This is a genomic window from Achromobacter sp. DH1f (assembly GCF_000633435.1).
GTDB lineage: Bacteria > Pseudomonadota > Gammaproteobacteria > Burkholderiales > Burkholderiaceae_B > Achromobacter > Achromobacter deleyi.
Map to the genome: position 1 here is coordinate 1 of NZ_AYMF01000020.1, position 55,834 is coordinate 55,834.

A 55,834-nucleotide genomic window follows, 5' to 3' on the forward strand; every position below is an offset into this window, starting at 1 on the left:
CGTCACGCGCTCTTGATGTGCTTTAGTCGCGGGCGCTGGGACGGTCAGTGTGCTTGGCATGCTAGCCAACATCGGAGGGGGTTGGCGGGGTGGGACGGTGCCCGCCTCGTGCCGGCCGCGCGGGCGGCCTTACGAGGCTTACGCGGTGTCTTGCGGGTGCCGATGCCGCTGCGCGCGGTTGGGGGCGGGTGATTGCGCGCAGGGGCGCCGGTTCTTTGCTTAGTCCAGCGACAGGTTCAGCTTTTGGATCACCTGGTCCCAGCGGGCCTTTTCGTCCTGGATGCGGACGGTCAGGGCTTCGGGGGTGGAGGGGGCGGGGGTGAAGTATTGCAGGGCCATCTGCTTGCGGACCGTGTCGCTGTTGATGATGCGGGTCAGTTCGCTGTTCAGGCGGTCGATGATGGGCATTGGAGTTTCGGCGGGGGCCAGGATGGCGTTCCAGGAGATGGCTTCGAAGTCGGGGTAGCCCTGGGCGGCCATGGTGGGGATGCCGGGCAGGGTGTCGCTGGGCTGCAGGCTGGTGACGGCCAGGACTTTGACTTTGCCGTCGCGGGTCTGGGGCATGGCGATGGCGGGGACCATGAAGCCGGCCTGGATGTCGCCGCCGATGATGGCGCTGATGACCTGCGGGAAGCCGGCGTAGGGGATGTGCGCCATGTCGATGCCGGCGCGTTCCTTGAACATTTCCATGGCCAGGTGGGCCGAGCTGCCGGGGCCGACGGAACCGTAGTTCAGCGAGCTGCCGTGTTCCTTGACCATCTTGACGAAGTCCTGGACGTTGTTGACGTTCTTCAGGTTGCCGGGCACGGCCAGCACGTTGGGGCTGGTGCCGACCAGGGTCACGGGGGCCAGGTCATTGAGGGGGTCGTAGCCCAGAGTCTTTTTGTAGAGCGTGGGGGCGGTGACCAGGGGGCCGTTGATGGTGTAGAGCAGGGTATAGCCGTCGGGCTTGGCCTGGGTGACGATGCGGGTGCCGATGTTGCCGCCGGCGCCGGGCTTGTTGTCGATGACGATGGGTTGTCCCAGTGCCTGGGCCAGCGGTTCCGAGATCGTGCGCGCGAGGATGTCGGGCGACGAGCCGGGCGGGAACGGGACCACCATGTGAATGGGGCGTTCGGGCCAATCGGCGTGGGCGGCGGCGGGTAGGATGGCCGCGAGGCCAAGGCAAAGGCCGCGCAGCAGGGGGCCGACCCGGAATTTGCGGGTTTGCGTCATGAAGGATGTCTCCTGGGGTGTCGTGCGTCGTGTTGTTCTTGGACGGGAAGGGGGCCGGGCAGCGGGCGGGAATCAGCCGCCGCCGTCGCTTTGTTCGTCACGGGCGTTGCGCGCCAGCAGGGCGGACACCGCGGTCATGGGGGCCACGCCGTCGAACAGCACGGCGCAGACGGCCTCGGTGATCGGTAGCTCGACGTTGATGGCGCGGGCGCGTTCCAGGGCGGCGCGGGCGCAGCGCACGCCCTCGGCGGTGATGCCGCTGGCGAGGATGTCGGCCAATTTGCGGCCGGCGCCGATTTCCAGGCCGACGCGGCGATTGCGCGAGAGTTCGCCCGTGGCGGTCAGCACCAGGTCGCCCAGGCCAGTGAGGCCGGCGAAGGTTTCGGCTTGTGCGCCCAGCGCGACGCCGAAGCGGGTCATTTCGGCCAGGCCGCGGGTGATGAGGGCGGCGCGGGCGTTGGTGCCCAAGGCGAGGCCGTCGCCGATGCCACAGGCCACGGCGATGACGTTCTTGAGGGCGCCGCCGACTTCCACGCCGACCAGGTCGCTGCTGGCGTAGACGCGCAGCGCGGCGCCGTGAAAGGCCTGGGTGGTGGCGGCGCGCAGCGCGGCACTGTCGCTGGCGACGGTGAGGGCCACGGGCAGCCCTTGGGCGACCTCGCGGGCGAAGGATGGGCCGGACAGGGCGCCGCCGACGGCGCCGGGCAGGGCTTCGCGGATGATTTCGTGGGGCAGCCTGGCCGTGTCGGCTTCGAAGCCTTTGCACGTCCAGACGATGGGGGTGTCTTGCAGGCCCAGGGCGGGCAGGCGGCGCGAGAGTTCAGCGCAGGTGGCGGCCAGGCCGGCCACGGGTACGCCCAGCACGATCAAGGGGGTGGCGCCGGCTTGCTGCAGGCGGTGCAGCGTGGCGTCCAGGTCGGAAGAAATGTCCAGCGACTGGGGCAGGGCGATGCCGGGCAGGTAGCGCGCGTTTTCGCGGCGAGCGGCCATGTCGGCGGCTTGCGCGGGATTGCGGGCCCACAGTACGGTGGGGTGGCGGCGGCTTGCGGCCGCCGCCAGCGCGGTGCCCCAGCTACCCGCGCCCAGGACGGCGACGCGCAGGCTGGGCGGATTGGGCAGGTTCATGGGGTGCCGCGGCGTGCCTTACTGGCGGGTGGCGCTGGCGGGCAGGATGATGCCCGAGTCGCTGCCATTGCCGTTGCCGTTGGCGCCGCTTTGCTGCTGCTGCAGTTCGGCCAGGCGTTGTTCGTACAGGGCCTGGAAGTTGACTTCCGTCAGGTGCAGCGGCGGCATCGAGGTGCGGGTGATCGCATCGGCGATGTTGGCGCGCAGGTACGGGTACAGCATGGTCGGGCAAACGATGCCCAGCAGCGGGTCGAGCTGCTCTTCGGGGATGTTGGCGGCTTCGAAGATGCCGGCCTGCGTGCCTTCGACCAGGTACACGACCTTGTCGTTGACGCGGGTGGTGACGGTGACGGTGACCGTGGTTTCGAACACGGTTTCGGCCAGGCGCTGGCCGCCCACGGTGATGCTCACTTCAACCTGGGGCGCTTCTTGCTCCAGGAAGACGTGGGGCGCATTCGGCATTTCCAGCGAAAGGTCTTTCAGGTAGACGCGTTGCAGATTGAACGAGGGCGCGTCGTTGCCGCCTTCTTGCTGGGTGTTTTGGTCTTGATCAGCCATGAGTGTTTCCGTTGGTGGGAGGGGGCAAAAAGGGGCGATGGGCCAGGGCCGGGGCGCTTAGCCGTTGAGCAGGGGGGCAAGGCCGCCCGAGCGGTCCAGGGCCATCAGGTCGTCGCAACCGCCGACATGGGTATCGCCGATGAAGATCTGCGGCACGGTGCGCCGGCCGGTGCGTTCGATCATGAGATCGCGCTGGCCGGGTTCCCGGTCGATCTGGATGATTTCCAGGTCGGTCACGCCGCGCTGCTCCAGCAGCGCCTTGGCGCGGGCGCAATAGGGACAATAGTCCTTGCTGTACATGACAACTTTATTCATAGGCGCTCCAGGCGGATTCTATCGGTAAGGTGGGGGCGCGGCGCGCGGGTTCAACCCTTCTGGGTGACCGGCAGGCTGGCGGCCAGCCAGGCGCGCATGCCGCCTTCCAGCGGCACCACGTCGGCAAAGCCCTGGGCGCGCAGCTTGGTGGCGGCGCGGGCCGAATCGCGGCCATTGTCGCAAACCACGACCAGCGGCTTGTTCTTGGGCAGCGAAGCGATCTTTTGTTCCAGGTCGGCGACCGGCAGGCTGCGGGCCTGGGCGATGTGGCCGGCCTGGAATTGTTCGGCGGGGCGCACGTCGACCCAGACGGCCTGGCGCTGGTTGACCATCTGGATGGCTTCCGTGGTGCTCACGGCCGAGCCGGTACGGCCCTTGCGCAGGGCCGGAATGGCCAGCATGACGCCCGAAACGAGGGTTACGGCGACAATGAAGATGTTGTTTTTATCGAGCAAGAATTGCAGAAGGTCCACGGGGCATCCTGAAGTGCGGCGTCTAGCCTGGTAAAGGCGAACCCTGAAGCGCCGCGCCGGGAAATCGACGGGTGCGCCGGGGCAAAATCAAGGGCAAAATCGCTCAATTATAAAATGAGCGCATTCCCTCACTTTAACCCGCGTTACAAGCGTGCCAAACCATGCATAAACTTGTCCTCATGCGCCACGGCGAAAGCCAGTGGAATCTTGAAAATCGTTTCACCGGCTGGACCGACGTCGACCTGACCGACACGGGCCGCGAACAGGCCCGCAAGGCGGGCGAATTGCTCAAGAAAGAAGGCTATACCTTCGACCTGGCCTATTCGTCGGTGCTCAAGCGCGCCATCCGCACCCTGTGGATCGCCCTGGACGCCATGGACGCCATGTACACCCCCGTGGGCGTGAACTGGCGCCTGAACGAACGCCACTACGGCGCCCTGCAAGGCCTGAACAAGGCCGAAACCGCCGCCAAGTACGGCGACGAGCAGGTGCTGATCTGGCGCCGTGCCTACGCCATTGCGCCCAACCCGCTGTCGCTGGACGACGAACGCCACCCCCGTTTCGACAGCCGTTACGCCAAGATTCCGGCCGACCAACTGCCGGCCACCGAGTGCCTGAAAGACACCGTGGAACGCGTGCTGCCATTCTGGAACGATTCCATCGCTCCCGCCATCCGGGCCGGCCGCAAGGTCCTGATCGCCGCCCACGGCAACAGCCTGCGCGCCCTGATCAAGCACCTGGACAACGTCTCGGACGACGACATCGTCAACCTGAACATCCCCACCGGGCAGCCGCTGGTGTATGAACTGGATGATGACCTGCGTCCCATCCGCCACTATTATCTGGGCGACGCCGCCGAGATCGAGGCGGCCATGGCCGCGGTCGCGGCCCAAGGCAAGGCTAAGAAGGACTGATATCCATGGTGCGCATGGCGGGGTTGTTGTTGGCGGTCATGCTGGCCGGCGGAGCGCTGTCGGCGCGCGCCGCGCCCAACGACCTCGCCGGTCGCCAGTCCGAGGCTGAAAAACAGCAGGCCCAGCTGCGCGACCGCATCGATAACCTGCAAAAGGATATCGACACGCGCGAGGCGGCCCGCAAAGAGGCCGCCGACGCGCTGAAACAGTCCGAATCTGCAATTTCCAAGATCAATCTGCGCCTGAAGGAACTGGCTGACGCCAACCGCCAGGCCACGGCGGACCTGTCCAGCCTGGAAAAGCAGATCTCCGCGCAACAGACCGTGCTGGCCAAGCGCCGCGTGGAACTGGCCGACCAGTTGCGCACCCAATACACCAGCGGCCTGTCGCCCTGGACCGCGCTGCTGTCAGGCGACGATCCCCAGGTGCTGGGCCGCAACCTCGGCTATCTCGACTACGTGTCGCAGGCCCGCGCCCGCGCCGTCGACGCGCTGCGTGCCGATATCGACCGGCTGGCCGCCTTGCAGGGCCGGGCCGACGCCCGCCGTGCCGAGATCGAAAAAGGCGTGGCCGAGACCTCCGAACAAAAGACCGCGCTGGTGGGCCAGCAAAAGGCCCGCGCCACCTTGCTGGCGCAACTGGAAGGGCAGATCGCCGCCCAGCGCGCCGAAGCCAACAAGCTGGGGCGCGATGACCAGCGCCTGTCGCGCCTGATCACCGATCTGGACGCGGCCATCGTCAAGCAGGCCGAAGAGGCCCGCAAAGCGGAAGAAGCGCGGCGCCGTGCCGAAGAAGTGCGCCGCGCCGAGGAAGCCCGCCGCGCCGAAGAGGCCCGCAAAAAGGCCGAAGCCGACCGCCGCGCGGACGAAGCCCGCAAGAAGGCCGAGGCTGACCGCAAGCTGGCCGCCGACAAGGCCGCGGCCGACAATGCCCGGCGCGACCGCACCGCTCGCGAGGCCCGCGAAGCCGCCGAGGCGCGCGAGCAGGTCGAAGCCGCATCGCGGCAGTCCCGCGGCCCCGTCGCCGTGGCCGACCCCGATGCCGCCGGCTTGCGCCCAGCTGAACAGCGCCAGACGCGCCTGACCGGCCCGGCCGAGGCGCCGCCTCCGGTAAAACCCGCGGAACCCCCCAAAAAGGCGGAACCAGTTCCAGAGGAAGCCGCTCCAACCCGTAGTGCATCCACCCAGCCGACTCAGCGTGCGGCGCCGCCTGTGGGCAGTGGCAACGGCTTGCGTCACGGACTGGCCGCGCCGGTGCGGGGGCAGGTGCAGGGTCGTTTCGGGGTCGATCGCCCGGACGGCGGTGTCTGGCGGGGCGTGGTGTTGCGCGCGGCCGAAGGCACGCCCGTCAAGGTGGTGGCCCCCGGCACGGTGGTCTACGCCGATTGGCTGCGGGGTTTCGGCAACCTCATCATTGTGGATCATGGGCAGCAATACCTGACCGTCTATGCTTACAACCAAAGCCTGCTCAAACGGGTGGGCGATTCCGTCGCGGCAGGGGATACTATTGCTACGGTCGGCGCGACCGGCGGCCAAGTGGAATCCGGCCTATACTTTGAAATTCGCCATCGTGGCGCTCCTGTGGATCCGGCCCAGTGGCTGGCGCAGTAAAGCAGTAAAGGGGCTGGTACAGCCAAACCCTCGCCAAACCCTCATCGGCGAAAACAAATTCGGGAAGTGTGCATGAGCACTCGCAAGTTTCGCGGTTTCGGTCTGATTGCCATCGGTGCGGTGGCAGGTGTCTTGCTCAGCGTGGGCGTGACGGCTGTCGCCCAGCGCGGTAGCCCGCTGCCGCTGGACGAACTCAGGCAACTGAGCAACGTCTTTGCCGCGATCAAGAACAACTACGTCGAATCCGTCGACGACAAGACCCTGATCGACAATGCCATCTCGGGCATGGTGTCGAACCTGGACCCGCACTCCGCCTACCTGGACGCCGACGCATTCCGTGAAATGCAGACGGCCACGCAAGGCGAATTCGGCGGCCTGGGCATCGAGGTCGGCGCCGAAGACGGCTTCGTCAAGGTCATCTCGCCCATCGAAGACACGCCCGCCGCGCGCGCAGGCGTCATGGCCGGTGACCTGATCATCAAGATCGACGACACACCCACCAAGGGCATGTCGCTGAACGACGCCGTCAAGCTCATGCGCGGCGCGCCCAAGTCGCCCATCACGCTGACCATCATGCGCGCTGACCGGCCCCAGCCGATCGTGCTCAAGATCGTTCGCGACATCATCAAGGTGCGCAGCGTGCGCAGCAAGATGCTGGACAACAACGTGGCCTACGTGCGCATCGCCCAGTTCCAGGAAAAGACGGGCGTCGACCTGGCCAGGCAGCTCAAGGACCTTGGTGCCAAGGAAGCCCCCAAGGGCCTGGTGCTGGACCTGCGCAATGACCCGGGCGGCCTCTTGACCAGCGCCATCGGCGTGTCCGGCGCGTTCCTGCCGTCCGATGCCCTGGTGGTCTCGACCGATGGCCGTACGCCGGATGCCCGCCACAAGTACCTGGCGGTCCCGTCGGAATACGCCCGTGGCGAAAGCAACTACCTGTCGGGCCTGCCGGCCTGGACCAAGACCGTGCCGATGGTGGTGCTGGTCAACGTCGGTTCGGCCTCGGCCTCGGAAATCGTGGCGGGCGCGCTGCAAGACCACAAGCGCGCCAAGGTACTGGGCAACCGTACCTTCGGCAAGGGCTCGGTGCAGGTGATCCTGCCGCTGTCCGAAACCACCGCGGTCAAGCTCACCACGTCGCGTTACTTCACGCCCAGCGGCCGTTCGATCCAGGCGACCGGCATCGAACCCGACTACGTCGTGGCCGATACCGCCGATGGCGATCTGTTCCGCCTGCCGCGCGAAGCCGACCTGCAACGCCACCTGTCCAACCCGGGCACGTCCAACGAAGTGAAGTCCAATTCCGACCAGGACAACGTCGACGTTCCGACGAAGGTGTTCGAATTCGGCGGCAAGGACGACTTCCAGCTGCAGCAGGCGCTGAACGTGCTGGCCGGCAAACCGGTGCAGAAGGGCACGGCCCGCGCCCAGGCCAAGGCGGATGCCAAGCCTGGCACGGGCAACACCCAGCGCATGAAGATCACGCCGACCGGAGTCGAGCCCAGCAAGGACAAATGAACGACGAGCAACTGCTGCGCTACGCCCGCCACATCCTGCTCGACGAGCTGGGTATCGAAGGGCAGGAAAAGCTGCTGGCGGCGCGTGTGCTTATCGTAGGGGCGGGCGGACTGGGTTCGCCTGCCGCGCTCTACCTGGCCACGGCCGGCGTCGGCGACATCACGCTGGCTGACGACGACGTCGTCGAGCTCAGCAACCTGCAGCGCCAGATCCTCCACACCACGGCCAGCGTCGGCCGGCCCAAGGCCGAATCGGGCCGCGACATGCTGGCCGCGTTCAACCCCCAGGCCCGCGTGCATGCCCGCGTCGAGCGCCTGCAGGGCCAGGCCCTGTCCGACGCGGTGGCGCAGGCAGACCTGGTGCTGGACTGCACCGACAATTTCACCACCCGCCACGCCATCAACCGTGCCTGCGTGCAGCATCGCAAGCCGCTGGTGTCGGGCGCGGCCATCCGTTTCGACGGCCAGGTCAGCGTGTACGACCTGCGCGACGACAACGCGCCTTGCTATCACTGCCTGTTCCCCGAAGCCGACGACGTCGAAGAGGCCAATTGCGCCACGATGGGCGTGTTTGCGCCCGTGGTGGGCATCATCGGCAGCATGCAGGCCGCCGAGGCCCTGAAGCTGCTGTCCGGTGTGGGCGAGAGCCTGTCCGGGCGCTTGCTGTGGCTGGACGTGCGCACAATGCAATGGCGCAGCGTCAATGTGCAGCGTGATCCGGAATGCGCCGTCTGCGGCCATCGCGGACATTGAGCGGGGTGGGACGCGGGTATTCCGTCCCCCTAAAATCCGGAAGGCATTGCCCTTGCGGACAATATTAAAGGTTTGAAATACCTGCTATAACGCCAGCCAGCCTATCGCATATGGACGGGCAGCTTTGGACGTGACGGTGTGGAAACAGCAGGATTGAGCTTCAGCCTGCCCAAGTGGCGGCTGACCCGTTGGTTGACGCATTCCGGGCAAGATACTCCCGCGGATATCCGCGCCGCGTTGATCGCCAGCCTGTTCGGCACCCTGCCCATCTTTGCCGGCGGTGTCATCAATACCCTGATGATCTCCGGCGTCGTGACCTGGCGGCGCCCCGAGCCGCTCTACATCTCGTGGCTGGTCCTGGAAATCGTGCTGGCCCTGGTGCGCGTCACGATCCTGCGATCGGCCCTGCGCAACGCCGCGCGCGGCGGCAATACCCACACCGACATTTACATCCTGCTGGCCTTGCTGTGGGCGTTCAGCGTGGGCTACGGGGTGTTCATCACGTTCCTGAACCACGACTGGCTGGCGGCCACGCTGGCCGGGGTGTCCTGCGGCGCCATGGCCGGGGGCATCTGCTTTCGCAATTACGGCGCGCCGCGGCTGGTTGCCGCGATGATCTTCCTGAGCCTGGGCCCGATGTGCCTGGGCGCGCTGTTCGCCGGTGAAATCGTCACGGCGATCGTCTTCATTCAGATCCCGTTCTACCTGGTCAGCATGAGCATCGCGTCGCAGCGGCTGCGGCGCATCCTGGTGTCCACCATGCTGGCCGAGCGCGAGAACGAGCGCCGCGCCAGCCTGGACGCCCTGACCGGGCTGGCCAATCGCGCCGGGCTGGAAGCCGCGCTGGAACGCATCTGCACCAGCGCGCGCGAACACGACAGCGCGGCTGCGCTGTTCTACATGGACATGGATGACTTCAAGATCATCAACGACACGCACGGCCATGCGGCCGGCGACCATGTGCTGAAAACCATCGCGCAGCGCATGCGCGCCATGCTGCGGGTGGACGACGTGGCTGCCCGCATCGGCGGCGACGAATTCATCGTGCTGGCCACCGGCATCGATGCAACCGCCGCGCTGCGCCTGGGCAACCACCTGCTGCGCGATGCCACGCAGCCCATCACCCTGGCCGACGGCACACGCGTCAGCGTGGGGCTGTCCATCGGCATCTCCCTTATTTCCGGTGCCAACCGCAAAGCCCAATCGGTGCTGGATTCGGCGGATGCGGCGCTGTATCGCGCCAAGGCCCGGGGCGGCCGCCGCTGCGCCGTGGCGGGGGCACCGGAGCTGGAAGAGGCCGAGGCCGGCGGGGCTGCCGCCGCCGCGTGAGGGCAGCGGCGCACGGGCCCGCCCCTGGCAGCGGCATGCGGCGAGCCACATCCGTCGCGGTGGGTCGACAAACCGGGTGACCCAGTCTCTTCAAAGTTATCAGATAACCTGAAAAGTCTGCGATATACTGACGGCGCCATGCTGACCAAGACCCTTACCCTGACCGAACAGGTTGCCCGCCAGATTGCCGACGACATCGCCCAGGGCGTCTACCCCGTGGGCGCCAAGCTGCCGCCGGGCCGGGTGCTGGCCGAGCAATACGGCGTGAGCGCCGCGGTCATTCGAGAAGTCACCGAGCGCCTGCGCGCCCAGGGCCTGATCCAGAGCCGCCAGGGTTCCGGCAGCGTCGTGCTGTCGCGCACGGGCGCGCAAGGCTTTTTGGTGCCGGCCGACATCGCGGTCAGCCGTGAGCAACTGGCCAACGTCTACGAATTGCGCATGGAACTGGAAGGCGGCGCCGCGGCCCTGGCCGCGCAGCGTCGCACCCCCGCCGACCTGGACGCCATGGCCCGCGCGCTGGTCGACCTGGAACGCGACCTGGATCATCCCGATCACAGTGTGGAACACGACATCGCGTTCCACCTGGCCATCGCGACTGCCACGCACAACCCGTTCTACCAAGACTTGCTGCAATACCTGAACCTGCAACTGCGCCTGGCCGTCAGCACCGCGCGTTCGAACAGCCGGCGCCAGGAAGGCATGACCCACGCGGTGCACCAGGAACATGTGGCCGTGTTCGACGCGATCCGTGCGGGCGACGCCGACGGCGCACGCGCCATGGCGGTGCGCCACCTGCGCCAGGCCGCCGGCCGCCTGCAACTGGATTCCCTCTTTCCCGTTTCTCCATAGACATCATGAGCTCAACCGATATTGCACAGCGCCTGGTCCAGGCCCTGGGTTCCGATACCGTCTACACCGCCGAGGCCGACATCGCCCCGTGGCTGTCCGACTGGCGCGGCCTGTACAACGGCCACGCACAGGCGGTGGTCCGCCCGCGCACGACGGCCGAAGTCTCGACCTGCCTGGCGATCTGCAATGAGGCCGGCGTACCGGTGGTGCCGCGCGGCGGCAATACGGGCCTGTGCGGTGGCGCCACGCCGGATGCGGCGCCGGTGAATGTGGTGCTCAGCCTGGATCGCATGAATGCGGTCCGGTCGATCGACACGGTGGCCAATACGATGGTGGCCGAAGCCGGCTGCATCCTGGGCAACCTGCGCCGCGCCGCGCAAGACGCCAACCGCCTGCTGCCGCTGAGCCTGGCCGCGGAAGACTCAAGCCAGATCGGCGGCAACGTCGCCACCAATGCCGGCGGCGTGAATGTGGTGCGCTACGGGATGGCGCGCGAGCTGGTGCTGGGCCTGGAAGCGGTGCTGCCCAACGGCGAGGTCTTCAACGGCCTGCGCACGCTGCGCAAGGACAACACGGGCTACGACCTGAAGCAGCTGCTGATCGGTTCGGAAGGCACGCTGGGCGTGATTACGGCAGTGGCGCTGCGCCTGTTCCCGCGCACGGACGTGCGTTCGGTGGTGCTGGCGGCAGTAGAGTCGCCGGCCCAGGCATTGCAGCTGTTCGAGATCCTGTTCGAGCAATGCGGCGCGCGCCTGCAAGCCTTCGAGTATTTCTCGGGCGACTGCCTGGACCTGGTGCTGACGCACGCGGCAGGCGTCCAGGAACCGTTCGACCAACGTTACCCGGCCTATGTGCTGGTGGAATTGGCGGACACGGCAGACGAGGCTGCGCTGACGGCGTTGCTTGAAAACGTGATCGGCACGGCGCTGGAACGCGGCCTGTGCCTGGACGCGGCGGTGTCGGCATCGCTGGCACAACTGCAAGCGCTATGGAAACTTCGCGAGGAAATCTCGGAAGCCCAACGCGCAGACGGCCCCCACCTGAAGCACGATGTGTCGTTGCCGATCGAAAGCATCCCGGACTTCATGGCATCGGCCGAAGCCCGCATCCGCGCGCTCTACCCGGACCTGCGCCCGTTCATCTTCGGCCATTTCGGCGACGGCAACCTGCACTACAACCTGTCCAGGCCGGCGGGTGCAGACAAGGGCTGGGTGGCGGAGCACGGGGCGGCGATTACGGACGCGGTGCTGGATGAGGTGAACCGGTACGGGGGAAGCATCAGTGCGGAACACGGGATCGGGCAGTTGAAGCGGGATCATTTCTTGCATAGCAAGGATGCGTTGGAGTTGCGGGTGATGCGGGAGATCAAGCGGGTGTTGGATCCTAAGGGGATCATGAATCCTGGGAAGCTGCTTTAACGCTTGGCGTTTTAGGTTGGGGATTGCTTCGTCGATTGTGCGGTGTTTCGTCGGTCGCTCGGTGCTTCGTAGGTCGCCCTGTGCTTCGTAGGTCGCCCGTCGCTGGGGTGGCTTGCGGAGTGGGCGCACACGATTGCGGTCCGGCGCGCCGGCGCCGGACTTCCCCTTCGTCATCCTCGTCCGCCTTCGGCTCCCTACGGATTCCCTCGGGCGCATCGAGGTTGCCCACTCCGCAAGCCACCCCCGCGACGGGCTACGGTTTTCGAGGTTTGTCGCGCTGCTAGACCTGTATACAGGGAATGAGATCTACAGGGTCGCCAAGCCGCGGCCGCGCGGGCGGCCACGTTTGGCATTCGTGTTGCTGACAGTGTTGCGGTTGCGCTTCGCGCTGGTGGGGAGTGGTTTTCTAGTGGGTCCGCATTTCTTGGGGAGGGGCGGTGATGGGCGGCGCGAGCGGGCACTGGCTTGCGCATGTTGACTGTCTCGCGCGCCGCCCATCGGGCGCTGCACATTGATGTGGAACGCAGCGGCATCCGCGCCGATAGAAGATCGGTGGGAAGGCGGCGTCAATTCAGCTGTGGATTAAAAGATGTGATGCCTCGCAAGCGCGAGAGCGGCATCGGTGCACGCAAGACACGGCGTAAGCCTCGTAAGGCCGCCCGCGCGGCCGGCACGAGGCGGGCACCGTCCCACCCCGCCACCCCCCCTCCGATGTTGGCTAGCATGCCAAGCACACTGACCGCCCCAGAGGCCGCGACTAAGGCACATCAAGAGCGCGTGACGGGGCAGGCGGGGTGAGGGCGGGGCGTGTAGATGCGCCCGAGGGAATCCGTAGGGAGCCGAAGGCGTACGAGGATGACGAAGGGGCAGTCCGGAGCGAAGGCTCCGGACCGCAATCGTAGCCCCGCCCTCACCCCGCCTGCCCCGTCACGCGCGGCTCAAGAACTCAACCGCGCGCACTTCAAAAAACACCAAACAATCACTGCCGATGATAAACCTCGGCCCCTTTCTTAACGAACTCGACTGATTTTTCCTGCATTCCCTTTTGCAGCGCATCCTTCTCGCTGACGCCCTGGGCAGCCGCGTAATCACGGACGTCCTGCGTGATCTTCATGCTGCAGAAGTGCGGGCCGCACATCGAGCAGAAGTGGGCCACCTTCATCGAGTCCTTGGGCAGCGTTTCGTCGTGGAACTCCTTGGCCGTGTCCGGGTCCAGGCCCAGATTGAACTGGTCGTCCCAGCGGAACTCGAAACGTGCCTTGGACAGCGCGTTGTCGCGGATCGCGGCGCCCGGGTGGCCCTTGGCCAGGTCCGCGGCGTGGGCGGCGATCTTGTACGTGATGATGCCGTCCTTCACGTCCTTCTTGTTCGGCAGGCCCAGGTGTTCCTTGGGCGTCACATAACAGAGCATGGCCGTGCCGTACCAGCCGATCAGCGCCGCGCCGATGCCCGACGTGATGTGGTCGTAGCCGGGGGCGATGTCGGTCGTCAGGGGGCCCAGCGTGTAGAACGGCGCCTCGTGGCAGTGTTCCAGCTGCAGCTCCATGTTTTCCTTGATCATCTGCATCGGCACGTGGCCGGGGCCTTCGATCATCACCTGCACGTCGTGCTTCCAGGCCACTTGCGTCAGTTCGCCCAGCGTCTTCAGTTCGGCGAATTGGGCTTCGTCGTTCGCGTCGTAGCCCGAACCCGGGCGCAGGCCGTCGCCCAGCGAGAAGCTGACGTCGTAGGCCTTCATGATTTCGCAGATTTCCTCGAAGCGCTCGTAGAGGAAGCTTTCCTTGTGGTGCGCCAGACACCACTTGGCCATGATCGAACCGCCGCGCGAAACGATGCCGGTCATGCGGTCGGCCGTCATCGGGATGAAGGGCAGGCGCACGCCTGCGTGGATCGTGAAGTAGTCCACGCCTTGCTCGGCTTGCTCGATCAGCGTGTCGCGGAAGATCTCCCAGGTCAGTTCTTCGGCCTTGCCGTCGACCTTTTCCAGCGCCTGGTAGATCGGCACCGTGCCGATCGGCACCGGCGAGTTGCGGATGATCCATTCGCGGGTTTCGTGGATGTGCTTGCCGGTGGACAGGTCCATCACGGTGTCGCCGCCCCAGCGGATCGCCCAGGTCATCTTCTCGACTTCTTCGCCGATGCCGGAGCTGACGGCCGAGTTGCCGATGTTGGCGTTGATCTTCACCAGGAAGTTGCGGCCGATGGCCATCGGTTCGACTTCGGGGTGGTTGATGTTCGCGGGGATGATCGCGCGGCCGCGGGCGATTTCGTCGCGCACGAATTCCGGGGTGATCGCGGCGGGGATGGCGGCGCCGAACGATTGGCCGGGGTGCTGGCGCAAGAGGCGCTTGACCATCTTTTCGCCGTCCGGGCCGCTGTCGCGCAGCGTTTGCAGGTAGTGCTCGCGGCGCAGGCTTTCGCGGATCGCCACGTATTCCATTTCCGGCGTGATGATGCCGCGGCGGGCGTAGTGCATCTGCGAGACGTTGGCGCCGGCCACCGCGCGGCGGGGCGGGCGTTGCAGGTCAAAGCGCATGGCCGTCAGCTTGGGATCGGTCAGGCGTTCCTTGCCGTAGTCGCTGGTGGGGCCCGACAGCACTTCCGTGTCGCCGCGCTCTTCGATCCAGGCGCGGCGCAGTTCGGGCAGGCCGCGGCGGATGTCGATCTTGGCGTCCGGGTCGGTGTAGGGACCGCTGCAATCGTAGACGGTCAGCGGCGGATTCTTTTCGCCGCCGAACATGGTGGGGGTGTCGTCTTGCTCGATCTCGCGGAAGGGTACGCGGATGTCGGGGCGGGAACCGACTTCGTAGACCCGGCGGGATTTGGGCAAGGGGGCGACCGCGGCCGCGTCGACTTCGGCGGTGGCGGCCAGGAATTTGGGATTGGCGTTCATGGAAAGCTCCAAGCGAATGGTTTGGAGCCGATCGGGAATGGACTCCCGCCATGCGTGGCATGGCGGGAATACGGCTCCCAGCATCGGCATTATCCGTACTGGTACGAAGGGACTCTCTCAACACGTCGGGCCGCAATGGCGCGACGAGTACCCCTGCGCGAAAGCGAAGTATAGAGCCTGCCAGGGCGGGAGGCGAATGCGGGGTGATGCTGCATCGCAGTAACGCGGGCGGCCGGCGGCGGGCAGCAGCAGGCGCATGTGGGGCGATTCCGTGTCATGGCGCTGGCGGTAGTACCGGTTTACATTTGGAATCAGACTGCGGAGACACTGCCATACATGTTCTGTACACTTTTTCCCGTCAGCCGGGGGTCAGTCCTTCGGCTCCAGTCCACTTAAGAAGGAATCGAGCATGCAACTGACCCTACGCAAATTGGCGCCTGCACTGGTCGTCATGACCCTTGCGCTTGCAGGTTGCAAGACCGCCCCGACCAAACCCGGCGCCGCCGCCACGCCCGACACGGCGGGCCAGCAGCAGCCTTCCGGCCAGCAGCCGGCTACCGCTTCGATCGTCGAGTTCTACGTGGCACAGGCCCAGCCGGGCGCCGGCCTGGTCGAACTGAGCCTGCCGGATGGCAAGATCTACCTGCAGCAGCAGCCGGCACTGACCCGTGCAGACCTGACCGAAGCCGCCGCCCTGGTCGACCGTCAAGGCGGCAACTTCGTCGGCCTGCGCTTCTCGGAAGCCGGCGCTCGCAAGCTCAACGAAATCAGCAGCCAGAACGTCGGCAACATGCTGGCCTTGGTCATCGACCGCGAGCTGATCGCCGCGCCGAAGATCGGCGAACCCCTGAACCGTGGCGTGCTGGCCTTCGGCGTGCCGTCGGCCCAAGCCGCGTCCGACATCGCTGCCAAGATCCGTGGCGAAAATGCCCCGGCACCTGGTGCTGCGCCGGCTCCGGCGCCCGCCAAGCCCTGATCGGACCCACGCGCAAGAAACCCGGCCATGGCCGGGTTTTTTTTGTCCTGCTGCGAGGGGGGCTGGCCGGATTCAGCCGGCCTTGCGTCCACGGGGCTTCACGCCGCGACGCGCTTGCGCCATTTCAATGAAGGTCTGCGTCAGGGCTTCGAGCATGGCTCGGTCGTCAGGCGTCAGCGTATCGAACTGCGCCGGCGCAATATTGGGAAACGGCCATGGCGCCTGCGGGCGTGGACGGCGGCCGGCAGGGCGTGGCAGCGATTCGGATACGCCGCTGGTGGGCGGCAGCGTATCGGTGAGATCGTAGCCTTCCATGGGAAGCTCCATGGGGCCTTTGCCGGTTTCGAGCCATTCGAGCTCGACCTTCAGGACTTGCGCCAGTTTGCGCAGCGAGCGGCTGGAATGCCGCAACCCGCTTTCATAGCTGCCAATCGCGCTTTGCGAGAGGCGCGCCAGGCGTGCGACGGTCTTCTGCGTGTGGCCACGCAAGAGACGAGCATGCTTCAGTCGGTCTGAAAATGTTTTCACGCGTCGATTGAAGCTTGCGCCGTAGGCACTTTGGTAGCTATAAATATTACTTACGTGATAAGTTCGGGGAGACGATCGCATGCAGGAAATAGGTCACGTCCTCGTCGTGCAACGTGATGGAATGGCGTGCAATAACTTCGTGCATACCTTACGCCAATTTCATTGGCGGGTCAGCCTGTGCGAGTCGCCCGACGATCTGCGGGCGCGGCTGCGTCACCAGTCCGCTGATGCCGTGGTGCTGTTCGGTATCGGGCAAGATCTGCCAGCATTGATCCTGGCGCTGCGCGTTGCAGCGCCTGCGACCGCGGTGGTCTGGCAGCCGCTTTCTGATTGCCCACAAGCGCGTATCGCCGCACTGGATGCCGGTGCGCATGCGTGCGTGCCTGCCAACGCCACGAATGAAGAATGGGACGCCGTTCTGCGCAACCTGATCCGGGGTACGCGTCCTGCACCCGTTGGACGGGCGCAGTGGCGTGTCGATGCATTGGGCCGCATGCTGGCCGGGCCGGACGGCGAACGCCTGCCCTTGACGCACACCGAGCGTGCTTTTTTTGTCAGCTTGCTGGGCGCGCCGGGGCAATGCCTGCACCGTGAAGGGTTCTTTCCCGACGCGGCGCGGGATCCCCAGGACGGCGCGCGGCGCGTGGATGTCCTGGTATCGCGCCTGCGCGCCAAGGCGCGGCGGCGCAATTTCGAATTGCCGGTGCTGGCGGTGCGCGGGTGGGGATACATGCTGCTGCCACAGGGCGGGGCAGAGCCGGGCTAGAAACCGGCCGTCAGGCGGGTGCCGCCAGAAGCCAGCAAGGGAACGCGTTCAGGGCCGGCAGGAAGATGACGGCAGGCTGGCGTATGCCAGCCTGCGCAGTGGCTTGCTAGAGCACCACCAGGTTGTCGCGGTGCATGAGCTCGGGGTCGGTCATGCTGCCCAGGATGCGGGCGATCTGCGACGAGGGCTGGCGCAAGATGCGGCGAGTGTCCGCCGACGAATAATTGATCAGGCCGCGGGCGCACTCGCGGCCCTGGCTGTCGACGCAGGCGACGACGTCGCCGCGGCCGAATTCGCCTTCGACCTCGACCACGCCGATCGGCAAGAGGCTCTTGCCTTCGCGCAGCAGGGCTTGCACGGCGCCGTCGTCCAGCACCACGCGGCCGCGCAGCCGCAGGTGGTCGGCCAGCCATTGCTTGCGCGCAGACCACACCGGCAGCACGGCGCGTAATTCGCTGCCGATGCATTCGCCTTGCGCCAGGCGGGTCAGCACATTGGGTTCGCGGCCCGAGGCGATGATGGTGTGCGCGCCGCTGTGTGCGGCGCGCTTGGCGGCCAGCACCTTGGTCAGCATGCCGCCGGTGCCGATGCCGCTGCCGGCGCCGCCCGCCATGGCTTCCAGCGATGCATCGCCGGCCTGCGCATGCGCCATGAACTTGGCATCGGGATTCTTGCGGGGGTCCGAGTCGTACAGGCCGCGCTGGTCCGTCAGGATGATCAGCGTGTCGGCTTCGATCAGGTTGGTGACCAGGGCGCCCAGCGTGTCGTTGTCGCCCAGGCGGATTTCGTCGGTGACGACCGTGTCGTTCTCGTTGACGATGGGCACCACGCCCAGGCGCAGCAGCGCGAAGATGGTGCTGCGCGCGTTCAGGTAGCGGTGGCGGTCGGCCAGGTCTTCGTGGGTCAGCAGAATCTGCGCGGTGCGCAGGCCGTATTCGGCGAAGGCGGCTTCATAGGCCTGGCACAGGCCCATCTGGCCCACGGCGGCGGCGGCTTGAAGCTCGTGCATGACCGACGGGCGCTTGCGCCAGCCCAGCCGCGCCATGCCCTCGGCGATGGCGCCGCTGGAAACCAGCACGATCTGCTTGCCCTGCTTGTGCAGGGAAGCGATCTGCGCGGCCCAGTGGGCGACGGCGGCGCGGTCCAGGCCGCGGCCTTCGTTGGTGACCAGCGACGAGCCGACTTTGGCGACCAGGCGCTGGGCGTGGGTGACGACGGAAACGGCGGGTGATTCAGCAGACATGTTGGGGCCCGGCTGCGGCGAGAAAAGACGTAATCGGAAGGACTGCGATTATGGCTTATTCGTCACCGCCACGCGGCGCGGCGGGCTTGTCGGCGTCGGAACGCTTGTCGTCGAAGCGGGGGTCCGGTGCCACGTAGGTGCCGTCGGCCTGGTCTTGCGACACGTGTTCCTTTTCGCGCTCGGCGTCCAGGTAGTCTTGCAGCGCGTACAGCATGTCCTGCGTGCCTTCGCCCGTCAGCCCGGAAATGGCGAACACGGGGCCCGTCCATTTGTAGAGCTCGAGGAAGCGGCGCTTGGTGTCTTCGGGATCGGGCACCATGTCCAGCTTGTTCAGGATCAGCCAGCGCGGCTTGTCGGCCAGTTCCGGATCGTAGCGGCGCAGTTCTTCGACGATGGCGCGGGCGTCATTGACGGCCTGCTCGACGGGATCGGCGTCCGGATCGGGGGTGGACACGTCCACCAGGTGCAGCAGCACGCGGGTGCGCGCCAGGTGGCGCAGGAACAGGTGGCCCAGGCCCGCGCCTTCGGAGGCGCCTTCGATCAGGCCGGGAATGTCGGCCACGACGAAGCTGCGCGACGGCGAGGTGCGCACGACGCCCAGGTTGGGATGCAGGGTGGTGAAGGGGTAGTCCGCGATCTTCGGCTTGGCATTCGAGATGCGCGTGATCAGCGTGGACTTGCCGGCGTTGGGCAGGCCCAGCAGGCCCACGTCCGCCAGCACCTTCAGTTCCATGCGCAGGTAGCGGTGCTCGCCTTCCTTGCCGGGCGTCCACTGACGCGGCGCGCGGTTCAGGCTGGACTTGAAGTGGATGTTGCCCATGCCGCCCTGGCCGCCTGCCGCGAGCACGACTTTCTGCTCGTGTGTGTTCAGGTCGAACAGGACTTCGCCGGTTTCGGCGTCATGGATGATGGTGCCAACGGGCACGCGCAGCGTGATGTCCGGAGCGGCCGCGCCGTATTGGTCCGAGCCGCGGCCGTTTTCACCGCCCTTGGCGCGGTGCAGGCGTGCGTAGCGGAAGTCGATCAGCGTGTTGATGTTGCGGTCGGCGACCGCGTAGATCGTACCGCCGCGTCCGCCGTCGCCGCCGTCCGGGCCGCCTTTGGGGATGAATTTTTCGCGGCGAAAGCTCGCCACGCCATTGCCGCCTTTGCCGGCGACGACTTCAATGGTGGCTTCGTCTACGAATTTCATGATGTCTGCGCGTGTATGAATGTAGAGGCTGCGCCGCGATGGCGCTGGCCTGGAAGGAAAAAAGCCCTGCCGCGTGCGACAGGGCTTTTGCCGTTCTGGCGTGGGGCAGATCGCCGGGGCGACCTTGCCGTTTGCCGGATCGTGCTGCGTCCGCCGCGAGGGCCGCGGACGCGATTGCCGATTACTCGGCGGCGACGATCGAAACGGTTTGCTTGTTCAACGCGCCCTTGAAGCCGAATTGAACCTTGCCGTCGATCAGCGCGAACAGGGTGTGGTCCTTGCCCATGCCGACGTTCACGCCAGCGTGGAAACGGGTACCGCGCTGACGCACGATGATCGAACCAGCGGGAATCAGTTCACCGCCGAAAGCCTTGACGCCCAGACGCTTCGATTCTGAGTCGCGTCCGTTTCGCGTAGAGCCGCCGCCCTTTTTCTGTGCCATTTTTAGCTCCTGCTAATGTGGTACCGAGTCGCTTCTTAAGCCGTGATGGCTTCGATGCGGATTTCGGTGTAGTTCTGACGGTGGCCCTGACGCTTCTGATAGTGCTTGCGACGGCGCATCTTGAAGATCTTGACCTTGTCGTGGCGGCCTTGCGCAAGAACCGTTGCCTTGATCACGGCGCCCGAGACGAGGGGCGTGCCAACTTTCAGTTGGTCGCCTTCGCCCACGGACAGCACTTGATCCAGGGTGATTTCTTGCCCAATGTCTGCCGGTATCTGTTCTATCTTGAGTTTTTCGCCAATGGCAACACGGTACTGCTTGCCACCGGTTTTTACGACCGCGTACATGGGGTATTCCTTAAATAGGTAAATGGGCTTATTCGCAGCCGGCCCTGCTGGGCTGGCGGTACTTGCTATAGAGAGATTGCCGGGCCAGGATGTTCTGGCTGGCTGATGCCGGGCGGGGGCTTCGCGCAGATTCTGCGGTGCAGAATTTGCGTGGGGCCGCCAGGCATTTCGCTAAGCGCGTAGTGCGTAATTCACCGACGTAATTCGGCCATCACTGACCGAATCCGGGATATTAGCGTGGGGCTGGGGAAAAGTCAAAAAGCGCTTGCAGGGTAAGGGCTTAGGTGTCGCGTGGGCGCCGCGGACAGGCCAGGGTGGCGTTAAATAACGGGGTCTGATCATGGGCCCGCCAGCGCTGGGCGCTGTGCCGTCCGGCCCCTGGGCGCGGGGGCGACGAGGCCCGGCTACGGTTCGTGACACCCCGTATAATCGCTGGTCGAATCCCCCTGCCATCCCGGCGGGCCCAGCGGTAAGAGCTGTTACACACGGCTCGTTTCACACTCCGGATACGTCTTGAATCTCCCCGCGCTCATTGCCCCCATAGCTGACGATATGAAAGCCGTCGATGCGGTTATCCGCGAGCGGCTGAATTCCGAGGTGGTGCTGATCCGTACGATCGGCGATTACATCATTGGGGCGGGCGGCAAGCGCATGCGCCCGGCGATGGTGCTGATGGTGGCGCGCGCCCTGGGCTATGAAGGGACGCATCACCAGCTGCTGGCCGCCGTGGTGGAATTCATCCATACCGCGACGCTGCTGCACGACGACGTAGTCGACGAATCCGACCTGCGCCGTGGCCGCGACACCGCCAACGCAGTGTTCGGCAACGCCGCCAGCGTGCTGGTGGGCGACTATCTCTATTCCCGCTCGTTCGAGATGATGGTCGAGGCCGACTCGATGCGCATCATGAGCATCCTGTCCGAGGCCACCACGGTGATCGCCGAGGGCGAGGTGCTGCAGCTCTTGAACGTGCACGACCCGGACGTGTCGCAGGAACGCTACCTGCAGGTGGTGCGCTACAAGACCGCCAAGCTGTTCGAGGCCGCCGCCCAGGTTGGCGCCGTGCTGGCCGGCGCCACGCCGGAGCAGGAAGCCGCCGCGGCCGCCTACGGCCGCCACGTGGGCACGGCCTTCCAGTTGGTGGACGACGTGCTGGACTACAGCGGCGACGCCACCGCGCTGGGTAAGAACGTGGGCGACGATCTGCGCGAGGGCAAGCCCACGCTGCCGCTGATCCGCGTGATGGAAGTGGGTACGCCCGAACAGCAGCAACTGATCCGCGACGCCATCAAGACGGGCGACGCCGACTTCGCCGCCGTGGCCGCCGCCATCCAGGCCACCGATGCGCTGGACCACGCCCGCCAGGCCGCCGTGGCCGAGGCGGATCGGGCCCGCGAAGCCCTGTCGAACTACCCCGTTTCCCCTTTTCTAAATTCTCTGTTAGAATTCTGCGCTTTCGCGGTGAATAGAGATCGCTAACCGAAAGGCAGCGAAATAAGTTCACCAAAACCCAAGGATCTTGGAACCCCCAAGCCCTTTGGTGGAAAGCGAAAAATGATTTGGTTGCACTGAGCGCAGCGAAGTCAGTAGTCGAAAGACTAGATGTAGTAAGACTCGGGGCGTAGCTCAGCCTGGTAGAGTACTGCGTTCGGGACGCAGGAGTCGGAGGTTCGAATCCTCTCGCCCCGACCACTTGATGTGGTCGAATTCTTGAAAGTGTTTCCCGACACTTTTAGCTGAAAGCCGGTATCGCGAAAGCGGGCCGGCTTTTTTGCGTCTGCGCGCTTTCATCGCGGTATCGCCCTGACATCACCTCAGAATCAACGTATAGCGGCGCATCGGGGCTTCGAAGAAGGCGTAGCCGATTTCGTTGACCCGGGCGCGCAGCACGATTGTTTTGGTTTCCATTGCAACGTCCTGGCCGTCGTCGGCCTGGATCGTGGCTTCGATGCAGTCGCCGGGGTGGTAGCCGGAGGTTTTGACGATCAGGTTCAGGTCGACGTAGTGGTCGACTTCGTCGGTGGTGACGCGGGCGTTGTAGGGGCCTTGGGTCCAGTAGATGTCGTCGACCTTGCCGCCGCTTCTGCGGGTGGTGACGGGGCAGGCGGGGGACGCGGCGAGAATGCGGATGGGCGTCAGGGATTCGCCTGGCGCCGGGAGTGGCGGGTCCGACGGCGGTTGTCCTGCCGCAATGGCCTGGGACGCAAAGAGCGTGATGGCCATGAGCAGGGCACAGCGCAACGTCGACGGCACGCGCCGCGTGGCGGGCGATGGCGGGCGGGATGATTTCATGACGGCGTGTTCATGATGCTGACCTGACGATGCTGGCTTCATGATGCCGGCCTCATGGCGAACCGCCAGCTTGGACACCGCCCGCCGCGTCGGCGCGCTTGGGCGGCAGCGGAGCGAAGTAGCCGACGACGAGCAGCAAGGCGCCTACGCCGATGAACGAGACGATGCGTGCCAGGCCGCCGCTGTTGCTCAGTTCCACGAAGACCAGCTTGGCGACGACCACCGCGATCAGTGTGGCGCCGGCCAGCCAGACGGTGCGGCGATGGCGCAGGTGGCCGCCGATCATCAGGCCCAGGGCAATCAGGGTCCAGACGAGCGACAGGCTGGCCTGCACCAGCATGGATTCGAGCAAGGCGGTCAGTTCGTACGGTACGCCTGCCCAATGGTGGGCCGTGCGCATCACGACGGCGGTCAAGAACGCGAACAACGACACGCCGGCAATGGCGTCGAGGTTGATGGCTTGGGACGCGAAAGACCCCTTGATGCCCTTGGGATTCAGCGACAGGGCGGCCTGGCCCTGCGCGCTGCGTGACCACCTGACCACGCCGAACAGGGCGAACAGCAAACCGATATCCAGCGGGTTGAGCAGCGGTATGTAAGGCAGCGGCGCGGCGTCGCCCGCGCTGGCGATATTGGCCAGCCAGAACCAGCCCAGCGTCAGCGCGGCGAGCGGCAGTGGGGCAAGCCGTCGATATTCGCGCGCATGGGTGGATACGGGCCATGGCCAGGCGCGTGGCGAGGCTATCAGTACCAGGTACAGGCTGGGCAGGATGGCCCAGCCGAGCCAGCGCCACGCGCTGCCCGGCGGGGATACCAACACCAGGCCATACCGCAGTTCCAGCGTCAGCACACCGATCAACAGCCAGCAGCCCAGGACATGGGCGGCGCAGGCCGCCCATGTCGGCAAGCGCGCGGCCAGCAGGCGTTGCGACAGGAAGTGCACGCTGAACACCGCGGCCCACGCCAGCCAGCCAAGGTTTGCCGCGGGGTGGCTGTGCGGCTGCCAGGTCAGGAGCAATACCAGGGCCGCTGCCGGCATGAGCGCGCAGCACAGCGCGCCCAGCGCGGGCCAGTCCAGGCGACGCGCCAGCCCGGTCCACAGCGCCACGCTCAAGGCGGCGGCGCCCAGCCATAGCGTGGCGATGAGTTCTGTGGGGGCCAAGCGCAGCACTTCGTTGGCCAGCGCCAGGGTCCACCACGCGGCGCCCCAGGCGAGCAGCGAGACGGACAGGCGGGGCAGATCCGGCAAGGCGAGTGAACGGGCTTGATGGGCCGCATGCAGGCACCAGGCGCCGATCATGGCGGTGAGCGCCAGGGTCATCGGCATCCAGAACAGGCCATTGATGATGGGTTGCAGCGCGGCGTTGCCGGGGGGGCCTGGCAGATAGGGCGAGGACGCCATCGCGGCCGCGGACGCGCCGCCGACGATGCCCAGCCATTGCAAGAGAAACAGCAGGCCGCCCAGGCCCTGCACGGCCAGGGCGGTGAAGACGAACGTGCGCGACGGCAAACGCAGGCCGACGAGCAAGGTGGCCAGCCCGGCCAGCGCCCAGCTGATGGTGGTGCCCTGGTACGAGAAGAACAAGGGCGCCAGCAGATACAGGAAGACCAGGCCGGCGCATGCCAGCAGCGGCAGGATCGGCTTTTCCCAGGCGTGCGTCTGCGTGGGCGGCGTGGTGCGCAGCAGGTTGAAGCTGCACAGCAGCGCCGCACCCAGCATCAGGGCGCCCAGCCACGAACCGTGGATCAGGCTGGCGCTGCCGGCATCCAGTTCGCTCATGAATGCCAGCGCCGAGCCCAGTTGCAAGAGCAAGGCGAAGGCGCGCGCGATGGGGCGGGGCTGGCGCAGGCCCAGCCAATAGACGCCGGCCCCTTCCACCGCCCAGGCGGCGGCGGTCCAGTTGGCGTCCAGCGCCAGGGGGATGGCCAGGCTGGCGAAAATCAGCCCCAGCACCAGGCACGCCTCGGCCAGCAACGCGCCACGGCCGCCGCGCAGAAAGCGGGCAAGGCTCATGTAGAGAATGCCAAGCACCAGCGCGCTGAAGGCCGTTGCGTATTCCAGATGCTGCACCAGCGCCACCTGCAGGCCAAAGCCGACCAGCGGCGGGCCGAACAGCAGCGTGCCGTCGACATAGTCGTTCTTGTGGGCGGCCCAGTGCGAGCGGGCCTGTTGGCTGCCGTCAGCGGGCGCTGCGGGAAGGTCGCGCAGTTTCCGGCGGGCGAACAGCAGGCCGATGGCCAGGTACATCACGAAAAAGAGGATCAGGAACGGTTCGGTGCTCCATAGCAGTGGCGGCGTGTAGGACCGCAGGCCCCAGGTCAGGCCGATGCTGAAGGTGCCGGCAAAGCCGATCACGTTCAGCATGCGCCAGGCCTTGAACCAGGCGATGGCCAGGATGCCCGCGTTCAGGATGGCGAAGTAGCTGAACAGGGCGATGTGGCTGCCATCGCCGGTAGAGGTCAGGATGGGGGCGGCAAAGCCCCCCAGGGCGGCGGCGCAGGCCAGGGGCAGGGAGTCTTGCCGGACCGCCAGGAGCGCCGAGAACACCGTCACTGCTACCAGCAGGCCGAAGGCCGTTGCCGGGCCGAGCAGGGGATGCAGGCGCATGGCCGCGAAGACGGTCAGGTACAGCACGGCGATGCCGGTGCCCTGCAGCATCAAGGCGTACTGCCGGTTGCGGGGGCGCAGCCACCCGCCCAGGCCCAGCAGCACCAGGGCCGCTGCCGCGACGCCGGCATAGCGCAGTTCGATCGGCACCACCATGCCTTCGGTGGCGTAGCGCAGCAGGAAGGCCAGGCCGAAGAACAGCAGCACGGCGCCCACGCGCAGCACGGAATTGCCGCCCAGCAGCCAGTCGCGCGCATGGTCGTAGGCTTTTTCCGCCAGGCTGGGGCGGCGCGGCTCGTTGACGGGCGGGCGTGCGGGGATCGGTTCGGGGGGTAGCGTTGGCGGCGCTTGCGTCGCGGGGGCGGTCATCAGCGGTTCGGCCGATGCGGGTTGAATGTCGGCAGGGGGCGCGGTGAATCGGTGCGGGGCATGCTTGTCGCGCGGCGCCGTTCTAGGTTCGGGCGCAGCAACCGGATCCAATTCAAGGTCTGACGCGGGGACGGCGCTGCGGTCATCCAGCTGGGCCAGGCGCTGCTGGACGGCTTCCAGGGCCGCTAGGGTCTGCTTTTGCGCGATGTCCTGCCGTGCCACCTGCGCTTTCAACTGCCGAAGCGCCAAGGCCTGGCCGATGATCAAGCCGAATAGTCCGCCGGCGATGATTGCCTCGTTGGACCCGTCCAGTTCCAGGCCGAGGCCCATCCCCGCCAGCATCAGTATGAATTGCACGATCGGTTTCCCCGAAGCGCCCGTTTGTGGCCTTCGAGAGAGCATATAGAAATTGATCGCTTTTATGTGTCACTAATTCTTTTGGGCCGGGCTGCTTCACGTTGCGCCATCGATCCGCATGACCGACTTGCCGATCTGCTGGCGCGCCTCGATGCGGGCATGGATCTGTTGCACGTCCTCCATGGCGTAGCGGCCTTCGATGTCGACGCGCAACGAGCCTTCCAGGATGGCGCCGAACACGGCGTCGGCGCGGCGCTGCACGGTGGCGCCGTCCTGCAGGTGATCGGCCAAACGAGGGCGGGTCAGGAACAGCGAGCCGGCTTCGCCGAGTTCGATGGGGTCCAGGTCGGTGACCGAGCCGGACACGTTGCCGTAGTTGATGACCAGGCCGCGGGTGCGGCAGGCCCGCAGGCTGTGGCGCAAGGTGGCCTTGCCCACCGAGTCGAATACGACGTCGACGCCCTGGCCGCCGGTGGCCTCGCGGATGCGGTCGGCAAAGCCGCCGTCGTCATAAGGCAAGGCGTGGTCGGCGCCGCGTTGCAGGGCGATGGCGCATTTTTGCGCGGTGCTGCCCGTGACGAAGACCGTGGCGCCGCGGCGCTTGGCCATTTGCACCAGCAGTTGGCCGATGCTGCCCGAGGCGGCGTGGATGAGGCAGCTGCTGCCGGGTTGCAGCCGGGCGATGTCTTCGACCAGGTAGTGGGCGGTGGCACCCTGGAAGATCGCCGCGGCGGCCAGGTCGAATGGGATGGCATCGGGAATCCTGGCGACTTTGGACACCGGCACGCTGGCGTATTCGGCATAGCTGCCCCAGGCGATGCACCAGGCCACGCGGTCGCCCGGCGCCAGGTGCGTGACGTCCGCAGCGACCTCGACGACCTCGCCTGCGCCTTCCATGCCCAGGGTGCAGGGCAGACGCACGGGGTAGGTGACGGACGTGGCGTATTTGCCCTGGCGGGTGTGCACGTCCATGAAGTTGATGCCGGCGTAGGCGACCTTGACCAGAACGTGGCCGGGGGCGGCGACGGGCTTGGGCAGGTCGGTGCGCCGTTGCACGACATCGGGGCCGCCGTAGCTTTCTATGAGGATGGCTTTCATGGCTGGGAAGATCCTGAGGGGGCATGCCGGTCGAGATTGGAAATCACCGGCGGTGAGAGATCTGGGAAAGAATCTGGACCGACCCCATGGTAAAAGTGCCAGAAAGGTTAGAAAATTCCCCAATAATTCACCCTATCTGTGCGGAAATAACCCGATGTTCGATTGGCAAGACCTGTATTGCTTCACGGTCCTGGCGCGCACCGGTTCGCTGTCGGCCGCGGCCCGCGAATTGCAGGTCGAGCATGCCACGGTGGGGCGGCGCATCGATGCGCTGGAAAAGTCACTGGGCCTGCGCCTGGTGGACCGCCTGCCCCGCAGCCGGCCATTGACCGAGGACGGCCTGGCGTTGGCCCGATTGGCCAGCGGTATGCAGGACATCGGCAATGGCATCGCGCAGTTGGCGCGCGTGGCCTCTATCGAGGTGGCCGGCACGGTCAAGGTGAGTGCGCCGCCGTCGCTGGCCAGCCACTGCCTCGCGCCGCGCATGGCCGCGCTGCGCGAGCAGTATCCGAAGCTCAATGTCGTGCTGCTGCCGTCGCTGTCATTGGTGGCGCTGGATCGGGGCGAGGCCGATATCGCCCTGCGCACGGTGCGGCCCGAAGAGGACGCGTTGATGCGCCGGCGCATCGGCGTGGTGCGCTTCGGCCTGTACGCCAGTGCGGCCATGAGCAAGCTGCCGCCCGAGCAGTGGCGCTTCGTTGCCTACGACGACAGCGCCGATCATCTGCCGCAGCAGGCCTGGCTGCATCAGGTCCGGCGGCACCGGCCGGTGGTGTTCTCGGCCAGCGACCTGACGGCACAGCAGATGGCGGCCCGGGCCGGCGTGGGGGCGGTGGTGCTGCCGACGATCGTGGGCGATGAAGATGCCGCTTTGCGACGCTTGCCGGTGGATAGCGCGGCGCCGGTGCGCGACATCTGGCTGACGGTGTATCCCGATCTGCGCCGGTCGCCGTCGGTCAAGGCAGTGATGGATTTCCTGGTGGCGTGCGTGCAAGCGGAACCGCGCTTGCAGGCGTGAGCGACCGCTTGGGGTCGTGACCCTGGAGCATTGCCCGGGCCCGGCAGCGGATCACGTTACTTTGGCGCCGTCGACGCGCCTTGCGCCAGCATTTGCCGCAGCCGCGCACGGCGGCGTTCAAGTTCGGCGATCTGCTTTTCCACCGACGCCAGGCGTTGGCGTTGGGTCTCTGACGTCTGAGAGCAGGCCGCCGCCCCTTCGATCATGCGCATGCAATCGGGAAAGCTCTGGATCTCGGCCAGGCTGAAACCGGTGGCGATCAGGCGCTGGATCTGGCGCACCTGCGTCACTGCCACGGCTGAAAAGGTGCGATAGCCATTGTCGGCGCGGGCCGACGCCAGCAGGCCGTGGTCGTCGTAATGGCGGATCGAGCGCAGGCTGGCGCCGGTCGCTCGGGCAAGCGCCCCGATCGACATAAGGGGGGCCGCGGTGTCTGGCTGGGTGGCGGAGGGCTTGGGCTTCATGGCTGGCGGGGCGGACGGCGTCCGGCGGGGAAATACACGGCTTGACTCTAACACCGGTGTGAGGGTTGAGACTGGAATCCCCTTATGGAATCCAGGAGTCAACCTTGATGCTGCATCACTCGCTTTTTCATCGCTTGCGCCCGACGCTGGCGGCGTTTGTCTTGACGGTTGGCGCCGGGTTGGCGGCCGCCACCGGGCAGGCCGCAACGATACCGGCCGCGCCGACACAGGCCACCGCCATGCCGGTCGCCGCGACATCGCCTGCCCTGAGCAGGCAATACACCGTGACGGCGCCCGACGGCGTCACGGTGGCCGTGCAGGAATCCGGCAACCCAGACGGCCCGCCCGTCGTGTTCGTACACGGCTTGCTGGGCAGCCGCCTCAGCTGGGACGCCCAGGTGGCCAGCCCGCAGCTGCAACGCTACCGCTTGATCACCTATGACCTGCGTGGCCATGGCTTGTCCGGCAAGCCGGTGGCGGCAACGGCCTATACCGATGGCCGCCGCTGGGCGGACGATCTGGCGGCGGTGATGGCTGCATCGGGGGCGCGCAACCCCGTGCTGGTGGGCTGGTCGTTGGGCGCGGCTGTCGTGACGAACTACCTGGCGGCCTATGGTGACGGCCACATCGCCGGCGCTGTGTATGTCGGGGGCGTGATCGAGCTGGACCCGGCGCAGATCGCGCCCCATCCCGCCGTGTATCGCGACCTGGTGTCGCCAGACTTGAAGACGCACCTGGATGCCGAGCGGGCTTTTGTGGCGTTGTGCTTCCAGACGCAGCCCGATCCGGTCACGTTCCAGCGCCTGCTCGCCAATGCGGCCCTGGCATCGCCCGAGATGGTGGCTGTGGTGCCGTCGATGTCGATCGCGGCCCAGGCTGGCCTGGGCGGCATGCGCAAGCCGCTGCTGCTGATCTACGGCGCGCGCGATGCGCTGGTGCAGGCGTTGCCATCGATCGAGCGCGCCAGAGGCTTGAATCCAGGCCTACGCAGCACGGTCTATGACCAGGCGGGCCACGCGCCGTTCCTGGAGGACGCGCAACGCTTCAACAGCGATCTGGCTGCTTTCGTCGATGCGGCGGTCTCGCACTGAGGCGGGCAAGGCTGGGTTGCGGCGGGTGTGCCCGGGCGATGGAGCGATCTATGCCTGTACCGACGTCGGCCACGCCACCGTCAGCGGGTGCAGCGTGTGACGCAGCGCGTCGACGTCCTCGGGCGTGTCCAGGTCGGTCACATACGCGCGTTGGTCGCTTGGGAAAGGCGCCACTCGGCCGCGCTGTTGCTGCATCCAGTCGCGTATCCCCAGCTCGGGCGGCAAGCCGTTGGCGGCCGCGGCACTGTGCGCCGAGAGGATGACCGGGTGGCCGCGTACGCCGGCCACCACGGGCTGCAGGATGTCGATACCGGCAGCCCGGGTGTGCCAGTGGTGCACCAAGGCCTGTACGGCGTGGGCATCCAGCAGCGGCAAGTCGCCCACCAGCAGCATCAGGTCATGGTCGGGGCGGGCCTGGGCGTGCGCCGCCAGGGCCAGCCGTTGCGAGTCGATGAGGCTGCTGTTGCGCTCTGGATGCGCCAACGGATGGATGGCGCCTCTTGCGGCCAGGGGCAACAAGGTGTCGGCATACGGGCCGATGACGACGCTGACGGACTTGATGCCGTTGGCGCGCAATGCCACGGCCAGCCGTTCGAGCAGGCTGGCGCCGTCTACAAGCAGCGCCGTCTTGGGCCGGCCACCCAGGCGGGTACCCTGGCCCGCGGCCAGGATGGTGGCGGCGATGGGCGTCGTCATGGCGCGCCTACAGGCCGCAGACGCTGTCTTGCGTCAGGGCGTCGGCGTGAACGGCCGGGTGCACACGTGCCTTGCCGTGGGCCACGGTTTCCAGGCCGGAACGCTCGGCGCCATTCTTCGCGGCCACCACTTCGGCCATGATGGACAGGGCAATTTCGGCGGGAGTCTTGCTGCCGATGTAAATGCCGGCCGGGCCTCGCAATCGGGCGAGGTCGGCGTCCGTCATGCCGAAGTGTTCGCGCAGGCGCTCGCGGCGCTGCTGGCTGTTTCTGCGCGAGCCGATGGCGCCGATATAGAACGCCTCGGACTGCACGGCGTCGATCAGCGCCAGGTCGTCAAGCTTGGGGTCGTGCGTGAGGGCGACCACCGCGGTGCGCCGGTCGGGTTGCAGCCGCAGGATCAGGTCGTCGGGCATTTCGCGGGTGTAGGCAATGCCTTCGGGCCGCCAGGTGTCGTCGTGCGCGTCTCGGGGGTCGCAGACGATGATCTCGAAACCCAGCGTCAGCGCAATCTGGCACAGGAAGCGGGACGTGTCGCCCGCGCCGATCACGATGAGGCGGGCGGTGGGGCCGAAGTGGGACACCAGCGCGGACCGGGTCAGTTGCGGCATGCCGTCGGGCGGACCGTCCTGCAGCATGGCGTGGCCGGTTTCCAGGTCCAGGTGGCGTTCCAGGCAGCGCCGTTGGCGGCAGCCTTCAAGCAGCGCGGGCAACTGGCTTCGCGGCCCGACGCATTCGAGCACCAGTTCTATCGTGCCGCCGCAGGGCAGGCCGAAGCGATGCGCGTCGTCGGCCAGCACGCCGTAGCGCACGACTTCGGTGGGCGCACCGCCGGGGCAGGCCTGCAAGCGGCCTTCGCGGATGCGGTCCAGCAGATCGTCTTCGATGCAGCCGCCGGACACCGAGCCGGCTACCTGGCCCTGCCCGTTGATCGCCATGATGGAGCCGGGCGGGCGGGGCGACGAGCCCCACGTTCGCGCCACGGTGACCAGCCAGACGGGCACGCCGGCGTCGTGCCAGGCGACGGCTTTTTCGAGAACCAGCAGGTTGATGTCGATCATCATCGTCGTCTCACGCGTTGAGCACGGCGCGCACGGCGTCGGGCGTGAAGGGGGCGGCATAGAAGCGCCGGCCGGTGGCATCGAACAAGGCGTTGGCGATGGCGGCCGGCCCCGGCACCGACGCGGATTCGCCCGCGCCCATCGGCGGTTCGTCCTGGCGGGGCATCAGCAGCACGTCGATGGGCGGCAGGTCCTTGAAGCCGATGATGGGGTAGCCGCCCCATTCGCGGCTGGCCACGCCGGTCTCGTTGAAGTCCACCTTCTCGAGCAGGCAGCGGCTGAGCGTCTGGTTGATGTTGCCGTGGATCTGGTGGCGCACGCCGTCGGGGTTGACCACCATGCCGGTGTCCTGGCCGACCACGATACGGTCGATGCGGATGCGGCCGCTGTCGGGGTGCACGCGCAGGTCGATGACCCAGGCGGCCCAGGCGGCGCCGAAGCCGGGGAATTTGCTGTGCACATAGCGGGCGTAGGCCACGCCGCGGCCGTGCAGCAGGCCATCGGCGTCCGGCTGGCCGCGGCTGCCGGGCGTCTGGCGGCGCCAGCCGGCGCGGGCCGCGGTGGCCTCGATGAGGTCGACGGCGCGGCGGTCGTCCAGGTGACGGGTGCGGTAGTCGACGGGGTCTTCGCCGGCCGTGTGGGCCAGTTCGTCGATCATGCAGTCGTGCGCAAATGAGTTGGGCAGGGCCGACACGCCGCGCAGCCAGGATGCGCGCATGATCGGCGCCATGTCGTGGCAGACGATGCGCCGATGCGTGTAGCGGTAGGGCGGCGCGGCGGTGCGGTCGCCCATTTCCAGGGTGCGCGGCTCGCCGGACACGCCGCCCGTCAGCAACAGCGCGAGCAGGGGCGCGTCGTTGGACGGGTAGCGTACGCCGAAGTCATAGGCCAGCAGGTTGCCGTCGGCATCGATGGCGGCGGCCACGTCCATGAGCTGGCCCGTGCCCTTGGGTTCCCACTGGTGTTCCTGTTCGCGGGTCAGCTGTACCCGTACCGGCGTGCCCGTTGCGATGGCCAGCAGGGCGGCGTCCGCGCAGACATCGTCGGCGCAGTTGCGGCCATAGCAGCCGGCGGCTTCCAGGCGGACGATGTCGATGTTGCCTTCGCCCAGTTTGACCAGGCGATCCAGGTCGGTGCGCAGCATGTGCGGGTTCTGGGTGCCGGCCCAGACCGTCAGTCGGCCATCGCGGCAGTCGGCCACGGCGCAGGACGGGCCGATGGACGCATGCATCTGGTACGGCCAGACATAGTGGCGTTCAAGGCGGTGCGCCGCGGCGGTACAGGCGTCGTCCAGGCCCGGGTCGTCGATCAGCACGCGGGCGCGCGCCGGGTTGGCGCGGATGGCTCGGGCCAGGTCGCTCAGGTCGGGCGCTGGCGGCACGGGGTGCCAGCGCACCTTCAGCGCCCGCATCGCGGCGATGGCCTGTTCTTCGCGATCGGCCACCACGCCGATGAAATCGCCTTGCACCACCACCTGGACATGGCCAGGCAGGTGGGCGACCGATGCGCGATCCACGTCGATCAGGCAGCGGCCGATGAAGTCGCCCGCGTCGCGGCCGGGATGCGGCGGGCGGATGACGCGGCCGTGGCGCATGCCCGGCACGCGCACGTCGTGCACGAAACTGAGTTCGCCGGTGGCCTTGGCGGGAATGTCCACGCGGGCGGCGCCCTGGCCGACGATGCGGTATTCGGCGGCGGGCTTGAGCTTGACGGGCTGGTCGGGTGGGGCCACTTCCAGCCGCACGTGTTGGCCCCGCAGCAACTCGCCGTAGTGCAGCGTGCGCGTGTCGTCGCCTTGCGCGAATCGCACCACGCCGTCGCGCGCGCACAGCGCAGCGGCGCTGACGCCCCAGCGCCCGGCCGCCAGCGTCAGCAGGTGTTCACGCGCCTGGGCCGCGGCGCGGCGCAGCGGCACAGCGGATATCTGGATGCTGGCGCTGGCGATGGTCGGCCCCTGGTTGGGGACGGCGCTGGTGTGCCCCAGCACCATGTCCAGTTGCGGCAGCGGCACCTCGAGTTCTTCGGCCACGATCTGGGCCAGCGAAGTGCGAATGCCCGTGCCCAGGTCCACATGCCCATTGAAGGCGGCGGCGCGCCAGCCCGGCTGGGCGTCCTGGGCGATCACGGCCACGAAGATCTCGGGCGTGTCCTGGACGTAATCAGAGGCCGTCCCCGGTTGTCCGGGGGCGGGCTTGGGCGGGGCCGACGGCTTGCGCACCACCAGCAAGGCATCGGGATGCTCGAGCAGGGCGGCGTGCAGCGCGTGGGGCTGGGGCAGGTTCATGAAGCGGCGACGTTCCGGGCCAGGGGCTGATTATGCCGACAATTGCGGGCGCCAGAATCGGGGTCAACCCGCCACGGCGCGGGTGTCGGCCAGCGCCTGGGCCAGCGGCATGACCGCGGCGTATTTCTGCGCCATGTCGAACAGGTTGCTTTCGTGCGGGCCCAGGGCGCGGTCGCCGCAGCAGTCGGACACGACCAGCGGCCGGAAGCCTGACTGCATGGCGTCGACCACGCTGGCACGCACGCAGCCGCTGGTGACGCAGCCGGCCACCAGCAGCGTCTGCACGCCGCGCTGCGCCAGCCACGGCGCCAGCATGGTGCCGAAGAAGGCGGAAGGCGTGCTCTTGCGCACCACGTATTCGCCGGCGGCGGGCGTCAGTTCGGGCACGATGGCGCTGTGCGGGCTGTCTTCTTTCAGGGTGAGCATGCCCGGCACCTTCAGGCAGAAGATGTTGCTGTCGGCGTCGTCGTCCGAGAACACGATGCGGCTGTGCGCCACCGGCCAGCCTTGTTCGCGGGCATGAGACAGCAGGTGGCGGGTCTGGGCAATCGCCGGGGGGATGTTGCCGCCGCCGAACACGGCCGGGTCGGCGAAACCGTTGACGAAGTCGATGATCAGCAGCCCGAAGGGCGCCTTCAGCGGCAGCGGCGTGCCGAAGCCTTGGCGGGCATAGGCCGAGATATCACCGGCAACGCCTTCGGCGGGAATGGTCTGGGTCGAGGAAGTGGATGTCATAGGGTTTCCTTGCGGCGGGCGGCGCGCGAGAGGCCGGCTTCGTCCTGGACCACGCCGTCGATGACGACGGCGCGGCCATCGAGCGCAACGCTGCAATGGCGCATCGGGATGTCGATATGGCAGGCGGTAGTGCGGTGGCCGCCGGCCTCGTTGTTGGGGCCCATCGACCACAGGAAGTTGCCTTCGAAGGCGCGTGCATCCATGCCGATGTGGGTTTCCTTGTTGTAGTGGGCCAGCATCGACCAGTGCGCGCGGGGTTGCAGGCCCCAGCCGATGTGCGAGACCGCGTAGGCCTCGGGGTCCTCGTAGGACGCCATGTATTCCTTGAGCAGGTCGGCCTGCAGGCCGCCTTCGATGCGGACCACGTAGCCGTTCTCGATGCTGAGCGTGATGGGGTCGGTGACATAGTCCTTCATGGGCAGCAGGATGTCGCCGCGGTCGAGCACCACGCGGCCCTGGCTTGCGCCTTCGTCGGGCCAGGTCAGCACGAAGCCGCTGGGCCAATGGTCCCAGCGGCCGGGCTGGTCGACAAAGCCGTATTCGCTGATGGCCGGAAAGCTGCCCAGGCGGCACACCAGGTCGGTGCCGGCGCGGGACGTGATGCGCATCTGGCGGGCCGCTTCGATTTCCTTGGCGGCGGCCTGTACGCGGGCGCGGTCGGCCTCGGTGGGCACCAGCCGGCACAGCACTTCCGGCGGCTCGATGGCCAGCAGGATCTTGGTGCCCGTCTGCAGGATTTCATGCTGTTCGGGCGAGAACAGCAGCGTCATCAGGTCCAGCACCAGGTCGCTGGCCTTGAGTGCGGCGATGGCGGCCGGGTTGCCGGTCAGCGGCGTGGTGCCCAGGTAGGCCAGCGAATCGCGGCTGAGCGATTTCTCGGCATTGACGGGGGGCAGGTCCAGCCGGTTGACGCGCGCCTGCATGTCGCTGGCGGCGGCGATGGCGCAGCGCAGGGTCTGCGGGTGCGTGTCCGCGCCGGTCAGCACGGTGACGATCTGGCCGGGTTCGAGCCGGGAAAGGGACAGCACCTGCTTCCAGGCGTGGATCAGGTCGGTATCGCTGACGGACATGGTGTGCTCCGGGTGTCGCGAAGAAGGGAGAAGGGCGCGGCCTCAGGCCACCTTGGCACCCAGGAAGTCGCCCAGGGCGGCATGAAAGCCCGCTTCGTTGTCCCAGGGAATCATGTGGCCGGCATCGGGCACCCGGACATGCTGGGTCTGCGGCGCCAGGGTCTGCCATTCGGCCACGTCGTCGTCGCCGACCACGCCGCCGCGCTCGGCGGTCATGAGCAGCACCGGCACCGTGACGCCGGGCAGGTTGGCGTGGATGTCGTCGCGGCCGAAGTCTTCGAAGCTCTGGACGATGGCCGGTTCGAAGCAGGTGTGCAGCCACTGGGCCCGCAGGGCGCGCTGTTCGTCGGTCCAGGTGGGGCAGAACGCGCGCATGTCTTCCGCGCTCATGCCGTGCGTGGCCTGGCGGATGGAATCTACGTACCAGGCCAGGTTGGCGGGGTAGGCGCGGCGGCCCGGGCCGGACACCGGCGGGTCGACGATGACCAAACGGGTCAACCCCTGCGGCGCCCGGCTGGCGGCGCGCACGGCGATGCGCCCGCCCATGGAGTGGCCGACCAGCGCGTAGCGCGTCAGGCCCAGGGCCTGCGCCAGCGCGACGACGTCGGCGGCTTGCGCATCCAGGCCGTAGTCCAGGTCGGGGCCGGATGAGGTCAGGCCGCGGCCGCGCACGTCCAGCACGTAGGTGTCGAACTGGCGGCCCAGGCGTTCGGCGACGAAGCCCCAGGTGGCGGCGGGGCTGGTGATGCCGGGAATGACGATGACCGCGTCGCGGCCCGCGCGTTCGCCGCCGTAGCGCAGATAGTGCTGGCGGATGCCGTTGGCGTGAGCGTGGGCGCCGTAGAGATAGGTGCTGGTGGGCGGATTCATGGATGGGTCCGGTAAGCAGGCTAGGGTTTTCGATTAATTGAAAAACAGCGTATACGCTCTATTCTTGCAGGCATCGAATCGAATCGCCAACATGAGTTTCATCATGGTTTTCACCTAATTTGCCATTTAATGGTGCAAGTTTGGAAGGGTAAACACTATGTGGGCACGATTAACCTGGTTCTCTGCCTGACCCGAAAATTAAAGCGTGTACGGGCTAATTTTCAAAACGCTACAAGGAGATATCCGTGTCCAAATCCCCTCGAATCGCCGTTGTCGGCGCCGGCCTTGGCGGCGCGGCCACCGCTGCGCTGCTGCTCAAGGAAGGCCTGAACGTGCGCGTCTATGAACAGGCGCCGGGCTTTTCGCGTCTGGGGGCCGGCATCCACGTGGGCCCCAACGTCATGAAGATCCTGCGCCGCATCGGCGTCGAAGACGCGCTGAACGCGCAGGGTTCGCATCCCGATTACTGGTACAGCCGTCATTGGGAAACGGGCGATGTGCTGGCGCAGATTCCGCTGGGCGACTACGCGGTCAAGCACTATGGCGCGTCGTACCTCACGGTGCATCGCGGCGACTTCCATGCCCTGTTGATCGATGCGCTGCCGTCCAGCGTGATGGCCTATGGCAAGCAGCTGACTCGGGTCGAGGACCGCGGGAACGTCGTCGTGATGCATTTCACCGATGGCACCTCGGAAGAGGCCGACATCGTGATCGGCGCCGATGGCGTGAATTCGTGCATTCGCGAGGAGCTGCTGGGCCCCGAGTTGCCCAAGTACGCCGGTTACCTGGCGCATCGCGCGGTGTTCCCCACCCCCCAGGTCAAGGCCGGCATGATGCCGTTCGACGACTGCGTGAAGTGGTGGAGCGACGATCGCCACATGATGGTCTACTTTGTCACCAGCAAGCGCGACGAGCTCTATTACGTGACGGGCGTGCCGGTCGAGCAATGGGACCTGAACGACCGCTGGCTGGCCAGCAGCCAGGAAGAAATGCGCGAGGCCTTCCAGGGCTGGCATCCTACGGTGCAGGCGCTGATCGACTCCACCGTGGAAGTGACCAAGTGGTCGCTGCTGGAACGCGATCCGCTGCCCCTCTGGAGCCGCGGCCGCCTGGTGCTGCTGGGCGATGCCTGCCACCCGATGAAGCCGCACATGGCGCAAGGCGCGGCCATGGCCATCGAAGATGGCGCCATGCTGGTGCGCTGTTTCAAAGAGGTGGGCGTGCACAACCACGAACTGGCCTTCGCGCTCTACGAGGCCAACCGCGCCGAGCGCGCCAGCAAGGTGCAGCGCATCTCGCACGACAATACGTGGCTGCGCACCAACGAGGATCCGTCGTGGTGCTTTGGCTACGACGTGTTCTCGGTGCCGCTGATTGACCCGGCGGCCAAGGCCGTGGCCTGATATTTTTACGGGTTCGGGGAAAACCGTTTTCGCCGACCCGCGCAGCCGCCGCCCGCCGCCACCCTGAAGACCTGCCAAGCCATGGGAACCCCCGCCAATTCCGACTGTGCCGTTTCGCCCATCCGCCTGCGGGTCAATGGCCGCGCTTGTGAGGTGCAGGCCGCGCCCGACACGGCGCTGCTGCACGTGCTGCGCAACGATCTTGAATTGAACGGCCCCAAGTACGGCTGCGGACTGGGCGAATGCGGCGCCTGCACGGTATTGATCGACGGCATGGCGGCGCGTTCCTGCGTGATTCCGGTGCGGGCGGCGCAGGGGCGGCAAGTGACCACGCTGGAAGGCCTGGGCACGCGCGAGCAGCCTGGGCCCACGCAGCAGGCGTTCATCGACTGCCAGGCGGCGCAGTGCGGCTATTGCCTGAACGGCATGATCATGACGGTCGAGGCGCTGTTGCGCCGCAATCCGCAGCCGTCCGAAGCGGACCTGCGCAGCGAACTGCATCACAACCTGTGCCGCTGCGGCACGCATGTGGAAATCATGCAGGCCGCATGGCGGGCCGTGCAATTGAAGGCGGAAGCGGCCAAGGCCCTGCCGGCCGGCATCCCGGGCGGGGCGGCATGAACCAGCCCTTGCACGCCTCGGTGACGTTGTCGGGTGGCCTGCCCGCCGCGTTGCCGCCCGACACGCTGCATGGCCTGGCCCTGCGTGCCCCCGAAGCGGCCTGGGACGGTGCGCGTTATCGCGGGCGCGGCCTGGCCAGCATCGATCTGGCAGGCGTCAGGAAGATGGCGGGCGTGGTGGCGGTGGTGCACCAGGGGCACTTTGCTGGCGTGATCGCGGCGTCGCCGTTGCAGGCGCGCCAGGCGATGGCCGGGCTGAATCCGGTCTGGCTCGCCGCCGACAGAAATCCGACCGTTCATGCTCCGGCGGGCGACGTCGACGAGGATGCGTATCGCTGGCGTGTTCTGGCCGATGACAATCATCGCGCTGCACGCGTCGCCGTCTGGTGCCTGAACGGCCACGTGGGCGCATGGGTACCGGCCTGCGCGCCGGACGTGCAGCGCCAGGTTCGGCGCGAATTGGCCCAGTTGCTGCAATGCCCCGAAGCCGCCATCCGTTTGACCTTGTGGCATGACGATGCGGCTGCCGGCGACAGCCAGCCCCCGCATCCGTTGAGCGTGCTGGATGCCGCCGCGGACGCGGCGCTGTTGTCACAGGCCATTGGCCGGCCGGTGAGCGTCGCGTGTGTGGCCGTCGCGGGCGGGGAACTCGTGTTGCGGGTGGCGCAGGCGGCTGCGCCTGCGACCGTCATCGATCCCACGAACAGTGACGCCGCAGACGTTGCCCCGGCAATGCCAACCGATGCGGCGCGCGCCGCCGTCGCCGCGCCGGACATGCCGCGCGGGCAACCGGCACACCAGGGTTTCGTGGCGGACGCGCCCTGGGCGGTGCGCCCCAGCCTGGCCCGCCTGCTGAGCCAGCCGAGCATCGCCTCGGCCAGCGCGCAGGCCACGGTACGCACCGATTTCGCCGTGCAGTCGCCCCGGTCGGCGTCGGCACCCGTGCACGCCGGGGTGCACGACCTGAATGCCGCGCAGGTGTTCGCACAGGAAAGCCTGTGGCACGAGCAGGCGCTGGCGCGGGGTGCGGACCCGCTGGCGTGGCGCTTGCAGCAATTGCCGGAAGGCCCGGGCCGCGATCTGGCCATGCAGGTGGCCGAACAGGCGTCGGTCATCGGCGGCGGCATGGCCCAGGGGGCCGACGGCCGCTTGTGGGGCCGCGGCTTCGCCACCGCCGCGGCGCAGGGCGTGGATGACACGGGCGCCGACCAGATGGTGTGGAGCGCCTGGGTGGCCGAAGTGGCCGTGCAGCCGCAGACCGGCCATATCGAAGTGACCCGCGTGGTGGCGGGCCACGACAGCCGGCATCTGCAAGCGGCGCAGGGCGCGTCGACGCAACGAGAGATCACGCATCAAGCGCCGCAATGCCTGGAAGACGCGCGGCGGCTGCTGGCCGCGCCCGCGGCCTTTGACGATTGGGGGGCGACGGCAGCGTCGGCGCCAGACTCTGCCGCATCGGCCACCCACGCGCTGACCGCCCGCGAGGCGCGTAACGACCTGACCGGCCTTGACGCCAACACGGTAGGCCCGTTGACGCAGGGGCGCCTGGCGCTGGACGGCGTAATGACGCTGCCCGCCGCAGCCGCCATCGCCAATGCCATCCAGGACGCTACCGGCGTGCGCTTGCGCCAGGCGCCGTTCCGGTCCGAACAACTGCGCCTGGCGCTGGCCGGACGCGAGACTGCGCCCGCAGGCAAGCTGTGGCGCCGCAGCTGGGGCTGGGCCACGGCCGCGGCGGCCGGACTAGCGGGCCTGGCCGTCATGGCGTGGCCTGCCAAACCGGCGTTGCCGCTGACGGCAGGGCCGGATGTGTCGCTGTATTCCTCGCAGGCCATCGCGCGCGGCCGGCTGGTGGCGGCGGCTGGTGATTGCGTGGTCTGCCATACGGCGCCGGGCGGCGCGCCCAATGCCGGCGGTTTTGCGCTGGAAACGCCCTTCGGCACGGTGTATTCCACCAACATCACGCCGGACCATGACACCGGCATCGGCCGCTGGTCATTTGCTGCGTTCGATCGCGCGATGCGCCAGGGCATTCACCAGGACGGCCGCCAGTTGTACCCGGCGTTTCCGTACACGGCTTTCGCCAAGCTCACCGACGCCGACATGCAGGCGTTGTATGGCTACCTGATGTCGCAGCCGGCGGTGTCGTCCACGCCGCCCCAGACCCAGCTGGCGTTTCCGTACAACCTGCGCCCGATGATCGCCGGCTGGAACCTGCTGTTCCACGACGCCGCGCCGTATACGCCCGATCCCGACTACAGCCTTGAATGGAACCGCGGCGCCTACCTGGTGCAGGGCGCCGGCCATTGCGCCGCCTGCCATTCGCCGCGCAATGCGCTGGGTGCGGAAAAGGGCGGCTTGGACTACCTGGCCGGTGGCGAGGCTGAAGGCTGGACCGCGCCGCCGCTGAACCGGCTGGCCGACGGCAAGCTGCCCTGGACCCGCGACGGCCTGACCCAATACCTGCGCACGGGCTATTCGCCCCGGCATGGCGTGGCCGCGGGGCCGATGGCGCCCGTGATCCACGGGCTGGCGGAACTGCCCGAGAGCGATGTGCGGGCGATTGCGACGTACTTGATGGATCTGCCCAAGCCCGCGGGCGCGGCGGGTCAGGCGAATGCGGCGGCGCAGGCCGTCGGCACGCATGCCGCAGCGGAACCCGCGCCCGTTGCTGCCGCGCCGGTCCCCCATTCGCCGCCGGCCCCTTTTGCCGACCTGTCCGGCCAGGTGCGCAACGCCAAGGGCGAACGCCTCTACCAGAATGCCTGTGCCGCCTGTCACGAGGCAGGCAGCGGCCCCACGCTGTTCGGCGCCAAGCCGCTGCTGGGCCTGAACACCAATCTGCATGCCGCCACGCCGGACAACCTGATCCAGGTGATCCTGCACGGCATCCAGGCGCCCGCCAACGATGAGCTGGGCTACATGCCCGGCTTTAAGGACAGCCTGGACGATCGGCAGGTGGCGGACTTGATCGAATATTTGCGCGAGCGGTTTGCGCCGGAGGAAAAGCACTGGCCAGTGGATATGAAGATGATTAGCACGCTGCGCGAGCACGCGCCGTAGCAGCAAGGGGAAGCACCAGGGCATATCTGCCCGCCACTGTGCACATGCCGCCGGCCATGCTGCACAGCCATGAACATGCGGCTCGTATCGGCCCGGATTTGGCGCCGAGGGGAACGCTTGCGCCGTTGAATTCGCTCAATACAAGGGGAGTCCTCTCATGACAGGTTCATTTGTTTCCGTGGAAAAAGGCATCCAGCTAGCGGGTGTCGGGAAGTTCCAGTACCGCTTGTTCGTGATCTTCGGCCTGGTCTGGCTGGCGGATGCGATGCAGGTGCTGTCGATCGGCTTTTCGGCGCCGTCGATCGCCAAGACGTTTGGCGTGACCGTGCCGCAGGCCTTGCAGACCGGTACCGCATTCTTCGTCGGCATGTTGATCGGCGCCTTCGTGTTCGGCCGCCTGGCCGACCGCATCGGCCGCCGGCCGGTGCTGATGATGGCCGTCATCATCGACGCCTGCGCGGGCGTGGCGTCGGCCTTTGCGCCGGAATTGAGCTGGCTGCTGTTGCTGCGCTTCGTGACGGGCATCGGCGTGGGCGGCACGCTGCCGGTGGACTACACCATGATGGCCGAGTTCCTGCCCAGCGACCGCCGCGGCCGCTGGCTGGTGCTGCTGGAATCGTTCTGGGCCGTGGGCACGATCTGCCTGGCGTTGCTGGCGCTGGCCGCCGTGTCGTGGGGCGATGACGCCTGGCGCGTGATCTTTTTCGTGACCGGTCTGCCGGCCTTGATCGGCGTGGCGCTGCGTTTCTACATTCCCGAATCGCCCATGTACCTGAACCGCAATGGCAAATCGGACCAGGCGCGTAAAGTGCTCGAACGGGTGGCCCGGGTCAACGGCCGCAACGCCGAGATTCCCGCGCTGCAACCCGAACTGCAGGCCCGCAAGCCGCTGTCTGCCTTGTTTTCGGCCGATTACCGCCGCCGCAGCCTGGCGCTGTTCCTGGCGTGGGCGTTGATTTCCATCGCCTACTACGGTGTGTTTGTGTACCTGCCCGTCAAGCTCAGCAGCGAAGGCTTTGCCTTCATGCGCGGCCAGGAATTCCTGGTGCTGCTGGCGCTGGTGCAGTTGCCCGGGTTTGCGCTGTCGGCCTATGGGGTCGAGCGCTGGGGCCGCAAGCCCACGTTGGTCGGCTTCCTGCTCTTGAGCGCGGTGGGCTGCATGCTGTACAGCCTGGGCACCGCGCCGTCGGTGGTGGTGGGGTCGACCCTGCTCATGAGCTTTTCGCTGCTGGGCACGTGGGGCGCGCTGTACGCCTTCACGCCCGAGGTCTATCCGACCGACCTGCGCGCCAGCGGCATGGGCATGGCGGGCGCCGTGGCGCGTTTTGGCGGCCTGTTCGCGCCGGCCATCATTGCGCCGCTGATGGCCAACCATTTCACGCTGTCGCTGGTGGTGCTGTCCAGCATGCTGCTGGCGGGCGCGGTGTCGATCTGGGCGGTGGACGTGGAGTCGCGCAACCGCGCGCTGGACTAAGAGACCAAGGGACTACGGGGCCCGCCCGACGCCCTGGCCGGCGTCGGCGGGCCCTGTGTCATTTTCCAGCATCTTCTTGAGCAGGAACACGAGCGCCAGGCGTTCGGCGGGATTGAGCTTGCCGAAAGTGCCTTCGGTGATCTGCTTGGCAAAGGGTTCCATCTGCCGCACCAGTTCGTGGCCGGCCGGGGTCAGGTTGATGACGACTTTGCGGCGGTCTTGCTGGTCGTGGTCCACCTGCACCAATTCGCGCTGCTTGAGCCGGTCGACCACGCCCCGCACCGTGGCCTGGTCGATCACCGTGGACTTGACCAGGTCGACCAGCGAACTGGCGCCGTTGTCGCGCACCGAACACAGCACCACGAACTGCGCGGCGGTCAGCTGCGAGTCCGGGATGAACTGCTGGAACAGTGCGGTATGCCGTTGATAGACACGGCGCAGCAGGTGGCCGATCTGATCGGAAAACAAATAGTCATCCCTGGTGGACGCGGACTTGCCTTTCATGTTGCGCTCAAGCCTATTCGAAGCGGTGCAGGAAACACCATGATCTTGCTCAATGAATCTTGTGCGAGTGTACGGGCACGGTGCGGCATCATTGGGCGTTTTATTGCGGATCTAGCGGGGTGCTTCAGCGCGGCGGGGCGGCAGGGACGCCAGCAGCGCGCGGACGCGGTCGGCATCGGCGTCGGTGGCGGGGTGGTAGACCACCATCGCCAGGTCCGGCCGGCCGTCGACCGAGAAGCCGGAATATTCCAGTTCGATCTGCCCGGCGCTCGCATGGTGCAGGCGCTTGGTGCCTTCACCGTAGGCGCTCACGTCGTTGTCGCGCCACAGCGCCGCGAATTCGGGGCTGGCCTGGCTGAGTTCCTCGACCAGTTGGGCCGCTTCGGAGGCCGCCCCGGCGCGGATCACGTCCGCGCGAAACGCGCCCACCACAAAGCGCGCAATGCCCTCCCAGTTGTCTTGCGCGCCGCGCACGCGCGGGTTGCAGAACACCAGCCGCAGGATGTTGCGCTGCTCGGGCGGCAAGGCGCCGTAGTCGGTCAGCACGGCGCACGCCGCGCGGTTCCAGGCCACCACGTCCCAGGTCGGGGTGCGGATGATGGCGGGGCTGACTTCCAGGGCGTCCAGCAAGCGCTGCAGGCGCGGGGTGACGCTCTTGGCGGATTGGTATTTGACGTCCGCCGGGTGCCCGCGGCCCAGCATGAACAGATGTTGCCGTTCGGGCTCGGTCAGCATCAAGCCGGTGGCGATGCGGTTCAAGACGTCGACCGACGGGGCGCCGCCCCGACCCTGTTCAAGCCAGGTGTACCAGGTGGCGCTGATGTTCGATAAGTGCGCGACTTCTTCGCGCCGCAGGCCCGGCGTGCGGCGGCGACTGGTGGAAAAGCCGAAGGTGGCCGGGTCGAGCCGGCTTCGGCGGTCTTTCAGATAGGCCCCAAGGGGGCTGTCGACGGAGGTTGCCATGGTGAGCCAGTGAAGATTTATACCCCTATAAGCTCACTACTTTAACTGGATATCGCCGGGCTGCAAGATGGCGCCTTCACTATCCAGGAGAGCGGTCATGCGCATCTTTCTGACCGGAGCAACCGGTTTCATCGGCTCGAAAATCGTGCCGGAACTTATCGCGGCAGGGCATCAGGTGCTGGGTCTGACCCGTTCGGAAGCGGGCGCGCGACAGTTGCGCGCGGCGGGCGCCGAGGTCTATCAGGGCACGATCGAGGATCCGGACGGCCTGCGCCGCGGCGCCGCCGACTGCGACGGCGTGATCCACACGGCGTTTGACCATGATTTCGACCACTTCGTCGCCAACTGCGAAAAAGACCATCGCGTCATTCTTGCGCTGGGCGATGCGCTGCAAGGCTCGGCCCGGCCGTTGATCGTGACGTCGGGCACGCCGATGGGCATCGCGGTACCGGGCCAGCCCGCCTCAGAGGATCATTTCAATGCCGACCACCCCAATCCGCGCAAGGCGTCGGAGCTGGCGGCTGAGGTCTTGCTGTCGCGCGGGGTCAATGTGTCGGTGGTGCGTCTGTCGCAGATCCACGATGTGCGAAAGCAGGGCCTGGTGACCGAATTGGTCGCGCGGGCTCGGGAAAAAGGCGTGTCGGCCTATGTGGGGGATGGCACGAACCCGTGGTCCGCCGCGCACGTGTCGGATACCGCCCGGTTGTACCGGGCAGTGCTGGAAAAAGGCGTGGCGGGGGCGCGGTATCACGCCACCGCGGAAGGCTGCATTCCCTTTATCGAGATTGCGCAGGCCATCGGCAAGCGGTTCGGCGTGCCGGCCGTGAGCGTGCAAGAAGCCGAAGCGGCCGCGCATTTCGGCTGGTTGGCCCGGTTTGCGGGGCATGACATGTCCGCATCGAGCGTAAAGACACGCGAACGGCTGCAATGGCAGCCCGTGGGGCCGGGCCTGCTGGCCAGCCTGGCGGCCATAAAGCAATAGCGTCCTATGGCGCGCGTTGACTGGCTTACGGTCATCGGGTCCAAGGGCGTTACGGTTTTAAAGGCCATTCTGAGAAGATTTCCGGCGTCATCGTCATTGTCCTGTCAGGACGTTTCTGATGGGGGGTGAGGAAATTTCCTCAATGAAAAAACCGACGTTTTTCAGGGGTTGAAACCACCTACCATTCGCTGCTTCAAACAGACAGATGCGGGAGCAGGAATGGAAAAGTACGCGGGATATAGCCAAAAATTCAAGGCGTGTTTTGAGTTCTTTGATCAGCATGGCGCGCCGGGAACGCGTCCTTACAGTCAGGCGTTGAAGGCGATGCCTTTCGGAAAGCGATTCTGGTTCATGACCAACTTCATGGCCTTTTTCTTTGGCTTTGTCTATTACTTCGTAAAAGGCCTGTGGAAGCAGGGGCTGGTACTGGTTGGCATCACGGTGCTGCTGGGTGTCGTGGTTGCGGTGTTGCCGCAAGGGATGGGGTATGGCGTGGGTGTGGGGTACTCGATACTCCTGGGGATGTCCGCAAGCTACCAGCTCTATCTCAAGGAAATAAAAGGCGTGGATACCTGGAATCCATTCAAGGGCATCGGCTGGCGCTGAAAGCGCGGCGACCTTTGTCAACCCACCGGGAATTAAACGCTATGAATGTTCACCTGAAAAGAACGCTGATCCTCCTCGTTGTTCTCGGGTTCGGCGCATGGGCGGCCTATGCCTATACCATCCACAAGGTCGAGTCGACCTTCAAGACCGGCGTGTCCAGAATGCCGGCAGTGATCGACCGCGTGGGCGATATCAAGAAGGTCGACATCAAGCTGAGCGAGGAAAGGGTCATCGGCCAGTATTGCTCGCGTGACGACGGTTGCGAACGCTACGTGGCGCACATGTCGGGCGACAAGGGCAGCGTGTGGGTCATCGCCGACGTCGACGCGGCATCGGACACGGTCAGCAGCGTCGCCGTCTGCGCCGAAGACCGTTCGTTGATCGTCAAAATGGAAGGCGTACCCGACACTGACTGCCGCTGACCACGAAGCGGCCCCGCTGCCACCTGCTGTTGCCGCTTCAGGTGCCGGGCGCCTGCGTGGCAGGGCGCTTGCTGGGCCGGGTACCCCAGTCGCTCGATGCCGTGCCGTCGTCATCCACGGTCAGCCCGTCGCTGGCCATGATGCCCTTGGCGATCTCTTCAGCCGACTTGCCGGCAAAGCCATGTTCGCCTGCCACGATGCGAAAGCTGTCGCCTTCCAGCGGGCTTTGCAGCGTGGCCGATGACAGCAGCACGCCATTGGAGCGCAGTTGGATGCGCTTGCCCACGCGGTTACGGGTGAAGTCGGCCAGGGCCTGGCGGCTGCCGGGTTTGAGCACCACGTCGACGAAGCGCATCGACGTGACCTGATCCGTGCCGGGGGTGGCGCTTTCAGCTTGCAGCGTCACGGTCTCGGCCAGGACGGCGGCGGGCGCCAGCATCAGCAGCGCGGCGCAGGCGAGGGATCGGAAACCGGTCATGAGGGACTCTCCAGGAAGCGTACGGGCAATGCCGGCATCCTAGCCGGGCTGGGCGCGGCAGGGCATTACGAGTTGTATTCAGCCGTTGGTTTCATCGTCGTTCGCCCGCTACTATGGCGGCTCGATCATCGAAGGCGGCCAGCGTAGACCCGGCTGCCACAAGGAACCCTGGTCCATGAAACTGCGTGCGTCCTTCTTCCTGTCTGGCCTGTTGCTGGCGGGCGTTGCCCATGCTGGCTCGGCGCCGGCCGAACTGTCCTGCGTCTCGGAAAGCGGCAAGGTGGCGCTGCGCGGCGTCGTGCCATCGCCTTCGTCCGACGAGCTCAACGTGGTCCTGACCTACGTCGGGGCCAAGATGACGTTCGACATCGACAAGCAGCCGGGCTATGTCGTGGCCGATTTTCCGCAGGGAATCTTCACGCTGGTCGCGCCGTATGAGGATTGGCCGCTGACGCTGTATGCCTTGCCGGCCAGCGTCACGGTGAAAAAGCAGGAAAACGGCGACGTGGCGGGCACCTTCCAGGCCAAGCTGTCGGGGCCGCGTCCGGGCGTAACCGTGGCGCCAGGCGCCGCCAATCCGCTCAAGGCCACGTTGAACTGCAAATACAAATACTCGTTGTAAGACCGTCTTCAGGGCGCTCGCCCGCGGTCTGACTTTCCGGGTAATCCCGCTATCGGGATTTTCGGCAAGATTTGTATGATGACCCTATGATATCAGAATCGCAGGTCCGTGAAGAAATCTGCACCGTCGGCGCCAGCCTGTACCAGCGGGGCTACACGGTGGGGGCTGCCGGCAACATCAGCGCCCGGCTCGACGATGGCTGGCTGATCACGCCCACCGATGCGTGCCTGGGCCGGCTCGATCCGGCCGACCTGGCCAAGGTCGATCTTGCCGGGCAACACGTGTCGGGGGGCAAGCCGTCCAAGACATTGGCGCTGCACCAGGGCATCTACCAGGCCGACCCCGCCGCACGCGGCGTGGTGCACACGCATTCGACCCATCTGGTGGCGCTGACGCTGGCCGGCGTGTGGCGCCCGGACGAGGTGCTGCCGCCCATCACGCCGTATCAGGTCATGAAGGTGGGCCGCATTCCGCTCATTCCCTATCGCCGGCCGGGCGATCCCGTTGCGGCGGCACAGGTGGCGGCGCTGGCGGCGCAAGTGCGCGGCGTGCTGTTCGAACGGCTGGGGCCGGTGGTGTGGGAACGCTCGGTGTCGCGCGCCTCGTTCGCGCTGGAAGAACTGGAAGAAACGGCGCGCCTGTGGCTGATGTCCGACCCCAGGCCCGCGCCCTTGTCCGAGGCCGCCATTGAAGAATTGCGCACGGTGTTCGGGGCGCGCGACGCCCAACCCCCACTCGCGGGAGGCAAGTCATGAAGATACTGATTACCGGCGGCGCAGGCTTTCTGGGCCAGCGATTGGCGCGCAAGCTGCTTGAGCAGGGCCGCCTGGCGCTGGGCGGTGCGGCGCCCCAACCCATCACGCAGATCGACCTGCTGGACGTCGTGCAGACCGACGCCATCAACGACACCCGGGTGCGTTCGGTCAAGGGCGACGTGGCGGACCCCGCGGTGCTGGAATCGTTGATCGACACCGACACCGCCGCGATCTTTCACCTGGCCGCGATCGTCAGCGGACAGGCCGAGGCCGATTTCGACCTGGGCATGCGCATCAACCTGGATGCTTCGCGTGCGCTGCTGGACACCTGCCGCCTGCGAGGCCACCGGCCGCGCGTGGTCTTCACCAGTTCGGTCGCCGTCTACGGCGGCGCGCTGCCCGAGACGGTGCGCGACGATACCGCGCTGAATCCGCAGTCTTCCTACGGTACGCAGAAGGCCATTGCCGAATTGCTTTTGGCCGACTACACGCGCCGCGGCTTCGTCGACGGCCGGGCGCTGCGCCTGCCCACCATCAGCGTGCGGCCGGGGCGGCCCAATGCGGCGGCCTCGTCGTTTGCCAGCGGCATCATTCGCGAGCCCTTGAATGGCGAGCCGGCCGTGTGCCCGGTGGGCGCCGACACCCGGCTATGGCTGCTGTCGCCGCGCCGTGCAGTGCAGGCGCTGATCGCGGGCTGCGAGCTGGATGCGGCATCCGTGGCAGACCGCCGGCCCATCAACTTGCCGGGCGTGTCGGTGACGGTGGCCGAGATGGTGCAGGCGCTGCGCGACATCGCGGGCGACGCCGTGGCCGACCGCATCAGCGGGCAGGCGGACCCGCGCATCGAAGCCATCGTCGGCAGCTGGCCCGGCCGCTGGGACACCACGCGCGCGACCCAGCTGGGGCTGACCGGCGACGCCAGCTTTGGTGACATCATCCGCGCCTATATCGGCGACGACCTGCGGGGAACGCTATGACCACAGATAGGCAATCCCCGCGCCCGGTCGGCGTGATCGGCCTGGGCGCCATGGGCGCCGGCATCGCGGCCAGCCTGCGGCGCGCCGGATGCCGCGTCCATGCCTACGACATCCGCCCCGGCGTGGCCGCGGCATTCGTCGAACAGGGCGGGGTGGCCTGCGCGACGTTGGCGGACATGGCGGCCGATTGCGACATCGTGGTCAGCGTGGTCGTGAATGCCTCGCAGACCGAAGCCGTGCTGTTCGGCGAAGGCGGTATCGCGTCGACGCTGCGGCCGGGCAGCGTGTTCGTGATGTGCTCCACCGTGGACCCGACCTGGTCGGCCGCGCTGGAAACCCGTCTGGCGGCGCTGGGCATCCATTACCTGGACGCGCCCATCTCGGGCGGCGCCGCCAAGGCTGCCGCCGGCCAGATGACGATGATGACCGCGGGCACTGCCGCCGCCTACGCCGCCTGCGGCGACGTGCTGGAATCCATGGCTGGCAAGGTCTATCGGCTGGGCGACCGCGCCGGCGCCGGCAGCAAGGTCAAGATCATCAACCAGCTGCTGGCCGGCGTGCACATTGCGGCCGCGGCCGAAGCCATGGCGCTGGGCTTGCGCGCGGGCGTGGACGCCGAGGCGCTGTATGACGTCATCACGCACAGCGCGGGCAACAGCTGGATGTTCGAGAACCGCATGCCGCACGTGCTGGCGGGCGACTATACGCCCCTGTCGGCCGTGGACATCTTCGTCAAGGACCTGGGCCTGGTGCTCGATACCGCGCGCCACAGCAAGTTTCCGCTGCCGCTGGCGTCCACCGCGCACCAGATGTTCATGCAGGCCTCGACCGCCGGGCACGGCGGCGAAGACGACAGCGCGGTCATCAAGATCTTTCCGGGCATCACCTTGCCGGAGGCGCCATGACGATCAAGCTGGGCTGCATCGCCGATGACTTCACCGGCGCCACCGACCTTGCCAACAACCTGGTGCGCGCCGGCATGCGCACGGTGCAGGTCATAGGTGTGCCGTCTGCCCCGCTGGACGATCCTGCGGATTCCGTGGTGGTGGCGTTGAAGACGCGCACCATCGACCCCGCCGAGGCCGTGACGCAGTCACTGGCGGCATTGGCATGGCTGCGGGAGCAGGGCGCCGAGCAGATCTATTTCAAGTATTGCTCCACGTTCGACAGCACGCCGCAAGGCAACATCGGGCCGGTCACCGACGCCTTGATGACGGCGCTGGATACCCCCTTCACCATCGCCACGCCCGCCTTTCCGGACAACGAGCGCACGGTGTTCAAGGGCTATCTGTACGCGGGCGACGTGCTGCTGCACGAATCGGGCATGCAGAACCACCCGCTGACGCCGATGACCGACCCGAACCTGGTGCGCGTGCTGTCCGCGCAGACACGGCGCCGTGTCGGGCTGATCGACTACACGGTGGTGGCGCGGGGCAGCGATGCCATCCGCGCGCGCATCGGCGCACTGCAAGCCGAGGGCGTGCAGATCGCCATCGTGGATGCGATTTCCAACGACGACCTGCTGGCCCTGGGCCCGGCGTTGCGGGGCATGCCATTGGTGACGGCCGGGTCGGGCGTGGCCATCGGCCTGCCGGCCAACTGGGGCCTGGCCGCGGGCGCGGCGGCCGGCCTGGCGCGCGAACCCGGCTTGCAGGCCGTGGTGGCGGGCAGTTGCTCGACTGCCACCCAGGGCCAGGTCGCGGCCTTTATCGACACCGGTCGGCCGGCGTTGGCGCTGGACCCCTTTCGCATCGCGGCCGATGGCGGCGTCGCGGCTGTCGTGGCCGAGGCCCTGGCCTGGGCCTCGCCGCGGCTGGCGGACGGACCGGTGCTGATCTATTCCACCGCCCGGCCTGACGCCGTGCAGGAGACGCAAGCGGCACTGGGCGCCGCGCATGCCGGGGCGCTGATCGAAGCGGCGCTGGCGCAGATCGCGCAAGGCCTGGCGGCGCAGGGCGTGCGCCAGTTGATCGTCGCGGGCGGTGAGACGTCGGGGGCGGTGGTGCAGGCGTTGGGGCTGACGCAGTTGGCCATTGGCGAGCAGATCGACCCGGGCGTGCCGTGGTGCGCCGGCCATGCCCAGGCGGTGCAGGCGCGGATGAGCGTCGTCTTGAAGTCCGGCAATTTCGGCGCTGCGGACTTCTTTACTCGGGCCTTTCAATAGGGAATGCGATAGGGCGTGCGCCCGCTGCACGACCACAGCCCGCGAGATGAACCCTGAACGGCTAGCGGTGCGCCTGCCGCAGCCGCTTGGCCGCGTTGACCATATGGACGCGCGCTGCTTCGCGCGCGCCTTCCACGTCTTGCCGGCGGATGGCGTCGACAATGGCCTGGTGTTCCTGCAGCACGGCGCGCATCAGGTCCGCGTGGCGGGCTTCGTTGCCGCGCGTGACGCGGGTGGCGGCTTCCAGGAACTGGCTGACGAACGCCAGCGTCGTCAGGAAATACGGGTTGCCGGTGGCGCGCGCAATGCTGCGATGAAAGGCCACGTCTTCCTTGACGCCGTCGCCGCCGTTCTCGACCGCCTGCGAAATGGCCGCCAGCGCGTTGTCGATGGCGGTCAGGTCGCGCTTGCTGCGCTGCGCGGCGGCCTGGGCCGCGATCTCGGTTTCCAGCGCGCGGCGCAGGTCCACGATGTGCAGCACCGCGTCCAGTGACGACAGCTCGGTGGCATCGATGCGCAGCGCCCGGTTGCCGCCCTGCGCCGTGACGAACACGCCGCTGCCCTGGCGCGCCTCGACGATGCCATCCTGGCGCAGGCGCGACACGGCCTCGCGGATCACGGTGCGGCTGACGCCGAACTGTTCGGCCAGGCGGGTCTCGGTGGGCAGCTTTTCACCGGGCAGCACGCGGCCTTCGTCGATTTCGGCGCGCAGTTGCTTGGCGACGGTGTCGGTCAGCGTGGGGGGCGTATGCAGTCGGGGAAACGCCATGGAAGGGGGCGGCTGGGAAGGACGTTGCATGATACCCCGCGGCGTCAGGCGGCCGCGCGCGCCGCGTTCAGGCAATCGATGAAACACTGCGCTGCCGGTGTCGGCGGCGATTCGGCCCGCGTCAGGATCGATACCCGTGCGGCCGGCAGCGGATGCGCCAGCGGCATCACGCACAAGGGGTGCGGCACCAGCTCGCGATGAAAGCCGTTGCGCACGAAGAAGCCCACCGCATCGCTTTGCGCCAGAATCGCCAGCGCGATGGCGATTGACTGGCACGGAATCACGTCCGTCGGCGTGGGCAGCCCGCGCGACGCGTAGGCCAGGTGCAGCAGGTTGGTGGGGGCCTGGGTATTGCCCGGCATCAGCCACAGCAGGTCGCGCAGCTCGGCCAGGTCGGTGGCGTGGCGCAGCGGATGGTCTGCCCGGGCGCCCACCACCAGCGGCAGGGTGAACAGCGTGGTGCGCGCGAAACCGTCGTAGATGTCGCCGTCGTATTCCGTCTGCACCACCAGGTCGTAGCGGCCAGCGTCCAGCTGTTCGTGGCTATAGGGCGCCGCCACTTCGTGGAACGCCACCGCCACCCGCGGCATGCGGGCGCGAAACGCCGCCAGCGCGGCGGGCAACACGGTCAGCGCCGACGAACTGATGGCCAGGTTCAGCGTGCCGCCTTCGCCGTCGCGCATCTGGTCGATGTCTTCCTGCGCCCGCCGAGCCTCCTGCAGGATCAGCACGGCGCGCTTGTGCAGGGCCTCGCCATAGGGGGTGAGTTCCACGCCCTTGGCGCTGCGCCGCACCAGCTCGGCGCCCAGGCTTTGCTCCAGTTCGCGCAGGCTGCGCGTGGCGGCCGGCTGGGTGACGCAAAGCGCGCGCGCGGCGGCGCGGATGCTGCGGTGTTCGGCGATCAGCACGAAGGCGCGTAACTGGCGCAGGTTCATCGGGGCAGGCACGGGGCAGGGATATAAGCAAAAGTCATCGCTGCAGCAAAAATACTGTCTTTCGCGTTTCAAGGGCCATCCGTATATTCACTAGCACCGCACGGCGCCCGGGATAGGGCCTGGCGGCCAGAGGATCGGACATCAAGGGGAAAACATGTCTATCGCCATCGCAGCCGGCGCCCGTGCGCCCAGCCTGCATACGCCGTCCATGCGCCGGCGCGTCATTGCCGGCACCACCATCGGCAATGCGCTCGAGTTCTTCGATTTCACCGTCTTCACGTTCCTGATGCTGGTGATCGGGCCGCTGTTCTTTCCGGCGGCCTCCAGCTATGGCCAGCTGCTGCTGACTACGGCCACGTTCGGCGTGGGCTTTCTGATGCGGCCGGTGGGCGGCATGCTGATCGGTTCCTACGCCGACCGCCACGGCCGCCGTGCCGCCATGACGCTGACGCTGTGGCTGATGGGGCTGGGCTGTGCGTTGATCGCCGCCGCGCCGACCTATGCGCAGATGGGCCTGGCCGGCCCGGTCATGATGGTGCTGGCGCGGCTGATCCAGGGCTTCGCCGCAGGCGGGGAAGTCGGCGCGTCGACCACGTTGCTGGTCGAGCATGCGCCGGCCTCGCGGCGCGGCTTCTATTCCAGCTGGCAGTTCGGCAGCCAGTCGCTGGGGGTGGCGCTGGGCGCGCTGGTGGTGGGCGGCCTGACGGCCGCGCTGACCGCCGAGCAGATGCAGGCCTGGGGCTGGCGCCTGCCCTTCGTGATCGGCATCCTGACCGTGCCGGTGGGCGCATACATTCGCCGCAACCTGGAAGAGACGCTGACCCCCCAGGATGAGCCGGACCGGCCCCGCGCCTCCGGCCACCAGCCGCTGCGCCGCATCTTCGCCGAACACAAGGCCGAGGTCGCCAAGGGCATCCTGCTGATGATCGGCGGCATGGTGTGCGCGCAGATCATCGGCTTCTACATGCCCGCCTACGCGCACCGCGAATTGGGGTTGCCCGCCACGTCCACGCTGTCGGCCAGCGTGGTGGTGGGCGCGGTGGGCTTCTTCTGCGCGCCGCTGGTCGGCATGCTGGCCGATCGCGTCGGGCGCAAGCGGGTGATCTTCTGGTCGCGCGTGGTGACGGTGGCGGTGTTGCTGCCGTGCTTTCAGTGGCTGGTGGCCGAACCCAGCAGCGCGCGGCTGATGACCGTGGTTGCGCTGCTGTCGGTGCTGCTGGCGCTGCAATCGGCGCCGGGCATCACCATGTTGCCCGAGCTGTTCCCGAAGTCCGTGCGCACGACCGGCATGTCGGTCGTGTATGGATTGGGCATTTCCGTTTTCGGCGGCTTCGCCCAGTTCTTCGTGACCTGGCTGCTGCACGTGACGGGCAACCCCATGGCCCCCGCCTGGTACCTGATGGTGGCGGTGGCGATTTCCACGGTGGTGCTGTTCTGGATACGCGACCGCACCGGCGACGATATCGACAACCAGGAGACCTGATGCAATCCGCAACCCCTTATTTTTCCCGCAGCTACGCCCAGGCGCGCGAACGCTTTGCCGCCGCGGCCCGGCCGCTGGCCGCGCACTTCGCGTCGTATGCCATCGACCCCAAGGGCCGCGAGGGCGAGGCCTTGGCCACCGACGTGGCGCTGATCGGCGACCCGCGCGCCGAACGACTGCTGATCATGACGTCGGCCACCCATGGCGTGGAAGGCTTCTGTGGCTCGGGTTGCCAGCTGGCCCTGCTGGACGACGCCGACATGCTGGCGCGCGCCCGCGCAGCCGGCGTGGCGCTGCTGCTGGTGCACGCCGTGAATCCGCATGGTTTCTCGTGGATCGCCCGCACCGACGAAGGCAACGTCGACCTGAACCGCAATGCGCAGCCGTTCGGCGCCCAGCCCTTGCCCGCCAACCCCGGCTATGCGCAGATCCATGATCTGCTGCTGCCCGCGCAGTGGCCGGCAAACGACGTCAACCGCGCGCAGATCGGCAGCTATATCGCCGAACACGGCCTGCCGGCGTTCAAGCAGGCGGTCACGCGCGGCCAATACACCCATGCGGATGGCTTGTTCTACGGCGGCGATCGTCCCGCCGCGTCGCTGCTGAACCTGCGCCGCATCCTGGCCGAGCATGCCGCGCGCTACGCGCAGATCGGCTGGATCGACGTGCATACGGGGCTGGGGCCGCGCGGGCATGGCGAGAAGATCTACGCGGGCCGGCGCGACGAGGCCGAAGTGGCGCGCGCCCGCCGCTGGTGGGGCGCCGACATTGCGGTGCCGTACCAGGGCACGTCGGCGTCGGTGGATATCACCGGCCATCTGGCGGGCCTTATCTACGATGCCTGCCCGGCGTCGGTGCCGACCTTGATGGCGCTGGAATTCGGCACGCTGCCGTCCGAAGACGTGGTGGATGCGCTGCGCGGGCGCAACTGGCTGCGTGCGCACCCGGATGCGGATGCCGCGCAGCGCGATGCGATTCTGCAGGCGACGCTGGAAGCCTTCTATTGCGATGCGCCGGACTGGCACGGTGCGGTGCTGGGGCAAAGCCGCGTGGCGGTGCTGCAAGCGCTGTCCGGGCTGGAAGGCGCGGGCACCTGAGCGCATGATGGCCTGACGCGGCATCGGCCGATCCTTTCGGAT

Annotated in this window: 52 protein-coding genes and 1 tRNA gene; 27 read left to right on the plus strand and 26 right to left on the minus strand. The window is 67.1% G+C overall.

Annotated elements, in window-relative coordinates; all coding sequences use genetic code 11:
- Window positions 1-219: 219 nt before the first annotated feature.
- The 5 genes from U858_RS0117170 to U858_RS0117190 all read right to left on the minus strand — a co-directional run bounded on the left by U858_RS0117170 (window position 220) and on the right by U858_RS0117190 (window position 3,686).
- Window positions 220-1,215: a tripartite tricarboxylate transporter substrate binding protein gene (locus tag U858_RS0117170; protein WP_025138383.1), complete on the minus strand. Its 996-nt coding sequence runs from the start codon at window positions 1,213-1,215 to the stop codon at window positions 220-222.
- 72 nt (window positions 1,216-1,287) lie between these two features.
- On the minus strand, window positions 1,288-2,340 hold the full coding sequence (locus U858_RS0117175; protein WP_025138384.1) for an NAD(P)H-dependent glycerol-3-phosphate dehydrogenase: 1,053 nt from the start codon (window positions 2,338-2,340) through the stop codon (window positions 1,288-1,290).
- A gap of 18 nt (window positions 2,341-2,358) precedes the next feature.
- Window positions 2,359-2,898 (minus strand): protein-export chaperone SecB, encoded by a 540-nt coding sequence (gene secB, locus U858_RS0117180; protein WP_025138385.1) that lies wholly within the window; start codon window positions 2,896-2,898, stop codon window positions 2,359-2,361.
- Window positions 2,899-2,955: 57 nt separating this feature from the next.
- Window positions 2,956-3,213, minus strand: a complete 258-nt coding sequence (gene grxC, locus U858_RS0117185) for a glutaredoxin 3 (protein ID WP_025138386.1) — start codon at window positions 3,211-3,213, stop codon at window positions 2,956-2,958.
- 50 nt (window positions 3,214-3,263) lie between these two features.
- A complete protein-coding gene (locus tag U858_RS0117190; protein WP_025138387.1) occupies window positions 3,264-3,686 on the minus strand; it encodes a rhodanese-like domain-containing protein in 423 nt (140 codons plus the stop codon).
- Window positions 3,687-3,847: 161 nt separating this feature from the next.
- On the opposite strand from U858_RS0117190, the gene gpmA reads away from it, so the two are divergent.
- From gpmA to U858_RS0117225, 7 genes are all read left to right on the plus strand, one after another.
- Window positions 3,848-4,600: a 2,3-diphosphoglycerate-dependent phosphoglycerate mutase gene (gene gpmA / locus U858_RS0117195; RefSeq protein ID WP_025138388.1), complete on the plus strand. Its 753-nt coding sequence runs from the start codon at window positions 3,848-3,850 to the stop codon at window positions 4,598-4,600.
- A 5-nt stretch (window positions 4,601-4,605) separates the two neighbouring features.
- Window positions 4,606-6,210, plus strand: a complete 1,605-nt coding sequence (locus U858_RS0117200; protein ID WP_025138389.1) for a peptidoglycan DD-metalloendopeptidase family protein — start codon at window positions 4,606-4,608, stop codon at window positions 6,208-6,210.
- 72 nt (window positions 6,211-6,282) lie between these two features.
- Window positions 6,283-7,728, plus strand: coding sequence for a S41 family peptidase (locus U858_RS0117205; protein ID WP_025138390.1), 1,446 nt, complete (start codon window positions 6,283-6,285; stop codon window positions 7,726-7,728).
- The gene (locus tag U858_RS0117210) at window positions 7,725-8,480 is read left to right on the plus strand and encodes a molybdopterin-synthase adenylyltransferase MoeB (protein WP_025138391.1); all 756 of its coding nucleotides are present in this window, start codon (window positions 7,725-7,727) and stop codon (window positions 8,478-8,480) included. Before U858_RS0117205 ends, U858_RS0117210 begins: the two co-directional genes overlap by 4 nt.
- Before the next feature lie 153 nt (window positions 8,481-8,633).
- Window positions 8,634-9,809 carry a GGDEF domain-containing protein gene (locus U858_RS0117215; protein WP_029954002.1) on the plus strand — a complete coding sequence of 392 codons (1,176 nt, stop codon included), beginning with the start codon at window positions 8,634-8,636 and terminating at the stop codon, window positions 9,807-9,809.
- Window positions 9,810-9,947: 138 nt separating this feature from the next.
- A complete protein-coding gene (locus tag U858_RS0117220; RefSeq protein ID WP_029954003.1) occupies window positions 9,948-10,658 on the plus strand; it encodes a FadR/GntR family transcriptional regulator in 711 nt (236 codons plus the stop codon).
- 5 nt (window positions 10,659-10,663) lie between these two features.
- On the plus strand, window positions 10,664-12,076 hold the full coding sequence (locus U858_RS0117225) for an FAD-binding oxidoreductase (protein WP_025138393.1): 1,413 nt from the start codon (window positions 10,664-10,666) through the stop codon (window positions 12,074-12,076).
- A 979-nt stretch (window positions 12,077-13,055) separates the two neighbouring features.
- Here U858_RS0117225 and thiC read toward each other — a convergent pair.
- Window positions 13,056-14,969, minus strand: a complete 1,914-nt coding sequence (thiC, locus tag U858_RS0117235; protein WP_025138395.1) for a phosphomethylpyrimidine synthase ThiC — start codon at window positions 14,967-14,969, stop codon at window positions 13,056-13,058.
- Between the two features lie 409 nt (window positions 14,970-15,378).
- Between thiC and U858_RS0117240 the strand changes: the two genes are divergently transcribed.
- Window positions 15,379-15,945, plus strand: coding sequence for a hypothetical protein (locus U858_RS0117240; RefSeq protein ID WP_025138396.1), 567 nt, complete (start codon window positions 15,379-15,381; stop codon window positions 15,943-15,945).
- A 72-nt stretch (window positions 15,946-16,017) separates the two neighbouring features.
- On the opposite strand, the gene U858_RS0117245 is transcribed toward U858_RS0117240, so the two are convergent.
- Window positions 16,018-16,473: a helix-turn-helix domain-containing protein gene (locus tag U858_RS0117245; protein ID WP_025138397.1), complete on the minus strand. Its 456-nt coding sequence runs from the start codon at window positions 16,471-16,473 to the stop codon at window positions 16,018-16,020.
- 79 nt (window positions 16,474-16,552) lie between these two features.
- On the opposite strand from U858_RS0117245, the gene U858_RS0117250 reads away from it, so the two are divergent.
- Window positions 16,553-17,239 carry a winged helix-turn-helix domain-containing protein gene (locus U858_RS0117250; RefSeq protein WP_025138398.1) on the plus strand — a complete coding sequence of 229 codons (687 nt, stop codon included), beginning with the start codon at window positions 16,553-16,555 and terminating at the stop codon, window positions 17,237-17,239.
- 106 nt (window positions 17,240-17,345) lie between these two features.
- Here U858_RS0117250 and proB read toward each other — a convergent pair whose 3' ends face one another.
- The 4 genes from proB to rplU all read right to left on the minus strand — a co-directional run bounded on the left by proB (window position 17,346) and on the right by rplU (window position 20,463).
- Complete coding sequence (gene proB, locus U858_RS0117255) at window positions 17,346-18,482, minus strand: glutamate 5-kinase (protein ID WP_025138399.1); 1,137 nt, start codon at window positions 18,480-18,482, stop codon at window positions 17,346-17,348.
- Window positions 18,483-18,537: 55 nt separating this feature from the next.
- Entirely contained in the window at window positions 18,538-19,674 is a 1,137-nt protein-coding gene (obgE, locus tag U858_RS0117260; RefSeq protein WP_025138400.1) for a GTPase ObgE, read from the minus strand.
- Between the two features lie 181 nt (window positions 19,675-19,855).
- Complete coding sequence (rpmA, locus tag U858_RS0117265; RefSeq protein ID WP_006216229.1) at window positions 19,856-20,116, minus strand: 50S ribosomal protein L27; 261 nt, start codon at window positions 20,114-20,116, stop codon at window positions 19,856-19,858.
- A 35-nt stretch (window positions 20,117-20,151) separates the two neighbouring features.
- Window positions 20,152-20,463 carry a 50S ribosomal protein L21 gene (gene rplU, locus U858_RS0117270; RefSeq protein WP_025138401.1) on the minus strand — a complete coding sequence of 104 codons (312 nt, stop codon included), beginning with the start codon at window positions 20,461-20,463 and terminating at the stop codon, window positions 20,152-20,154.
- A gap of 513 nt (window positions 20,464-20,976) precedes the next feature.
- Between rplU and ispB the strand changes: the two genes are divergently transcribed.
- A complete protein-coding gene (gene ispB, locus U858_RS0117275) occupies window positions 20,977-21,942 on the plus strand; it encodes an octaprenyl diphosphate synthase (RefSeq protein ID WP_025138402.1) in 966 nt (321 codons plus the stop codon).
- A gap of 136 nt (window positions 21,943-22,078) precedes the next feature.
- Window positions 22,079-22,155 (plus strand) — tRNA-Pro (locus U858_RS0117280).
- 117 nt (window positions 22,156-22,272) lie between these two features.
- On the opposite strand, the gene U858_RS34300 is transcribed toward U858_RS0117280, so the two are convergent.
- The 3 genes from U858_RS34300 to U858_RS0117295 form a co-directional block, all read right to left on the minus strand.
- Complete coding sequence (locus U858_RS34300; RefSeq protein WP_025138403.1) at window positions 22,273-22,755, minus strand: hypothetical protein; 483 nt, start codon at window positions 22,753-22,755, stop codon at window positions 22,273-22,275.
- A 52-nt stretch (window positions 22,756-22,807) separates the two neighbouring features.
- A complete protein-coding gene (locus tag U858_RS0117290; protein WP_025138404.1) occupies window positions 22,808-26,089 on the minus strand; it encodes a DUF2339 domain-containing protein in 3,282 nt (1,093 codons plus the stop codon).
- A gap of 96 nt (window positions 26,090-26,185) precedes the next feature.
- The gene (locus U858_RS0117295; protein WP_025138405.1) at window positions 26,186-27,187 is read right to left on the minus strand and encodes a quinone oxidoreductase; all 1,002 of its coding nucleotides are present in this window, start codon (window positions 27,185-27,187) and stop codon (window positions 26,186-26,188) included.
- 154 nt (window positions 27,188-27,341) lie between these two features.
- Here U858_RS0117295 and U858_RS0117300 point away from each other — a divergent pair, with 154 nt between their 5' ends.
- Window positions 27,342-28,205, plus strand: coding sequence for a LysR family transcriptional regulator (locus tag U858_RS0117300; RefSeq protein ID WP_025138406.1), 864 nt, complete (start codon window positions 27,342-27,344; stop codon window positions 28,203-28,205).
- A 56-nt stretch (window positions 28,206-28,261) separates the two neighbouring features.
- On the opposite strand, the gene U858_RS0117305 is transcribed toward U858_RS0117300, so the two are convergent.
- Window positions 28,262-28,669, minus strand: coding sequence for a MerR family transcriptional regulator (locus U858_RS0117305; protein WP_051593607.1), 408 nt, complete (start codon window positions 28,667-28,669; stop codon window positions 28,262-28,264).
- A 239-nt stretch (window positions 28,670-28,908) separates the two neighbouring features.
- On the opposite strand from U858_RS0117305, the gene U858_RS0117310 reads away from it, so the two are divergent.
- Window positions 28,909-29,760, plus strand: coding sequence for an alpha/beta fold hydrolase (locus U858_RS0117310; protein ID WP_051593610.1), 852 nt, complete (start codon window positions 28,909-28,911; stop codon window positions 29,758-29,760).
- Window positions 29,761-29,808: 48 nt separating this feature from the next.
- Here U858_RS0117310 and U858_RS0117315 read toward each other — a convergent pair whose 3' ends face one another.
- The 6 genes from U858_RS0117315 to U858_RS0117340 form a co-directional block, all read right to left on the minus strand.
- On the minus strand, window positions 29,809-30,456 hold the full coding sequence (locus U858_RS0117315; RefSeq protein ID WP_025138409.1) for an NTP transferase domain-containing protein: 648 nt from the start codon (window positions 30,454-30,456) through the stop codon (window positions 29,809-29,811).
- A 7-nt stretch (window positions 30,457-30,463) separates the two neighbouring features.
- The gene (locus U858_RS0117320) at window positions 30,464-31,516 is read right to left on the minus strand and encodes an XdhC family protein (RefSeq protein WP_025138410.1); all 1,053 of its coding nucleotides are present in this window, start codon (window positions 31,514-31,516) and stop codon (window positions 30,464-30,466) included.
- A 10-nt stretch (window positions 31,517-31,526) separates the two neighbouring features.
- Complete coding sequence (locus U858_RS0117325) at window positions 31,527-33,800, minus strand: molybdopterin cofactor-binding domain-containing protein (RefSeq protein WP_025138411.1); 2,274 nt, start codon at window positions 33,798-33,800, stop codon at window positions 31,527-31,529.
- A 63-nt stretch (window positions 33,801-33,863) separates the two neighbouring features.
- Window positions 33,864-34,535: an isochorismatase family protein gene (locus tag U858_RS0117330; RefSeq protein ID WP_025138412.1), complete on the minus strand. Its 672-nt coding sequence runs from the start codon at window positions 34,533-34,535 to the stop codon at window positions 33,864-33,866.
- Window positions 34,532-35,605 carry a 2,5-dihydroxypyridine 5,6-dioxygenase gene (locus U858_RS0117335; protein WP_025138413.1) on the minus strand — a complete coding sequence of 358 codons (1,074 nt, stop codon included), beginning with the start codon at window positions 35,603-35,605 and terminating at the stop codon, window positions 34,532-34,534. Before U858_RS0117335 ends, U858_RS0117330 begins: the two co-directional genes overlap by 4 nt.
- Window positions 35,606-35,647: 42 nt before the next feature.
- Window positions 35,648-36,475, minus strand: a complete 828-nt coding sequence (locus U858_RS0117340) for an alpha/beta fold hydrolase (protein ID WP_025138414.1) — start codon at window positions 36,473-36,475, stop codon at window positions 35,648-35,650.
- A 245-nt stretch (window positions 36,476-36,720) separates the two neighbouring features.
- Between U858_RS0117340 and U858_RS0117345 the strand changes: the two genes are divergently transcribed.
- From U858_RS0117345 to U858_RS0117360, 4 genes are all read left to right on the plus strand, one after another.
- The gene (locus U858_RS0117345; protein ID WP_025138415.1) at window positions 36,721-37,878 is read left to right on the plus strand and encodes an FAD-dependent monooxygenase; all 1,158 of its coding nucleotides are present in this window, start codon (window positions 36,721-36,723) and stop codon (window positions 37,876-37,878) included.
- A gap of 81 nt (window positions 37,879-37,959) precedes the next feature.
- Window positions 37,960-38,499 (plus strand): (2Fe-2S)-binding protein, encoded by a 540-nt coding sequence (locus U858_RS0117350; protein ID WP_025138416.1) that lies wholly within the window; start codon window positions 37,960-37,962, stop codon window positions 38,497-38,499.
- Window positions 38,496-41,561 (plus strand): molybdopterin-dependent oxidoreductase, encoded by a 3,066-nt coding sequence (locus tag U858_RS0117355; RefSeq protein ID WP_029954006.1) that lies wholly within the window; start codon window positions 38,496-38,498, stop codon window positions 41,559-41,561. Before U858_RS0117350 ends, U858_RS0117355 begins: the two co-directional genes overlap by 4 nt.
- A 157-nt stretch (window positions 41,562-41,718) precedes the next feature.
- Complete coding sequence (locus tag U858_RS0117360; RefSeq protein ID WP_025138418.1) at window positions 41,719-43,035, plus strand: MFS transporter; 1,317 nt, start codon at window positions 41,719-41,721, stop codon at window positions 43,033-43,035.
- A 12-nt stretch (window positions 43,036-43,047) separates the two neighbouring features.
- Here U858_RS0117360 and U858_RS0117365 read toward each other — a convergent pair whose 3' ends face one another.
- Both U858_RS0117365 and U858_RS0117370 read right to left on the minus strand, forming a co-directional pair.
- Window positions 43,048-43,539 carry a MarR family winged helix-turn-helix transcriptional regulator gene (locus U858_RS0117365; RefSeq protein WP_025138419.1) on the minus strand — a complete coding sequence of 164 codons (492 nt, stop codon included), beginning with the start codon at window positions 43,537-43,539 and terminating at the stop codon, window positions 43,048-43,050.
- Between the two features lie 111 nt (window positions 43,540-43,650).
- Window positions 43,651-44,502 (minus strand): helix-turn-helix transcriptional regulator, encoded by an 852-nt coding sequence (locus U858_RS0117370; protein WP_025138420.1) that lies wholly within the window; start codon window positions 44,500-44,502, stop codon window positions 43,651-43,653.
- 97 nt (window positions 44,503-44,599) lie between these two features.
- Here U858_RS0117370 and U858_RS0117375 point away from each other — a divergent pair, with 97 nt between their 5' ends.
- The 3 genes from U858_RS0117375 (at window position 44,600) to U858_RS0117385 (ending at window position 46,512) form a co-directional block, all read left to right on the plus strand.
- Window positions 44,600-45,484 carry an SDR family oxidoreductase gene (locus U858_RS0117375; protein WP_025138421.1) on the plus strand — a complete coding sequence of 295 codons (885 nt, stop codon included), beginning with the start codon at window positions 44,600-44,602 and terminating at the stop codon, window positions 45,482-45,484.
- 219 nt (window positions 45,485-45,703) lie between these two features.
- Window positions 45,704-46,090: a DUF2628 domain-containing protein gene (locus U858_RS0117380; RefSeq protein ID WP_025138422.1), complete on the plus strand. Its 387-nt coding sequence runs from the start codon at window positions 45,704-45,706 to the stop codon at window positions 46,088-46,090.
- Between the two features lie 41 nt (window positions 46,091-46,131).
- Window positions 46,132-46,512 carry a hypothetical protein gene (locus U858_RS0117385; RefSeq protein ID WP_025138423.1) on the plus strand — a complete coding sequence of 127 codons (381 nt, stop codon included), beginning with the start codon at window positions 46,132-46,134 and terminating at the stop codon, window positions 46,510-46,512.
- A 37-nt stretch (window positions 46,513-46,549) separates the two neighbouring features.
- On the opposite strand, the gene U858_RS0117390 is transcribed toward U858_RS0117385, so the two are convergent.
- Window positions 46,550-46,990, minus strand: coding sequence for a hypothetical protein (locus U858_RS0117390; protein ID WP_025138424.1), 441 nt, complete (start codon window positions 46,988-46,990; stop codon window positions 46,550-46,552).
- Window positions 46,991-47,165: 175 nt separating this feature from the next.
- Here U858_RS0117390 and U858_RS0117395 point away from each other — a divergent pair, with 175 nt between their 5' ends.
- From U858_RS0117395 to otnK, 5 genes are all read left to right on the plus strand, one after another.
- A complete protein-coding gene (locus tag U858_RS0117395; protein WP_025138425.1) occupies window positions 47,166-47,612 on the plus strand; it encodes a hypothetical protein in 447 nt (148 codons plus the stop codon).
- Window positions 47,613-47,698: 86 nt separating this feature from the next.
- Complete coding sequence (locus tag U858_RS0117400; protein WP_025138426.1) at window positions 47,699-48,367, plus strand: aldolase; 669 nt, start codon at window positions 47,699-47,701, stop codon at window positions 48,365-48,367.
- A complete protein-coding gene (denD, locus tag U858_RS0117405; RefSeq protein WP_025138427.1) occupies window positions 48,364-49,344 on the plus strand; it encodes a D-erythronate dehydrogenase in 981 nt (326 codons plus the stop codon). The genes U858_RS0117400 and denD overlap by 4 nt, the downstream gene beginning before the upstream one ends.
- On the plus strand, window positions 49,341-50,249 hold the full coding sequence (ltnD, locus tag U858_RS0117410) for an L-threonate dehydrogenase (protein WP_025138428.1): 909 nt from the start codon (window positions 49,341-49,343) through the stop codon (window positions 50,247-50,249). The genes denD and ltnD overlap by 4 nt, the downstream gene beginning before the upstream one ends.
- A complete protein-coding gene (gene otnK / locus U858_RS0117415) occupies window positions 50,246-51,508 on the plus strand; it encodes a 3-oxo-tetronate kinase (protein WP_025138429.1) in 1,263 nt (420 codons plus the stop codon). Before ltnD ends, otnK begins: the two co-directional genes overlap by 4 nt.
- A 61-nt stretch (window positions 51,509-51,569) precedes the next feature.
- On the opposite strand, the gene U858_RS0117420 is transcribed toward otnK, so the two are convergent.
- Together U858_RS0117420 and U858_RS0117425 are read right to left on the minus strand one after the other, a co-directional pair.
- Window positions 51,570-52,277, minus strand: a complete 708-nt coding sequence (locus U858_RS0117420) for a FadR/GntR family transcriptional regulator (RefSeq protein ID WP_025138430.1) — start codon at window positions 52,275-52,277, stop codon at window positions 51,570-51,572.
- A gap of 44 nt (window positions 52,278-52,321) precedes the next feature.
- Window positions 52,322-53,224: a LysR substrate-binding domain-containing protein gene (locus U858_RS0117425; RefSeq protein ID WP_232786556.1), complete on the minus strand. Its 903-nt coding sequence runs from the start codon at window positions 53,222-53,224 to the stop codon at window positions 52,322-52,324.
- Between the two features lie 142 nt (window positions 53,225-53,366).
- Here U858_RS0117425 and U858_RS0117430 point away from each other — a divergent pair, with 142 nt between their 5' ends.
- Window positions 53,367-54,695: an MFS transporter gene (locus U858_RS0117430; protein ID WP_025138432.1), complete on the plus strand. Its 1,329-nt coding sequence runs from the start codon at window positions 53,367-53,369 to the stop codon at window positions 54,693-54,695.
- Entirely contained in the window at window positions 54,695-55,792 is a 1,098-nt protein-coding gene (locus tag U858_RS0117435) for a M14 family metallopeptidase (protein WP_025138433.1), read from the plus strand. Before U858_RS0117430 ends, U858_RS0117435 begins: the two co-directional genes overlap by 1 nt.
- Window positions 55,793-55,834: the final 42 nt, after the last annotated feature.

Excerpts from the sequence above, each read along its gene's own strand:
- U858_RS0117305 (WP_051593607.1), bottom strand. The coding sequence starts at position 28,669 with ATGAAGCCCAAGCCCTCCGCCACCCAGCCAGACACCGCGGCCCCCCTT.
- U858_RS0117365 (WP_025138419.1), bottom strand. The coding sequence starts at position 43,539 with ATGAAAGGCAAGTCCGCGTCCACCAGGGATGACTATTTGTTTTCCGAT.
- U858_RS0117420 (WP_025138430.1), bottom strand. The coding sequence starts at position 52,277 with ATGGCGTTTCCCCGACTGCATACGCCCCCCACGCTGACCGACACCGTC.
- U858_RS0117340 (WP_025138414.1), bottom strand. The coding sequence starts at position 36,475 with ATGAATCCGCCCACCAGCACCTATCTCTACGGCGCCCACGCTCACGCC.
- proB (WP_025138399.1), bottom strand. The coding sequence starts at position 18,482 with ATGTCTGCTGAATCACCCGCCGTTTCCGTCGTCACCCACGCCCAGCGC.
- rplU (WP_025138401.1), bottom strand. The coding sequence starts at position 20,463 with ATGTACGCGGTCGTAAAAACCGGTGGCAAGCAGTACCGTGTTGCCATT.
- U858_RS0117380 (WP_025138422.1), top strand. The coding sequence starts at position 45,704 with ATGGAAAAGTACGCGGGATATAGCCAAAAATTCAAGGCGTGTTTTGAG.
- U858_RS0117225 (WP_025138393.1), top strand. The coding sequence starts at position 10,664 with ATGAGCTCAACCGATATTGCACAGCGCCTGGTCCAGGCCCTGGGTTCC.
- U858_RS0117220 (WP_029954003.1), top strand. The coding sequence starts at position 9,948 with ATGCTGACCAAGACCCTTACCCTGACCGAACAGGTTGCCCGCCAGATT.
- U858_RS0117370 (WP_025138420.1), bottom strand. The coding sequence starts at position 44,502 with ATGGCAACCTCCGTCGACAGCCCCCTTGGGGCCTATCTGAAAGACCGC.
- otnK (WP_025138429.1), top strand. The coding sequence starts at position 50,246 with ATGACGATCAAGCTGGGCTGCATCGCCGATGACTTCACCGGCGCCACC.
- U858_RS0117240 (WP_025138396.1), top strand. The coding sequence starts at position 15,379 with ATGCAACTGACCCTACGCAAATTGGCGCCTGCACTGGTCGTCATGACC.
- U858_RS0117295 (WP_025138405.1), bottom strand. The coding sequence starts at position 27,187 with ATGAAAGCCATCCTCATAGAAAGCTACGGCGGCCCCGATGTCGTGCAA.
- gpmA (WP_025138388.1), top strand. The coding sequence starts at position 3,848 with ATGCATAAACTTGTCCTCATGCGCCACGGCGAAAGCCAGTGGAATCTT.
- U858_RS0117390 (WP_025138424.1), bottom strand. The coding sequence starts at position 46,990 with ATGACCGGTTTCCGATCCCTCGCCTGCGCCGCGCTGCTGATGCTGGCG.
- U858_RS0117330 (WP_025138412.1), bottom strand. The coding sequence starts at position 34,535 with ATGACATCCACTTCCTCGACCCAGACCATTCCCGCCGAAGGCGTTGCC.
- denD (WP_025138427.1), top strand. The coding sequence starts at position 48,364 with ATGAAGATACTGATTACCGGCGGCGCAGGCTTTCTGGGCCAGCGATTG.
- U858_RS0117210 (WP_025138391.1), top strand. The coding sequence starts at position 7,725 with ATGAACGACGAGCAACTGCTGCGCTACGCCCGCCACATCCTGCTCGAC.
- U858_RS0117170 (WP_025138383.1), bottom strand. The coding sequence starts at position 1,215 with ATGACGCAAACCCGCAAATTCCGGGTCGGCCCCCTGCTGCGCGGCCTT.
- U858_RS0117175 (WP_025138384.1), bottom strand. The coding sequence starts at position 2,340 with ATGAACCTGCCCAATCCGCCCAGCCTGCGCGTCGCCGTCCTGGGCGCG.
- U858_RS0117400 (WP_025138426.1), top strand. The coding sequence starts at position 47,699 with ATGATATCAGAATCGCAGGTCCGTGAAGAAATCTGCACCGTCGGCGCC.
- U858_RS0117350 (WP_025138416.1), top strand. The coding sequence starts at position 37,960 with ATGGGAACCCCCGCCAATTCCGACTGTGCCGTTTCGCCCATCCGCCTG.
- grxC (WP_025138386.1), bottom strand. The coding sequence starts at position 3,213 with ATGAATAAAGTTGTCATGTACAGCAAGGACTATTGTCCCTATTGCGCC.
- U858_RS0117430 (WP_025138432.1), top strand. The coding sequence starts at position 53,367 with ATGTCTATCGCCATCGCAGCCGGCGCCCGTGCGCCCAGCCTGCATACG.
- U858_RS0117200 (WP_025138389.1), top strand. The coding sequence starts at position 4,606 with ATGGTGCGCATGGCGGGGTTGTTGTTGGCGGTCATGCTGGCCGGCGGA.
- U858_RS0117395 (WP_025138425.1), top strand. The coding sequence starts at position 47,166 with ATGAAACTGCGTGCGTCCTTCTTCCTGTCTGGCCTGTTGCTGGCGGGC.
- U858_RS0117335 (WP_025138413.1), bottom strand. The coding sequence starts at position 35,605 with ATGTCCGTCAGCGATACCGACCTGATCCACGCCTGGAAGCAGGTGCTG.
- U858_RS0117310 (WP_051593610.1), top strand. The coding sequence starts at position 28,909 with ATGCCGGTCGCCGCGACATCGCCTGCCCTGAGCAGGCAATACACCGTG.
- U858_RS0117355 (WP_029954006.1), top strand. The coding sequence starts at position 38,496 with ATGAACCAGCCCTTGCACGCCTCGGTGACGTTGTCGGGTGGCCTGCCC.
- thiC (WP_025138395.1), bottom strand. The coding sequence starts at position 14,969 with ATGAACGCCAATCCCAAATTCCTGGCCGCCACCGCCGAAGTCGACGCG.
- U858_RS0117435 (WP_025138433.1), top strand. The coding sequence starts at position 54,695 with ATGCAATCCGCAACCCCTTATTTTTCCCGCAGCTACGCCCAGGCGCGC.
- U858_RS0117205 (WP_025138390.1), top strand. The coding sequence starts at position 6,283 with ATGAGCACTCGCAAGTTTCGCGGTTTCGGTCTGATTGCCATCGGTGCG.
- U858_RS0117250 (WP_025138398.1), top strand. The coding sequence starts at position 16,553 with ATGCAGGAAATAGGTCACGTCCTCGTCGTGCAACGTGATGGAATGGCG.
- U858_RS0117360 (WP_025138418.1), top strand. The coding sequence starts at position 41,719 with ATGACAGGTTCATTTGTTTCCGTGGAAAAAGGCATCCAGCTAGCGGGT.
- U858_RS0117320 (WP_025138410.1), bottom strand. The coding sequence starts at position 31,516 with ATGATCGACATCAACCTGCTGGTTCTCGAAAAAGCCGTCGCCTGGCAC.
- U858_RS0117385 (WP_025138423.1), top strand. The coding sequence starts at position 46,132 with ATGAATGTTCACCTGAAAAGAACGCTGATCCTCCTCGTTGTTCTCGGG.
- U858_RS0117325 (WP_025138411.1), bottom strand. The coding sequence starts at position 33,800 with ATGAACCTGCCCCAGCCCCACGCGCTGCACGCCGCCCTGCTCGAGCAT.
- obgE (WP_025138400.1), bottom strand. The coding sequence starts at position 19,674 with ATGAAATTCGTAGACGAAGCCACCATTGAAGTCGTCGCCGGCAAAGGC.
- U858_RS34300 (WP_025138403.1), bottom strand. The coding sequence starts at position 22,755 with ATGAAATCATCCCGCCCGCCATCGCCCGCCACGCGGCGCGTGCCGTCG.
- rpmA (WP_006216229.1), bottom strand. The coding sequence starts at position 20,116 with ATGGCACAGAAAAAGGGCGGCGGCTCTACGCGAAACGGACGCGACTCA.
- secB (WP_025138385.1), bottom strand. The coding sequence starts at position 2,898 with ATGGCTGATCAAGACCAAAACACCCAGCAAGAAGGCGGCAACGACGCG.
- U858_RS0117375 (WP_025138421.1), top strand. The coding sequence starts at position 44,600 with ATGCGCATCTTTCTGACCGGAGCAACCGGTTTCATCGGCTCGAAAATC.
- U858_RS0117315 (WP_025138409.1), bottom strand. The coding sequence starts at position 30,456 with ATGACGACGCCCATCGCCGCCACCATCCTGGCCGCGGGCCAGGGTACC.
- U858_RS0117300 (WP_025138406.1), top strand. The coding sequence starts at position 27,342 with ATGTTCGATTGGCAAGACCTGTATTGCTTCACGGTCCTGGCGCGCACC.
- ltnD (WP_025138428.1), top strand. The coding sequence starts at position 49,341 with ATGACCACAGATAGGCAATCCCCGCGCCCGGTCGGCGTGATCGGCCTG.